Source organism: Nocardia uniformis NBRC 13702 (assembly GCF_001613345.1).
In the GTDB taxonomy this organism is placed as follows: Bacteria; Actinomycetota; Actinomycetes; order Mycobacteriales; family Mycobacteriaceae; genus Nocardia; species Nocardia uniformis.
In genome coordinates this window covers 113,781-171,451 of record NZ_BDCE01000057.1, presented here as the reverse complement: position 1 = coordinate 171,451, position 57,671 = coordinate 113,781, and the positions used below count along the sequence as shown (strand labels likewise).

Here is a 57,671-nt window from a genome sequence, read left to right as displayed (position 1 = left end):
CATCGAACGAGTCGCCACCTTCGCCACCGGCACCCCGCTGTCGAACTCCCTGTCGGAGCTGTGGGTGATGAACCGCTACCTACGCCCAGACCTATTGCGCGACGCCGGAGTCGAGCACCTCGACTCGTGGGGCGGCGCATTCACCGCCACCCGCGAAACCATCGAGCTCAACTCCTCCGGAACCCGCTTCCAACCCAAAACTCGCGTCGCCGAGTTCGTCAATGTCGGCGACCTTATCGCCATGACCAGCGCCTTCACCGACTCGGTGAGCCGCGACCAGATCCCGGCGACCCTGCCCGAACTCCGCAGCGGCGAACGCACCGTCGTGTCGTTCGAGCCGCCGCAAGAGGTCGCCGACTTCATCACCGATCTCGGATTCCGTGCCGACAGGTTCGACCCCAAGCGACCCGATATCGACAACCCGCTCAAAGTCGCCACCGACGGCCGCAACGCAACCCTGGACCCTCGCACCGCCCATCTACGTGCCCCCGACACGAGCGAGCTCGGCCGACTGCGCTCCACCGTCGTCGCCGAACGCATCCTCGCCACCTACGCCGCTACCAAGGACAACGTCTACCTCGATCCGGAAACCGACGAACCGTCCCCGATCCGCGGTGGCTTGCAGATCGTGTTCTGCGACCGCGCCACCCCCAAGACCGACCACTCGACCTGGAGCATCTACGACGCCCTCCGACATGAACTCATCGCCGGTGGTATCCCCGCCGAACGGATCGCGTTCATCCACGACTACCCCGGCCCCGCCGCCAAGACTCAGCTCTTCACCGAATGCCGCAGCGGCAAGATCGCTGTCCTGCTCGGCTCGACGGAGAAGATGGGCACCGGCGCGAATATCCAAACCCGCGCTGTCGCACTGCATCACGTCGACGTGCCATGGCGCCCCGCCGATCTCGAACAGCGCGAAGGCCGAATCGTGCGGCAGGGCAACCAGAACCCGATCGTGGACATCTTCTGCTACGTCGCGGAGAAGACCTTCGACATCTACATGTGGCAGACCGTCGAACGCAAAGCCCACTTCATCGATCAATACCGCCGCGCCGACCGGTCCGCCCGCCGCGTGCCCGACCTCGGTGCCGACGACCTCGCCGAGAACGCCGCCATGATCAAAGCCGTCGCCACCGGCGACCAACGCTACGTGCGCCGCATCGAACTCGAACAACTCATCGGCGAACTGCAAATCGAACAAGACTCCTACTTCGCCGCAACCCGCAGCCGCGAACGCGAACTCATCGCCCTGCGTGCCGCGATCCCCGCGCACGAGAAGGCCGTGTTCGAACTCGAAAACATCACTGTCCTGCTCGACTGCCAACAGGAGACCGACACCAAACCACCGGTCGTGATCGGTGACACCAGCTACGACGAGCGGCCGGAGGCATCCGCCGCGCTGATAGACGCGCTCCGTGACGCCGCCTTGCGGCTACGGTCGCGTCCGACCGATGAGGCCATCACCATCGGCGCAGTCTCCGGTGTCGAGGTCGAAGTCCGCTACAACGCCAGCGATTCGCTGCTCCACGTCAAACCCTTCGGGCTGCCGGTCCTCAAAACGATCGAGCACGAATCCTTATACCTGGACACCCTGAAGACCGCCGCGATGAGCCCCGCCGAGCACGACGCGGCTCAGGCGCGGCTGGCATCCGGCATCATGACCCGCGTCGAGAACCTCATCGCCGACCTCCCGAAGGCCCTCGACAACCGACGCTGGGACCTCAACCGCGACCGAAACCGCCTGCACCAGCTGGAAACCGAACCCGCACCCGAGTTCACCCGCCGGCCTGAACTCAAGCAGCTCCACGTCGAACTCGATGCCCTCGAACGCGATCTGCGCAACGAAGCCACCAGCCCGGAAGCCCTCGCCCGCCGCCGTGCTCTCGACGACCGCCTCGCTGCCAGAAGCCGGCGCCGCGGCTGGAGCCTCATGCTCAACGCCACCCCGGCCTTCTGCCGTCACCTCGGCTACGACAACCCCGACCAGGTTCGCGCCCTCATGCGCAAACGCGAACAGGACGCACACCTGGAACGCCTTCAACAGCAGGAGGAGGAGCATTCGTGCGCCAGCGACGCTGGGGTAGTCGCTGCGACCGTCGGGGCCGAAATCCGCGGTCTGATCACCACGGCGACACCGCAAGGAAATACGAATGCAGGTGTCGAAAAAGCCACTCCAGCAATCCATCCGATCACATCGAGCCAGGAAAAGGAGCTGGAGATCGAGTAGCTGAGAGCAATCCACCGGCTGATAGCCATTCCAGAAGGAGGCGTAGAGATGTCGAAAACAGGTCGAATCAATTACCGCAGGGGGACGCGCGGCACATCCAAGAGCGAGCGGCTGTTCATCGCTGCATGTGTTCGGCGTGAGGTGGCCGAACAGGACACCGGGTCCATCCAGAGCACTGCAAAGCCCAGCGCGCGGACAGGCCGACAACATCATGGCAAATCAGCAGCAAACGAAGAGATCTTGAAAGTCGGCCCCACGCCCCGGAAGGTTGGCCATGGACACCGGCAATGACACCTGGCTCAGCACTGAGGAAGTTGCCCGGCGCTTGAAGATCCCCGAAAAGACGCTCGCCGTATGGGCTTCGGGCCATCGCGGGCCAAGATTCGCCAGGATCGGCCGGTTCCGCCGCTACAAGCTCGACGACCTCCTTGCCTGGGAGGCAGAGCGGCTCGCGCACGGGGGCGGATCCCAGATCTGCTTCCACAATCCTCAATCCGATGAGAGAACAGGAACCTGATGGCCAGACAATCACTCCCGATCGGAACCTACGGTCGGATCACCACCAAGAAGCAGTCGAACGGCAGTTGGCGCGCCTACACCCGATATCGCGACCACGACGGGATCACGCGTGGTGTGAACAAGTACGGTCCGACCAAGGGCAAGGCCGAGGACATCCTGCGCGAAGCACTGAAGGAGCGGGATGGCGGCCGCGGCGGGCTGATCACCCGCGATACCAAGTTGTCCGAACTGGCTGACCTCTGGCTGGCCGAGAAGGCAATGCAGGAAGGCGTGACCGAGCAATCGCTGGATCTGTACCGCTCGGAGATCGAGGTGTCGGACGACAAGCGGGCAAGCAAAGACACCATCAAGATCAAGTCCGCGTTGGGAGGACTGCGAGTGTGGGAGGCGACCACCTCACGCATCGACGCCCACCTCAAGCGGATCATGCTCAACGGCCACCGAGAAAAAGCACGTCGGCAGCGAGTCATCCTGTCGGAGATGATGAGCATGGCGGCCCGCCATGACGCCATCGATCAGAATCCGGTGCGGGAAGTGGCCGACCTTCCCCGCAAGCGCCAGAAGCCACGGGCGGCCGACCTGGAGACGCTGACCGAGCTCCGGGAGCAACTCGCAACCTGGTTGGCGGGCAAGGAGATCGACGGCACACCCGCGCACACGAGCGGCCCCAAACGCAACCCTCTGGTCCTGGATGTCGCCGACGTCGAGCTGGGCACCGGGCCCCGTCCCGGCGAAGCACTGGCGTTGCGCTGGTGCGACGTTGAGCTCGATGCCACGCCGCCACGACTCACGTTCTCCGGCACGATCATTCGGATCAAGGGCAAGAAGGAGGAAGGCAAGGGGCTGATCCGCCAGGAATGGACCAAGACCGATTCCGGGTACCGGACGGTGATTCTCCCGCCGTTCGTCGTGGACACACTCCGGCAGGTCAAGGCCAAAGCGGTGAAGAACGATCTGGATTTGGTGTTCCCGAACCGGGACGGCGGAATCTGGGACCCGCACAACTTCAATCGATCGTGGCGTCAAGCACGTGGCGAGAAGTTCGCGTGGGTCACTCCGAAGACATTCCGTAAAACGGTGGCGTCGATGCTGGCGCAGGAGCACGGCGCTCGCGCAGCGGCCCAGCAGCTCGGGCACGCGAACACCGCCACCACCAAGCGGCACTACATCGATCAGCCGACCGAGGCCCCGGACTTCACCAGTACGCTGGGCCGACTCGCGAGCTGATAGCGCGACGTTTCCGCGACGCTCACGGGCACAAAAAGGAAAAACCAGGAACGAACAATTACGTTCGCCCTGGTCAATGCTCCCCCATCTGGACTCGAACCAGAAACCTGCCGATTAACAGTCGGCTGCTCTGCCAATTGAGCTATAGGGGATTGTGCTGTTCGGATTTGGCTGGCCGAACGGATTGAAACTTTAGCGTACGTGTTGTCCAGATCCCAAATCGCGCCCCTACCTGCGGACATGTGCGGGGAGCGGGTGGGGGTGCCGGATCGACAGGTGGGGGCGGTGTCGGGCAGGATGTAGGCGCGGACAGGCAAACGGGAGGAGCTCTTCGTAATGCTTCGGTTGATCATCGGTGTCGCGGCTGGATATGTGCTGGGCGCGAAGGCCGGACGGGTTCGGTATGAACAGATCAGCAAGACTGCCCGGGCGATCAATGAGAGTCCTGTCACACGGAAGCTGGTCCTGGTCGGGCGGCAGAAGCTGTCGGACAAGTTGAGCACGCAGCAGAAGCTGGAGCCGATGGTGCCGCTGGATGAGCGGACCACCGTGCTGGTGCCGCACGATCAGTTGCGCCGGTAGCTCGGCTTCGCTGTCGCGCCTTTGCAGGGCAGGAGCACTTTGAGGTTGAGCCCTCACGCTAGGGGGCTTCACCCATGCTCTCGGGCAGTGCTTTTGCGCCCATGACCCTCACCTCGCGAAGGCAGCCGAGGGTTACACGTTGACCGCACAATCTGTTTCGGTCCTACAGCGGGCACTCCGCAGAGCCGTCTGACGAAGTGGCCCGCGCACACAGGTAGCCGAGTGGGCCGGACGGCTCAGCTACCAGTCTTGAAATCGTCCGAGTTCCCCATTGCCTGGGTCAGCAGGCTCTTCCGATACTGCTCCAGTGCGACCAGATCGCCGAATAGGGCGGTGTACGTTTCGGGGTCGTCGGAGTAGGAGATGCGCTGGAGTTTGGACTTCAGGGTGGCGATCTGGCGGCCGACCCAGGCTTCCTGGGTGCGGGCGAGCACGCCGGTGACGAAGCGCGGGACATCATTCGCGGATTTCACCGGGAGGGCCTCGGCGGCCAGCTCGGAGACCAGGGCGCGGAGGGTGAGGTCGGGGGTGTTGTCGGCGACCGCGTTCACCCATTCGGCGCCACCGACGCCGCTGGAAACGCCACCCGCTTCGGCAATGGCGGCGCGGACGGCCACGTAGGCGGGGTGCGTGAAGGCTTCCACTTCCAACGAGTCGAACAGCGGCCCCGCCAGTGCCGGGTACTGCACCGCCGCGGCCAGGGACTGGCGCTGCGGCAGCAGGGCCGGGTCGTGCGGGTTGGGGCGGGCCGCGGGGTGTTCGGTAACCGCTTGGGCCGCTTCGCGTTCCGGGATGCCCGGGCGGGTGCCGCCACTGCGGCCCATTCTGCGGGCTTCCTCACCGACGCGGCGAACCACCTGCTGGATATCGTCCCAGCCGACCCAGCCCGACAGTTTGGTGGCGTAGGCCTTGCGCAGGGCGTTGTCCTTGATCTGAGCGACCACGGGGACGGCGCGGCGCAGCGCTTCCACCTGCCCCTCGGCGGAATCCAGATCGTGTTCGGCGAGCAGGCCGCGAATAACGAACTCGTACAACGGGACTCGACGGGCCACCAGGTCGCGGACCGAGCCGTCACCGGACTTCTGGCGCAACTCGCACGGGTCCATACCGTCGGGGGCGACGGCGATGTAGGTCTGTCCGGCCAGCCGCTGGTCGCCGCTGAAGGCCTTCAATGCGGCTGCTTGACCGGCCGCGTCGCCGTCGAAGGTGTAGATGATCTCGCCGCGCCAGAAGTTATCGTCCATGAGCAGCCGTCTCAGAATGGCGAGGTGTTCTTCGCCGAAGGCCGTACCGCAGGACGCCACAGCGGTTTTCACGCCCGCCAGGTGCATGGCCATGACATCGGTGTAGCCCTCGACCACGACCGCCTGATGCCCCTTGGCGATCTCCCGCTTGGCGTAGTCGAGGCCGAAGAGCACCTGAGACTTCTTGTACAGCACCGTTTCCGGCGTATTGATGTATTTGGCCGTCATCTGGTCGTCGTCGAAGAGACGGCGCGCGCCGAAGCCGATCACATCGCCGCTGAGATTGCGGATGGGCCACAGCAGCCGACGGTGGAAGCGGTCGATCGGTCCCTGCCGCCCCTGCCTGGACAGGCCCGCGGCCTCCAGCTCTTTGAACTCGAAACCCTTGCGTAGCAGGTGCTTTGTCAGGGAGTCCCAGCCAGCGGGCGCGTAGCCACAGCCGAATTGGCGGGCGGCGGGCGCGTCGAAATTGCGTTCGGTGAGGTATTGGCGCGCCGTCTCGGCCTCGGCCGTCTCTAGCTGCGCGGCATAGAACTCCTGCGCGGCGGCATTGGCGGCGACCAGGCGGGAGCGGGTGCCGCGATCGCGCTGCACCGAGGTGCCGCCACCCTCATAGTTGATCTTGTAGTTGAGCCGGTCGGCCATCTGCTCGACGGCTTCGACGAATCCGATGTGCTCGATCTTCTGCAGGAAGGCGAAAACATCGCCGCCCTCACCGCAACCGAAGCAGTGGAAATGCCCGTGTTGGGGGCGCACGTGGAAGGACGGCGACTTCTCGTCGTGGAACGGGCACAGCCCCTTCATCGACAGCGCACCGGCAGACTTCAGCGCGACGTATTCGCCGACCACATCCTCGATCCGGACGCGTTCACGAATCGCCGCGATATCACGATCAGGGAGTCGTCCGGCCACGCCGCGAGTCTAGCCGCGCCCGGCCGACACGCGGGACCCGGACAGGCCCAACTCTCGGGGGGCACTCCTGGGCTTCGCCCCCGCCGAGCCGAGGCCGCCGATCGAGGACAGCCACCGCGTGCCAGGATCTACCGGTGCTCAGCCTCTATCACGATGCGAAGACCCCGGTGCATATCGTGCCCGCCGGGGCCAAGCTGCTCGTGCTGGCGGTGACGGGCACCGCCCTGTTCTTCGTCTCGTCGATGGTCTGGCTCGCCGTGGCTCTCGCGGTGGTACTCGGCGGGTATGCGCTGGCACGGATTCCGTGGCGCGTAACCGCCCGGCAGGTGTGGATTATCGCGCCGTTCCTCGTGCTGATCGCCCTCGCGCAGTTGCTGTTCACCGGTTGGGTGAGTGCCGTGCTGGTGACCGAGCGGGTGCTCACCCTGGTGCTGCTGGCGAATCTGGTGACGCTCACCACTCGCACCACCGCCATGATCGATACCGTCGAAACCGCCCTGCGCCCGCTGAAACCACTCGGGGTCCGACCCGAGCGGGTGGGCCTGCTGGTCGCCATGACCATTCGCTTCATACCGGTTATTCGTGAGCAAGCCGAGTTGGTGCGCGCCGCTCAGCGCGCTCGCGGTATCGAACGCAGCACCGCTTTCCTGGTGCCACTGCTCATTCGCACGCTGCGCATGGCCGATAACCTCGGCGAGGCACTCGATGCCCGCGGCCTGCAGTGACGCACCGCATCTACTGAGACCGCCGTACCAGAGCTCGAGTGCCCCTCCCCTACGATGCTCCGGTGCGTAGTAGGGATTTGGCGCAGGTAGCGCTGTTCGCGGCAATCATGGTGGTACTCGGGTTCTTCCCGCTCATCCAATTGCCTGGGGCATTCGCGCCGTTCACCTCGCAAACCCTGGGCGTCATTCTGGCCGGGTCGATTCTCGGCGCGAAGCGGGGCGCACTGGCCGTCCTGCTGTTCGTCGTGCTGGTGCTGGTCGGCCTGCCGGTACTGCCGGGCGGACGCGGTGGGCTATCGGTGATTCTGGGCCCGACCGGCGGATTCATCATCGCCTACCCGATCGGCGCGCTGGTGATCGGATTGCTCACCGAACGCCTGTGGAAGCACTACAACCTGCCCATCGCGCTGGCAATCAACTTTCTCGGCGGCGCGGTGGTGCTCTACGCCATCGGCATTCCGTGGATGGCGGCGGCCGCGAATATCCCCCTCAGCAAGGCGATCACCACCTCGGTGGCATTCCTGCCGGGCGATGCGGTGAAGACGGTGATCGGATCGCTGGCGGCGGTCGCGGTGCGCCGGGCCTATCCACTGATTCCGAGTCGAGCATGATCGAAGTCGAGGCGGTCGACCATCGCTTCGGCGAGCGCGAGGTATTGCGTTCGCTGGACCTCACCCTGAGCGAGCATCGGATCGGCGTCATCGGATCCAATGGTTCGGGCAAATCCACCTTCGCCCGGCTGCTCAATGGCCTGCAGATCCCGACTTCGGGGCGGGTCCGGGTGGACGGCTTGGATACCCGAAAGAAGGGCCGGGAGGTTCGCCGACTCGTCGGCTTCGTCTTCCAGGATCCGGACGTGCAGATCGTCATGCCGACGGTGGCCGAGGATCTGGCCTTCGGCCTCAAGCACCACGGCGTAGGTAAGCCGGAGTTGGCCGAGCGAGTCTCCGCGGCGCTCGCCGACTACGGCCTCAGCGATTTCCGCGACCACCCGGCGCATCTGCTCAGCGGTGGACAGAAGCAGATGCTCGCCATTGCCGCGGTGCTGGCCGTGCGCCCGCGCTACGTCATCTTCGACGAACCCACCACCCTGCTCGACCTGCGCAATAAGCGCCGCATTGCCGAACTGCTGCACACGATTGCGCAGCAGGTGGTCGTTATCTCCCACGACCTGGACCTACTCACCGACTTCGATCGCGTCCTGGTCTTCGACGAGGGCCGCATAGTCGCCGACGGCCCACCGGCCGACAGCATCGCGCACTATGTGGCCATGCACGCGTAGCGACCGCTCAGTTGACGAGTGAGTGGGTGGCCAGCTCCGGTGGAGCCGAGGGCGATTCGATACCCGAATCGACCGTCACGGTGACGGCCACCCGCCCCTTGCTGGCGTGCGGCGACCACAGTCGATGCGGTGCGGCCCGCAGGAAGCCCGCCGTAGCGGCCTCGGCTCCGTCACCCAGGGTGAGCAGTACCGAGTTCTCGCGCGGGAACACGTCCGCCCAGCCGCCCGCCCCGTCACCGACCCGCATACCGCACAGCAGGTCCGGCAGCAGGAAGTTCAGGAAGCCGAAATCGTCGCGCGGAGCAGTATCCGACTCACCGTCACCGGGCATGACGTGCACCAGTCCCGCTCGGAGCCGGGCCCGCCCGATCCACTGATCGAAGTAGTTCTCCGGCTGTCCGAGCGCCTGCGCCAGCGCACCGAGCAGTTCGGGCGCCAGCGCCGCGAGCCCCTGCGCCCAGAGCGAAACCATCGGGCGCAGTTCGACTGTCGTGAGTGCGGTGTCGTCACACAGGCGTGCGTAGTCCACGATGCCCGACTCGGTCGAGTGGGCGAAGAAACCCCGGGTCGCGGTCAACACGTCGACAACGGGAAGTTTCCGGATATCGGGCCCGGTCAGATAGCAGATCCCCTTCTCGTGCAACGCATCTCGTAACCGGATACCGAATCCGGCTCGATCCACGCGCAATCCGGCAAGGTCGAGCGTCGGCACGCGGAACGGATCGCTCATGAGCGATTACTCCCCCTCTTGAAAATTCCCATATGAAAATATTTCCGGGAAACACCCGCCCCCGCGAGAGGGTTTCCGAGTGCAGAATGACACAGCCGTATGACCTGCTACAAGTAGCCATCCCAGGGGTCGAGACATAGCGGTCAACCGTCCAAGTCAAAGAGATCCGAGCGGTCGGAATCTCAGCCCAGCGGTAGCGCTCAATAATGCGAACGGGCCACACTGCTACTTGGTTCGCGGACCGAAACTCCTTCGCGGACCGAACCGCCGCACTGCGCTACAACCTTTTTCATCGTTTCGGGAAATAGTTCGTTAACGCTTTGGGTGACAATAGTTTCTGACTCCAGGGTGACACAGGCTCCAGGCCCGCGACCGAACTTTCGTCAGTGCTGGCCGATGCCCGCCGCCACCCGCTCCAAGCGGCTCTCGGTGTAGGACGCGATCTGGTCGACGATTACCCGAACCCGGGCAATGTCATCGACGGCCGTCTCCCACCACGGCAGCAGGACCGGATCCAAGCCGTCCGGTGCGGTCGCGAGTAGCCGATCGGCGACCACCCGGATGCGTTCGCGCTGCGAACCCTGGCGCACCCGGTGGATGGGATCGGACATGACGTAGCGCAGAGCAACGGTTTTCAACACCGCCACCTCGGCCGCGACAATGCGCGGCACCTCCAGGTCGGCGGCGTAGCGCGAGAGTTGGCGGCCGCCCCAGGCTTGCCGCGTGGCCTCCACGGCAGCGGTGGCGAATCGGCCCACCAGTTCGCTGGTCAGACGTTTCAGGGCCACCGACGCGGTGAGGGAGCCGTCGTAATCGCAGGCGTCGACGACCACCGGCAGTTCGGATAGGCGCTGCGCGGCGGAAATGAGCTCGTCCGTCGAGAGTGAACGGTGCTGTGCGGAGCCGAGTTCGGCGAGAGCGGACTGTTCGAGGGGATCGGCGAGCGCGCGGAGATCGATGCGCCCGGCGATCACCCCGTCCTCGACATCGTGCACCGAATACGCCACATCGTCGGACCAGTCCATGACCTGCGATTCCAGGCATTGGCGCCGCTCCGGCGCACCCTGACGAACCCAGTCGAGCCGCTCGATATCCACGTCGTAGGCCCCGAATTTGGTACCGGAGCCACTTCTCCCCCACGGGTACTTGATCACCGCGTCGAGGGCGGCACGGGTCAGGTTGAGTCCGGCGCTACGACCGTCGGCGGTGACCACCTTCGGTTCCAGCCGGGTGAGGATGCGCAGGTTCTGGGCATTGCCCTCGAATCCACCGTAGGCGTCGGCGAATTCGTCCAGGGCCTGCTCGCCATTGTGTCCGTAGGGCGGATGCCCGATATCATGCGCCATCCCGGCCAGATCGACCAGATCCGGATCGCAACCCAACCCGTCGGCGATACTGCGCCCGATCTGTGCGACCTCGAGCGAGTGAGTGAGTCTGGTACGCGGGGTGTCACCGTCGCGCGGACCCATGACCTGGGTTTTATCGGCCAGCCGCCGCAGCGCCGCCGAATGCAGGACCCGGGCGCGGTCGCGGGAGAAGTCGGTGCGCCGCGCCGGCGCCGACGACCAGCTCAGTCCGGCCGTCTTGGCGGATTCGGCGACCAGGCGTTCCCGGTCCTCCTCGGTGTACGGGTCGGCGCTCATGGCTCTATTGCTCCGCCGTGTACTCGAAATCGGCGGAATAGTGCGTGATCCGGTACCAGATCAGCGCGAAGGTCTCGCGGAAAATACCGTGTGCCTGCGATTCCCGGGTGTAGACGGCCGGGCCGGTGCGGGTGGGCGCGGTCCAGGCTTCGAGACCCTCATCGCGGGCCATGGTGCGGGTGCGCAGGGAATGCCACGGATCGCTGACCAGCACCGCGGAGGTCTTGCCGCGAGCGTGTAGCGCCCTGGCGACGGCCTCCACGCTTTGCAGTGTGTCCGAGCCGGTTTCGACGGCCAGGATCCGATCGGCCGGTACGCCGCGCGATTGCAGGTAGGTCTTGCCCGAGGCGGCCTCGGTGTAGTTGTCGCCCAGCTGTTTCCCGCCGACGGTGACAACGAGTGGGGCCACACCCTTCTTGAACAGGTTGTACGCCTGATCCAGTCGCGCCTCGAAGACCGAGGACGGGGTGCCGTCGTACTGGGCCGCGCCGAGTACCACGATGGCGTCGGCCTTCGAGTGGTCACTGATGCGAGCCACCTGCCACACCCGTACCGCAGTACCGCCCACCACGACCAGACCGGCCAGCAGCGCGCCGATAATCAGTCGAGTGGTCCAGCGCGTCGCACCGCGCACACAGCCCTTGGGCTCATTGTCGGCCGCCATCCGAGTGGAGCTGGGATAGCCGCGCTGCGGGGCCCTCACCAACCGCGCCGCCGCCAGTCGGGCAGGTGCGGGCGTTCGGCGCCGAGGGTGGTGTCATCGCCGTGCCCCGGATAGACGACGGTGTCGTCGGGGAAGCAGGCGAACAGTTTCGACTCCACATCACCGAGCAGGGTTTCGAAATCCGCCGGGCTGTGCGTTTTCCCGACCCCACCCGGAAAGAGGGAGTCGCCGGTGAACAGGTGGGTGCGGCCCGCACCGTCGGTCAGGGCCAGCGCCACCGAACCCGGGGTGTGCCCGCGCAGGTGGATGGCCTCGAGTTCGAGGTCGCCGATTCGCACCACATCGCCGTCGGCGAGCAGCCGGTCGGGCTGCACGGGCAGCGGCGGGGCGTCGAGTTCGTGGGCGGCGGTGGGGATCTCGGTGGCGGAGACCACATCCTTCAGGGCCCACCAATGATCGGGATGCTGATGGGTGGTGACAATGAGCTCCACGCCGGCGGGGGCCTCCTGCGCGATGAGCTCGAGCAGCCGATCCGCCTCATTGGCGGCGTCGATCAGCAGGGTCGCGCCGGTTTTCGCACATTGCACCAGGTAGACGTTGTTGTTCAGCTGGCCCACCGCCACCTTCACGATGCGTGCGCCCTCGACCTGCCGCCGCTGCGGATTGGCGCCGGGCGTGACGTGGCCCGTATAGGGCGAATCGATCGTGATCACCTAGCCGATGGTAGTCATCGGGGACGACACGGGTGGACGGAAGAAGGCTCGCGCACTCCTTCCGTGCGGATAGATTCGACCCATGGCGTTACCGAAGCGACAGACCCTGCTCGTGACCGGCCTGTTGTTGGCCCTGACGCTGCTCGCGGGAATACCGGGTCCGGCAATGGCGGAGCAACCCATGCGACTGCCCGGGTATGTCACCGATACGGCGAATGTGCTCGAGGGCGGGCAGGAAGCCAAGCTGAATGCCGCGGTCGACTCGCTCTACGACAAGCACCGCGAGCGGCTGTGGGTGGTCTATGTCCGGGATTTCGCCGGACTGGATCCGAACGAGTGGGGTGACCGCACCGCGTCGGCGTCGAGTTTCGGCGATCGGGATGTACTGCTGTCGATCGCGGTGGACGACCGGGCCTACGCCTTCACGGGAACCCTGCCGCAGTCGGTCAGCGACAGTGAACTGGACACGGTACTCATCGACAAGGTGGAACCGCGGCTGCGCAATAGTGATTGGGCCGGGGCCGGACTGGCGGCCGCGAACGGGCTGTCGGATGCCATGTCCGGCTCCAAGGGAATCGGTATCTGGCCACTGCTGCTGCTCGCGGTGGTCGTGGCGCTGATTGTGGTCGCGCTGTGGTTCTGGTCACGGCGTCGGCGCGACCAACGCGATCGCGCCGAGCTGGAGCGGATTCGTGGCATCGATCCCACCGATACAGCGACGCTGTCCGGTCTGCCGCTGCCGACGCTCGATGCGCGCTCCAAGGAGCTGCTCGTCGACACCGATAACGCGATTCGCACCAGCACCGAGGAATTGCGGTTGGCCACCGACGAATTCGGCGGTACCACGACCGCGCCGTTCGCCGCCGCCCTGTCGGCCGCGACCAACGCACTCGCCAAGGCGTTCTCGATCCGGCAGCAGCTCGACGACGACATTCCGGAGACACCCGAGCAGCAGCGGACCATGCTGGTGGACCTGATCAGTACCTGCGGGCGCGCCGATCGCGAACTCGACGCCAAGGTCGACGAATTCGATGCCATGCGCAATCTGCTCATCAACGCCGGTGAGCGCCTTGATGGTTTGACCCGTGGCCTGGTGGAGCTGACCGCGCGGGTGCCGCGTTCGGACGCGACCCTCGCCGCCCTGGTGCGCGAGCAGCCGGCGGCGGCGGTAGCCCCGGTTCGCGACAATGTGACCATGGCCCAGGAGCGAATCTCCTTCGCGGAACGCAGTATCGAGGATGGCCGGGCCGCCGTGGCGCGGCCGGTCGGACAGCAGGGTTCGGCGGTGGCGGCCATTCGCGCCGCCGAATCCGCCGTCGACGCCGCGCGGACACTCCTGGACGCCGTGGATACCGCGGCCACCGATATCGCTGATGCCCGGGCCGGGCTGCCGGGCATTGTCGAGGAGCTGCGGCGCGATATCGCCGCCGCCGAAACCCTCAGCGCCCATGGCGGAACCGAACTCGCCACCGCGACCGCCGGTGCCCGCGCCGCACTCGATCAGGCCGCCGCCACCGGTGCGAACAATCCGCTCGGCGCCTTCCAGCAGGCCGTGGCCGCCGATACCGAACTGGACCGGGCCATTGCGGCGGCCACCGACCGCAAACTGGTCGCCGAGGATCTGGCCCGCCGCCTCGACCAGGCGATCACCGCCGCCAGCGGTCGTATCCATGCCGCTGCCGACTTCATCAGCACCCGTCGTGGCGGCGTCGACGCCGAACCCCGCACCCGACTCGCGGAGGCCCAGCGCAATCTGGAACAGGCCCAGCAGCTGGCCACCAGCGACCCGCACCAGGCGCTCCAATCGGCCCAGCGCGCAGCAGAACTCGGTACTCGCGCCCTCCACACGGCTCAGGCCGCGGTCAATGACTGGCAGGCCAGCAGCCAACCCGTCAGGTCGGGCGGTTCGCAAACCGGCGCGGTACTGGGCGGCATTCTCATCGAGAGCATGATGCGTGGGATGGGCAGCGGATACCGCAGCGGCGGACGCGGTTTCGGTGGTGGTGGTTCCCGCGGCGGTGGAGGCGGCCTCGGCCCCGGTTCCTTCGGTGGCTCCCAGGGTTCGCGCCGAATCAGCCGTGGCGGCCGTTTCTGACCCTGCCCAGCGGCTCGACCGACCCCACCCAGCGGCTGGACGTCGCGCACTCCAGCTCGCGGTCGCCGGGCTCCGGCCCCCAACCGATGGTGTGTCCTCGCGTGCACCGCGATCCGTTGGCAGCTTCGGCACCGAGGTAACCGCGACTGTGGTTCGAATCGCGGCGACCGCGGCAGTTCCGACGAGCGCTGGCCTTCGCGGCGCGCGAGCGCGAATCCAGCGGCGCACGGGCGTTCCGCCCGATCCGATACATACCGATTCGCAGCACGCACGGGCGGTCGGGTTTAGCGTGGATTCATGACAGCCGAGCATGGTTACGCCAAGTTCGAGCACGGCTTCCCGCTACCCGCCCACGCCAGCCCTGCCGCGATCCGCACCTGCCTGGCGGAATCCGAGGTCGAGCAGTTCGATCGCGACTATGCCGCCGCCCTCGAGGGAGCCCACGAAAGTCTGGATCTGACAGGGCTGTACGAGACGCTGACGCGGTGGCGGCACACCGCCGACCGCGCCCTGCTCCCCGACGGCCGCGTCCCGGTCCGCTGTGTCCTGCTCTTCGGCGACGAGGCCCGCTTGGTCACGCCCTGGCATCTGGGCCGCGACCTGCTCCGCCTCCCCGCATCGGTCATTGCCCGCGCCTGCGATATGCCCGCCAACGAACTGCCGGGGCGCTATTTCACGGCGGCGGGCACCAAGGATGATCTGCACGACTTCCGCCTGGTCAACGATCCCCGGCTGTAGCCCGACCGCACGCGGTGTGCTGCCGTTGACGGGGACTCAGGCGTGGACGGTCACGGTGTGCAGTCCGCCGGGGCCGAGTGGGAACGGTGGGCGAGTCGCCGCATCCTGCACTTCCCCGGAGCGGCTGGTGACCCGGGCGGACACGGTGTGCTCGCCCGGTGGCAGGTCGACGATGGTGCGCCAGCGTCGCCACGCGGCGGGCGCCAGTTCCGCGCCGAGTTCGACCGGAATCCAATCGGTTTCGTCGATCCGGATCTCGACGCCCGAGACACCGTGCGGCGGAGCCCAGGCGACGCCCGCGACGGTGCACTTGCCCGAACCCGGACTGCCGGTGGCCGTGACGTCGATCCGCGCCTGCGGGCGCACCCAGATCGGCTCACGCGGCCAACCGCGCTTCACCCAGTAGTCGACATGACTGTCGTCGGCGAGTTCGAGTTCGGCGAGGAATTTCACGCCCGTGTACTGGCCGTAGAGGCCGGGTACGAAGACCCGCGCGGGGAAGCCGTGCTCCGGAGGCAGGGGTTCACCGTTCATGCCGATGACCAGGTAGGCGGGCCATTCGCCGGAGCGCAACGGTTCCAGCGGCAGCGAGATCGTGTAGCCGTCGACGGCGCGGGTCACCAGTTTGGTCGCACCGGATTCGGGCAGCGCGTGGTCGAGCAGTTTGGTCAGCGGCACACCCAGCCACCGGGCATTACCGGCCCGGCCCGCGCCCGCGGTGTTGTGCACGCACACCATGACGGCGTCGAATTCCTCTGCCTGGTCGGCCAATTCCGCGAGCGACAGGCGCAGCGAGTGCGCGACCTTACCGGTGATAGCGAGCCGCCACTGCTTCGGATCGATGCGCGGCGGCCGCGAATTCACATCCGCGACATAGAACTTCCCGACCGAGGTGATGAGCGGGGACAGCCCGTGTTCGAGCCCGAGACCATCGTCGGGAATCGGCTGGTGCGCACCCATCGGGCCGACCCGGCCGACCCGCTCACGGTGCTCCCGATCGGCCCGACGCAGCAGCGTCTCCGCTCCCGCGAACATTCCGGCACCCATTGCAGCCCAGAGCAATCCGCGCCCGGCCCCGGGCGGCCGCCGCAACCCGCGGCTGAGCAGTCCCGCGGCGACCGCGCTGCCCGCGACCGCTGCCGGTGAGCGATTCGGCAGTCGCGTCGAGAGCGCGCCCGCCCCGGCTCCGAAGGCCAGGGCGGCGGGTGTGCGCACACGTTGCGGCAGCGCCGCCAAACCCGCCGCCGCCGCGACACCGGCCGCCAGCACGCCGTACCGGGTGGCCTCCTTATCGTGCGCACCCGCCCTGGCCACCACGGCCTCGACCACCGCCACCGGTACGGTATCGGCCGCCGCGCGACCGATACCGTCGACAAGCGATCCGCCCCGGCTCGCCGCGATCAGTTCTCCGGCGCCGAGCGACCCCAGCCCTACCGCGGCGGCGCTGAGCAGCCGCTTCCCGTTTTTCGACACTGCCGAACCTGCTTCCACGCGATATGTCGTCTCGGCCCATTGTTCCCCAACCGGAGGGTGTCCCCGAAAGATTCGCCGTCATCGGATCGCGATGACCGCTGCTGGCCCGTCGCTGGGCCCCGCCGGGCGGTCATCGAGCGGGTACGCATTCGCCCGCAGAAGTAGCGGTGATGCAGACCACGCCCGGGAGATATCGGTTGCGGAGGCGGTCGGGCCGCGCGCGCTGTAAGTTTGCGGCGCATAAGAGGGAGACCCCATGGCCGACAGCACCACCGACGAATGGTTCCGCACCGCGCTGCAGAAGCTGACCGAGACCGATTTCGACGTACTGCGACGCGCGGATCCGAATGTCCTTCGGGTAGAGGTACCGCTCGGTGACGGGCCGGTATCGCCGGAGGAGTTTCGGCACCATCTGGCTCTCGCCACAGAACTATGGGGTCCGGTATCGCTCTTCGGGGGCGAGCACGGTGTATTCGCACTGTGGCGGGGCGACAGGGTGTTTCGACTCCTGAAGGTGCATGTGCACGGTGCCATGAGTGCTCGAATCGTGGATGCGCGGGCCTGGGGCGCGTCGGTGTCGAACACCTTCGACAAGGGTGCACTCGGTGTGGCGAACGCGCCCTACACCTGGCTCGGTGGCGGCTATGAGCAGCGCAGGGACTTCCCCGGCGAATGGTTCACCGCGACAACGGAATCCTGGGATCAGGTAGCGGAGGGGTTCGGGGCGACGCTGCACGATATCTATCTCGGCATGCGGTATTTCGGCGTCGGCGACAATGCCGTCTACGACGAGCCGGACACGCTGCGGATCAGTCTCGCTCCGCACGGCTGCACGCACTGGGACGATCCGCGCATCGTGCAGATCGAGCAGCGCATCGACGGGATCAGTGTGTATCTGGACGGTGCGACCATTGACCGGAGCTGGCTCGCGGGCCACGGATTCGTCCCGATGGTGGGCGGACAGTGGCGCTGGGTGCGTCCGCTGCCACCCGAGCGCGGGGCGCATGCCGCACGGCTGGCCGTCGAGTTGGCGCGGGAGTTCGGTTTCCGATCGCCCGGTGACGCATGTTTCCGGGCGGGGCGCCCCGGCTCACCGTTCGGCGAGTTCAGCGTCCATGGCGTCGGCGTGACCGAGGGAAGTATCGCATCGTTCCATCACCACGACGACGATGACGAGTTCGACGAGGGCGAGTAGGCCGGTTACCGGGTCAGGTACGCATTCACCCGTGGGCCCACGACTTCCAAGGCCTGCGGCGTAATGAGTTGATTGTGGCCGAAATCCACTCGGCGTTCCTCGATTTCACCGCCGATATACGGAATCCAGGTAGCGACATTGGGTTCCGCCGGACCTCCGGCTGCCGTGAAGAAGAGGAGATCGCCGTCGAAGACCTCGGGGCGATGGTCGGCGATCTGGCGCACCAGGTGTCCGAGGTCGCTGTAGAGGTGTTCGAGGTCTACGGCGGTCAAGGTGCTCGCGGCGCCGGTGACCGAGCACAGTAGCTCGACGGCTCGCGCGGCGGTCAATTCACTTTCCCCCACCGGTATTTCGACACCGCCGAATTCGGCGAGCAGCAGTTCGGGAGTGGGAATCTGATCGTCGGTGAAGTCGATGTCGGCGCGCGCGTCCAGCATGACCAGTGCGGGGACCGGTTCGCGGCGACGGCGCAATTCGACGGCCACGGCGTGTGCGAGTGGGCCGCCTGCCGAGTAGCCGAGCAGGTGGTAGGGGCCGTGCGGTTGGACCTGTTGGATTTCGTCGGCGTAGCGGGTCGCGAGTTCGCGCACGGTGCGGTCGGGGTCGCCGCCATCGGTGACGCCCGGCGATTGGAGTCCATACACGGGGTGCGTCGCATCGATATGCCGCACCAATCCCGTATAGCCCCAGGCCAACCCGACCGCGGGGTGAATGCAGAACAGGGGCGGCTCGGCTCCGGTCGGGCGGATGGGCAGCAGGACGCGCAAGGCCGGGTCGACGCCGAATTCCTGTTCACCGTCGGTGATTCGGCGGGCGAGCGCGGCGGGGGTGGGTTCGATGAACATCCATTGCAGCGGGACGGGGCTGCCGGTGCGTTCTCGGATCCGTTCGGCCAATTGGACCGCGGCCATGGAGTTACCGCCGAGGTCGAAGAAGTTGTCGTCCACGCCGATTCGGGGGTGGTCGAGCACGGTTTCGAAGGCGGAGGCGACCGCGCGTTCGAGGTCGGTGCGTGGGGCGCGGTAGGCACGGCGTGGAGCGGGCTCGACATGGCCACGCACCTTCGGTCTATCGGCGGGCGTGGTGGGCGCCGTCCAGTCCGTGAGCGCCGCGATGGTGGAATCCGGTGCGGCGGTGGCGGCGTCGAGGTAGCGAATGAAGCTGTCCGCCATGGCCTGTGCGGTGGCGCGGTCGAAGAGGTCGCTGGCGAAGATGAGGGAACCGGTAATTCCCGCTGGTTCCCCACCGGAATCGAACTGTTCGGCCAGCATCCATTCCAGGTCGAACTTGGCGCCGGGAGCGGCGGTCTTCAGGGGGCGGATCGCCATACCGGGCAACCTGGTTGGCTCCAGCGGCAGATTCTGGAAGGCCAGCAGCACCTGGAACAGCGGGTGGTGCGAGGTGTCGCGGGTGGGGGCGAGGGCGTCCACCAGCTTTTCGAACGGCAGGTCGAGATTGCCGTAGGCGGCGAGATCGGCTTGGCGGGTGGCGGCGAGGGTGGCGGCGACTGTCGCGGCCGGGTCGAGGTGTGAGCGCAGCACCACGGTGTTGACGAACATGCCGACGAGATCGTCGAGTTCGTCGTCACCGCGGCCCGCCACCACCGACCCGATGGCGATATCGGTGCTGCCGGAGCGCCGGGCCAGCAGGATCGCGAGGGCGGTGTGCGCCACCATGAATGGGCTGGCCCCGTGCGCTCGCGCCAGCACCTGCACGCGGTCGTGCACCGCGGCGGGGATGGTGAAGGAAACGCTGTCGCCAATGCCCGAGGGAAGCGGTGGGCGCGGGCGATCGGTGGGCAGTGCGTGCAGCTCCGGCAGGCCGTCGAGGGTAGTGCGCCAGAATTGCAGCTGCTGGTGCGCGAGACTGTCCGGATTATCGCAGGAGCCGAGGAGTTCACGTTGCCACAGGGCGTAGTCGGCGTATTGCAGCGGGAGCGGCGTCCACTGCGGTGGACTACCGGCCGCGCGGGAAGCGAACGCAACCATCACATCTCGTGCGAGCGGTGTCATGGACCAGCCGTCGGCGGCAATGTGATGTACCGCCATGGCCAGCACGGTGCGCTGCGGAGCTATGTGCAATAGCCCGATGCGCAGGGGTGTTTCGCGGGTCAGGTCGAAGCCGCGCGACAGTTCCGCAGTGAGAACCGTGCCGATCTCCTCGGGCCGGACATCGCGCTCGATGATCGGTGTCGCTCCCGCGACCGCGGGCAGGATGTGCTGATAGGGCAATCCGTCGGGGCCGGTCGGGTAGACCGTCCGCAACGTTTCGTGTCTGGCGACAACATCGTCGACGGCGGCACGGAGGGCCGGAATATCGAGTGCCCCTTCGATCTCGAAGGCTCCCGGAATGTTGTAGGCGGGTGAGCCCGGGTCGTAGCGGTTGAGGAACCACATGCGCTGCTGTGCCGCCGACAGTGGAATGCGGTCCGGGCGCGGGCGCGGGCCGGGACGCGGACGGTCGGTAGCCGCACCGGAGGTAATGAGTTCGGCCAGATCCGCCACTGTCGGTGCGTCGAACAGCGCTCGCACCGGGACGGTGGTGCCCAGGGCCGCTCCGAGGCGGGCGACTACGCGGGTGCCGATGAGGGAATTGCCGCCGAGGGCGAAGAAGTCGTCGTCCAGCCAGACCCGGTCGATCTCGAGGACTTCGGCGAAGGCGGCGGCCACCGCCTGTTCGGCAGGTGTTTCCGGAGTGCGATGCACGGTGACGGCGGATTCCGGAGCGGGCAGTGCGGCGAGATCCAACTTGCCGTTGGCGGTGTGCGGCAGGGTGTTCAGCACCACGATGGCCGACGGCACCATGTAGGACGGGAGTCGTCGCGCGATGGACTTCCGCAGGCGCAGCGGATCCAGCGGCCGGCCCTCCGACGCGCGCCCGTCCGATACATGCCCATCCGACGCCCGGCCCTCCGGTGCCCCGCCGTCGGATGCCCCGCCGTCGGACACCGCGCCCGCGGGCTCCGAGGTTGCGGCCGGGACGACGTAGGCGACGAGCATGTCCCCGCCGCGACTGTCGTCACGAATGACGGCGACCGCGCGCGCGACCGCAGGATCGGCCGTGAGGGCGGATTCCACCTCACCGAGTTCTATGCGCAGCCCACGCAGCTTTACCTGATTGTCGGTGCGTCCCAGATACTCCAGGTCCACGCCACGGCAGCGCACCAGATCGCCGGTGCGGTACATGCGCTGCCCGGGCGGGCCGTACGGATCGGCCACAAAACGGGCGGCAGTGAGATCCCCGCGTCCGAAATAGCCTCGGGCTAGGGCGATTCCGGCCAGATACAGTTCACCGACCACCCCGTCGGGGACGGGGAGAAGTCGTTCGTCGAGGACCAGGGCACGCACACCGGGTGCGGGCGAGCCGATGGTTATGGGGTCGCCGGGCCGCAGCGCCGCGCTACCGGTGGCCCACACTGTGCTCTCGGTCGGCCCATAGTCGTTGAAGTGCAGCCGATTCGGCGCGGCCCAGGCGGCAACCAGGTCGGGTGGGCAGGGTTCGCCGCCGGTAATGACCATGCGCACATCATCGAGCCCGGCAGGATCCACCGTGCTCAGCGCCGACGGCGTGAGCGCGATGTGCGACACCCGCTCTCGGGCGAGGAGATCCGCGAGTTCTCGACCGGCGAATACCGTCGGCGGAGCCACCACCAGACAGCTTGCCGCGCTCACCGCCATCACCAGTTCCAGCACAGAGGCATCGAAACTCGGCGAGGCGACGTGCAGCACTCGGGACTCAGCGGTAAGACCGTCCCGATCACGCTGCGCCACCGCAAGATTCGCCAACCCAGTGTGGGTGACTACGACGCCCTTGGGTGCACCTGTGGAGCCGGAGGTGAACATGACGTAGGCCGGATTCTCCGGGCGCGCCTGCCGCCCGGCCGAGGTGGACCGAACGGATCGACCCTGCACGCTCGACTCATGCGGCGGAGCCGAAGGCGGGCGTTGCGGTACCGCGTCGTCCAGGGTCCACCAGTGCACGCTGTCGGGCAGGCGATCTCGCTGCGCGTGCACGGTGAGGCCGAGCTCTACGCCGGATACCTCGGCAATGTGAGCTATGCGATTCGGCGGATATGCCGGGTCCACGGGGACGAAGGCGGCACCGGTGCGGGTGATCGCCCATACTGCCAGCACCGATTCGATGGAGCGTGGGATACCCACGGCTACCAGGGTTTCCGGCCCGGCTCCGGCGTGGATCAATTGCCGCGCCAGCAGTTCCGCGCGAGTGTCGAGGTCACGGTATGTGAGTCGGCGATCACCGCACACCACCGCGACCCGCTCCGGCGCGGCGGCGACCGCATCGGCCATGAGGTCGGCCAGTAGGCGCGGTGCGGCGACGGGGCGGGCGGGTTCACCCGGGCGGGTGCGCTCGGCCTCGGTGCGCAGGTCGATATCGCCCACCGGTCGGGTCTGGTCGGTGGTCACGGCGGTGAGCAGGCCCACCAGGCGGCGCAGCAGGAGCCGCATGGTGTCGGCGTCGAACAGATCGGTGGCGAAGGCGCAGCGTAGTTCTATACCGTCGGCGTCGCCTGAGACGGTGAGGCTCAGGTCGAATCGACTGGTGGTCTGAGGCAGTTCCAGGGGTGCGACGGTGAGGGCGGGGAGGGTGAATTCCGGGTGCGTCAGGTTCTGGAATACCAGCATGGCCTGCACGATGGGATGCCGGGCCGCCGAGCGTGCGGGCGCGAGTTCCTCGACGAGACGCTCGAATGGTAGGTCGGCGTGTGCGAAGGCATCCAGGTCGGTGCGACGCACTCGGTCGAGTAGATCGCCGAACCCCTCGGCGGCCCGAATATCGGTGCGCAACACCAGCGTATTGACGAACATGCCGACGAGGTCATCGAGTTCGGCCGCACCGCGTCCGGCGATCGGCGTACCGACCACCACATCCCCGCTGCCGCTCAGACGAGCCAACAGCACTGCCAGCGCGGCGTGCAGCACCATGAACGGCGTCGCCCGATGCGTACGCGCACACCGGTCGATGGCGGCCACCAACTCACCCTCGATCCGGTCGGACACCTCCGCCGCCCGATGCGAGGCATGGGCCGGTCGCGGCCGATCGGTCGGCAGATCCAATTGGTCCGGCGTATCGGCGAGGGTCCGCACCCAGTACCGAAGCTGCTGCGCCGAAACCGAATCGGAGTCATCGGCATTCCCGAGCCGAGCCTGCTGCCACAGCGCATAGTCCGCGTACTGCACCGGCAACGGCTCCCACTCCGGAGCACCACCAACCACCCGCGCCGCATAGGCGGTGGCCACATCCCGCACCAGCGGAGCCATGGAGAAGCCGTCGAGGGCGATATGGTGCGCGACGACCACGAGCACGTATTCATCAGCGGCACAGCTATTTCCGCCCTGACCGGCGGTAGAGGCATCGGTCGCAGCTCCGCCCGAGTACGTCGTCTCGACCCCGTCATTCACCGCGCCCTCGTGGAAGCCGCCACCACCCACCGCGTCCGGGTGCGAAGCCTCCGCCGCGGCGTCCGTGTGGAGACCCTCCACCACCGCGTGAGCGTGGGCGCCGCCGCGATCCACCACATCCGCATGAGAACCCCCCGCCACCGCGCCCGCGTAGGAACCCTCCACCCCGTCCGTGTGGAAACCCTCCACCGCCCCGTAAGCGTGGGCGCCGCCGCGATCCACCACGTCCCCGCGCGGACCCCCACCATCCGCTACGCCCGTGCCGAAACCGCTACCATCCACCGCCTCAGCCCGCGACGCGCGCTCGCCCGCGGCGATTCGGAACAGTCGCAGTCGCAGCGGAACCGCCGTCGTGACATCGAATGCGGTGCCGACCACTCGGCCCACAGCCTCCGCTACCCGGTCCGGGGTCACCGGGATGGGATCCAGGTCGAGGGGTACCGAATCGGCCGGGAGGACGCGTTGGACGCCCGTGCCGTCGATCTCGGGGTAGACGGTGCGCAGCGATTCGTGCCGCTCGAGTACGTCGTAGCAGGCGGCGCGGAGGGCGTGCGGGTCGAGGTGGCCGGAGAGGTGTAGGGCCGTCGGAATGTTGTAGGCCGGGGAGGTCGGGTCGTAGCGGTTGACGAACCACATGCGCTGCTGGGCGGGCGAGAGCGGTATCCGGTCGGGGCGCGCGGCGCGGACCAGCGGTGGACGGGATGCGGTGATCGCGGCGGCGTCCAGGCGTTGCGCCAGGTCGGCCACCATGGGGGCGTCGAACAGGGTGCGCACGGGGACCGTGGTGTGCAGGGCGGCACTCAGGCGGGCCGCCGCCCGGGCCGCGCTGAGGGAATCGCCACCGAGGGTGAAGAAGTCGTGGCGGGCACCGACCCGGTCGGCGTGCAGGACCTCGGCGAATACGTCGGCGATCACGATCTCGAGACCGGTGGGCACCACATAGTCGGCCTGGAGGGTCTCCGGTTCGGGCAGGGCACGCAGGTCGATCTTCCCGGTTCGAGTGCGCGGCAGATCGACCAGCAGGCTGATACTCGACGGGATCAAATAGCGCGGTAGCCGAGCCGACAACCATCCGGTCAACTCCGTAATAGCGAGTCGCGCACCGGCTTTCGCGGTCACATACGAGGAGAGCGCGATTGTGCCCGCGCGATTGCGGCGCGCCACCGTCACCGCCAGCTCGACCCCCGGATGCCGCACCAGCACGGCGTCGACTTCGCCCGGCTCCACCCGGATTCCACGCACCTTCACCTGGGAATCGCTGCGGCCCAGGTACTCCAGTATTTCGGGGGCCGTGCGCCGCACCAGGTCGCCGGTGCGGTACATCCGCCGTCCCACCGCGAAGGGGTCGGCGACGAAGCAACTCGCGGAAAGCGCTGTGCGCCCGGCGTATCCGCGCGCCAGGCCGGGTCCCCGAATGTAGAGCTCACCCATGGCTCCCACCGGCACCGGACGCAGCCAGCGATCCAATACCAGCAGGGCCGCACCCGCCACGGGTGCACCGAGCACCGTGGCCGTATCCGGTGTCATCGGATCGCCGAAGGTCGCCGCCACGGTGGTCTCCGCCGGGCCGTAGGAGTTCACCAGTATCCGGTCGGCACCCAGTCGCGTAATCACGGTCGGCGGGCAGGTTTCCCCACCGATCACCGCCGCTTCCACCCCACGCAGCTGTTCGGCCCGCAATGTCGCCAAAACGCTCGGGGTACAGACGATGTGGGTCGGCGCACCCACCTCGATCGCGGTAGCCAACTCAGTACCGGCATTGGCTTCCGGCGGCGCTATGACGAGCGTCGCGCCGGAGGCGAAGGCCCCCAACCACACCAGAATCGACGCATCGAAGCTCGGGTTCACACAGTGCAGCACGCGCGCATCCCGACCGAGCCGTCCCCGGAAGACCACGGCCGCCGCAAGATTCGCCAACCCGGCGTGGGTTACCACCACGCCCTTCGGAGTTCCGGTGGAACCGGAAGTGAACACCACATACGCCGCGTGCTCGGAACGCAGCGGTGCGAGCCGGTCGGCATCGGCCACCGGAGCACCGGACATCGCAGCCACCTCGGACACCCTCTGCGGAGAATCGAGCCGCAGCCACGACACCGATTCCGGAAGCTCCGAACTCACATACTCGGCGCTGACCCCCAGAGTCGCACCACATTCGGCGGCAATAGCGGCGAGCCGCGCGGCCGGTTGCGCGGTATCGACCGGAACAAACGCGGCCCCCGCCTTGGCGATCGCCCAGAGCGCCACCATGTAGTCCACCGACCGTGGCAGCGCCAGCAGCACTGCCCGCTCCGGCCCGGCCCCGTCCCGAATCAACCTCCGCGCCAAACGGTTTGACACCTCGTCGAGCTCGGCATAACTCAGGATGGCCGGGAGGGCGCTGGTCGACTCGGCAGCACGATGTCGCACCGACGGCGCGCCGGTGACAGCCTCGACAGCCCATTCATCCGTCCTACCGGCGATGAACTCCGCGGTGTCACGCCGCGACGCTTGCCCACCGTCCTTGATCTCGGCGATGCCACCCTGCGCGCCCCCCGCACCGGTCACGGACTCCGCAACCCCACCCCGAGTCTCTGTCTCATCAGCCGGAGACTCGGTTATGGCACGCCGCGGCTCAGCCCCACCGGCATCGACCTCGGCCGTGCCGCGCTGTGCCCCCGCCGCACTGGACACGAACCCGGAAACCCCATGCTCGGCCTCCGCCACATCGGCCGGTCCTCGCCGTGGCACCGACGCCCCACCCTCAGGCTTGACAGCCCCGGCCACGAACTGAGAAGCGCCATACCGCTTCCCAGCCCCACCGGCCATGGTCACCGCAACCGCATGACGTCGCCCCGCAGCGGTGAGCAGGTCCGGCAGGAGGCGGGGCCGGCGGCCGGCGGGGCCGAACCAGCCTGCGCTGGTGGTATCGGGTTCGACGCCGCGCACTTCGGCAATGCGCGGATTCGTATCGCCCGCGAGCGTGGTCAGGATGCGCGCCAGGCGGTCGGTCATCGATTCTGCCTGTGCCGCATCGAAATACCGTGGCGAGCGGCTGAGTACGAGACGTAGGCCGTCGCCCGCGTAGGCGGCGAGCGCCAGCGGATAGTGGGTGCCGTCGTAGCCGCGCACGCCGGTGACCCGCAGGCGCGCCCGCTGGGTCGCGGCGCTGAGGGCTTCCGCGTCGACCGGGTAGGACTCGTAGACGGTCGCGGTATCGAACAGCGGTCCGAGGCCCGCGAGCGCCTGGATCTCGTCCAGGCCGAGAATATGGTGTTCGGCGAGGGCGCTCTGCTCGGCCTGTACGCGGGTGATCAGGTCGGTGGCGGATTCGGCCGGGTCCAGGGTGATTCGAATCGGGACGGTATTGACCAGCATGCCGATCATGCGGTCCGCATCCGGTAGTTCGGGCGGACGGCCGGATACGGTGGCGCCGAAGACGATATCGGTGTCGCCGGTCAATTCGGCCAGCAGCAGCGCCCACGCCACCTGCACCATGGTGTTGACGGTGACCTCGCGGGTGGCGGCCACGTGTCGCAGCCGTTCGGCGAGCCCGTCAGGTAGTGCCACCTCGTGTGCGACGGCGGCAGCGGCCGCATCGGCGCGCGGTGCGCCCGGCGCGGCCAGGGTCGGGCCGTCCAGTCCGGCGAGTGCCGCCGACCAGGCCGCGCGGGCGGGGTCGAGATCGCGGCGCGACAGCCATTCCAGATAGTGGCGCGGCGGGACCGGATCGGCGAATCCGGCTTCCTGCCCACCGGTTTCGTACAGGGCGACCAGTTCACCGAACAGCAATGGCATGGACCAGCCATCGAGAATCAAATGGTGGTTGGTGATGACGAGCCGGAAGCGATTCGGCGCCACCGCGATACAGGCGAACCGAATCAGCGGCGGATTGTCCACCGCGAACGGGGTACGCAGTTGTCCCGCAGCCATATCGTCGAGTTCGGCTTCGTTGGCCCCGTATGCCTCGAGGTAGTCGCACGACACGTCCGCCTCCGAAACAATCAGCTGTGCAGCGGTATCCGCGTTCTGTACGAATGCCGCCCGCAATGCCGAATGGCGGCGCACCAGGGCGGTGGCTGCCGCGGTCAGCCGGTCGACGTCCATCTCGGCTTCGACATCGATCACCGCCTGCACGGAGTAGCCGTCCAACCCACCGGGCGACAGCTGCGCCTGGAACAACAGGCCGCGCTGCAGCGGAGTGAGCGGCCACACCTCGGCGAGGCGACCGAAACGAGCCTCCCAGGCATCGATCTCGTCCTGCGTAACGGCCACCAAAGGCAGATCGCTGGGCGTGAATCCACCCGCATCCGGTGCGCTGAGCAGGTCCGCGATCTCGGAAACGGCCGAAACCCATTCCCGGGCAATCTCATCCACCGCGCCACCGTCGATGGCCGCGCTCGCGTACTGCCAGACCGCATGGAGCCGGGTTCCCCGCTCGGCCACCATGGCCGCGGCATCCACCGAAATCACGGCGGCGAGCGGCATACTCGGGTGGGCGTGACCACCCAGTCGATCCGCCATTCCCACCGGCATCCAGTCGGCCGCCACCGCCTCCCCCGGTATCTGCCCGAGATAGTTGAACCCGACCTGCGGCTCCGGCATATCCGCCAGCTCCGCCGCCCCACCCGGATACCGCAGCAGCCCGTACCCCACCCCGCCCGAGGGCACCGCCCGCAGCTGCTCCTTCACCGTCTTGACGACCGCCGCAGCGGATTCCACGGCCGGACCGATCCGCACCGGTACCTGCTGCGTGAACCATCCGACGGTCCGCGACAAATCGGCCCCGGGCACCACGCCCTCATCGCGACCATGCCGCTCCACGGTCACCACGGTGTCCGTATCGGGTAACCCATGACGAGAACGCCACCGGCCCAGGGCCAATACCAACCCGGCCAGCAGCACTTCCTCCACACCGCACCGGTAGACCTCGGCAGTGCGCTCCAACAGCACCGCAGTCACCGCCTCCGGTATTTCCACCTCGACCCGCCCAGCGGTCCCGTACGCATCCACCTCGGGATCGATCCGCCGCCACCCCAACACCGGATCGGCCGCCAAGGTCTCCCGCCAGTACGCCACATCCCCGAATCGCTCGCCGAAGTCCTCCGCCACATCGGCTGCCGACTGTGGTCGGCCCGAGAGCTCGCGCGGGTCGGGACCATCCGTACCCGAATCGCCTGCCGCAGAGTGCACAGCCGCGACGTCCCCGTCGGTCTGCCATGGCTGCGGGCTCACCGCGGCATCCGCGTCGACCGCCGGTGCCCGATCCGCGACGAGGCCGTGCAGTGCGTGCGACCACGTCCGCATCGACGTACTCACCTTGGGCAGCGTCGCGGTGTGGCCGGTGCAGGTCTGGGTCCAGGCGGCCATGAGATCCGGGAGCAGGATGCGCCAGGAAATCGCGTCGCAGGCGAGGTGGTGGACGGCCACGATCATACGTCCAGGTGTCGCGGGACCGGGGTCCAACCAGGTCAGGGCGAGCATGCGGCCGTCGAGCGGGGCGAGGCGGGCGACGGCGGCGGCCAGTTCGTGGTCGACGGATTCGTCGGGGCTCTCGCAGGCGATGCGGGTCAGTAGGGCTTCGGTGTCGACGACATGTGGTGGCGGAACCTCGAGTTGCGCGCCGTAGGGCGTGCGGATCACGCGGGCGCGCAGCATGTCGTGGCGGTCGAGGAGACCCCGCACGGTGCGAACCAGCGCCGCCTGTTCGATTCCGATGGGCAAACGCACCACCATCGATTGGGCGAACTGCTCCCAGCCGGGGCGGCCGAGCAGCCAGGCGGCAATGGGGGTGAGTGGCATCCGGCCGATGCCGCCGCCGGGCAGTTCCGGAAGTCTTCGCGGGCCAACGGACTCGCGCCGAGCAGCCAGGGCCAGGGCGGCGGGAGTGCGGTGTTCGAAGACGTCCCGCGCCGAGAACACCAGTCCGGCGGCACGGGCCCGCGACACCAGGCCGATGGCCATGATGGAGTCGCCGCCGAGTGCGAAGAAGGAGGAGTCCGGGCCCACCTGCGAGCTGCCGAGCACCTCGGTGAACAGGTCGCACAGCAACCGTTCCGCTTCGGTGCTGCCCTGGCGAACCGGTTGCGCGATAACAGGTTCCGGAAGGGCGGCCCGATCCACCTTGCCATTGCCGGTGAGCGGCAGTGCGCCCAGCACGGTCACGGTGGCGGGCACCATGTACGGCGGAAGCCGCCGAGCGGCGTGTTCGAGCAGTTCGGGCTCATCGATATGAGCCCCCGCCACCGGCACCACGTAGGCGGCCAGCGCCGTGGCCGCACCGACGGACCGCGCGACCGTCACCGCGATCTCCACCGTCGGATGAGTGCTCAGTACGGCGTCGATCTCACCGAGCTCGATACGCATCCCGCGGAGCTTCACCTGAAAGTCGCTGCGACCCACATACTCCAGCACCTTCGAGCCGGTCCACCGGACGAGATCTCCGGTGCGGTACATCCGACCACCGGACGCGGTGGCCACGAACCGCTGGGCGGTGAGCCCGGGCCGCCCGATATATCCGCGCGCCACACCCGGACCGGCTACATACAGCTCGCCGACCGCACCCACGGGCACCGGTCGCAGGAAGCGGTCGAGCACCAGCATCCCCGCCCCCGGGACCGGATCCCCGATTCCGGCCCGCACTCCGGGTAGCAACCCGCCGGTGTAGGTCACCGCCACCGTCGTCTCACTGGGTCCATACGAATTCAGCAGTCGCCGCCCGGGACCGAAGCGCGCCACCAGTTCCGGCGGACAAGGCTCCCCACCGGTGGACACCGCCCGCACGCCATCGAGCGCATCCGGTTCCAGCGTCGCCAGGACGGCGGGCGTCGAACATAGCTGGGTCACACCGTATTCGCGCACAATGCGCGCCATATCCGCACCGATGACCGGATCGGTATCGGTAACCACCAGCGTCGCCCCCGACGCGAACGCCTGTAGCCATTCGAGAGTGGCGGCATCGAAACTCGGGTTGAGGGACTGCAATACCCGCGATCCGGGTGCGACGTCATACGCGTCCACGATCGCCGCGGCCAATCCCGACAGCCCTCGATGGGTAACCACCACACCTTTCGGCACACCGGTGGATCCGGAGGTGAACACGATGTATGCCGGATTCTCCAGCCGCGCACCAGATCTGGAGGCCGACCCGGGCGCTGCGGTCAGCCGGGAATCCTCCGGCTCCGATAGAATCCGCTCCGGATAGTCCGGCGACACCGGATCTGCCGGCACCACCTGTTCGGTCCGATCCGGCCCCAACCGCTCCGGCTCGTCCGGCACGCGTCGCCTGCCCGGCTCCGAAACGATCCGATCCCGCACCGCCGCGGAATGCGCGTCGAGTTCCAGCCAGCGCACCGAATCCGGTAGTTCGGCAGCATTGCCCGCCACGGTGATCCCGATCCGCGCACCGCACTCCCCCGCGATCCGCGCGACCCGCTCGGCGGGCAGTGCCGTTCCGAGCGGCACGAATGCCGCGCCGGTCTCGGCCACCGCCCAGATCGCCGCGACCATCGCGACCGAGCGCGGCAATGCCAGCAGCACAGCCGATTCCGGACCCACGGCCACTCCGGCCTCGCGACCGGCATCGATCAGCGTGCATGCCAGTCGATCCGATACTGCGTCGAGTTCCCCGTAGGTGAGCTCTCCTTCCTCGGACACCACGGCCAGCCCATTACGTCCCGCGCGGTCGAGCCCAGCTCGCAAGATTTCCGGCAGCAGTCGAGGTGTCGGCGCTTCAGCCCCGAAGTCTCCGCCGACCACCGCAGCATCCTCGGCGGTCCGGTACGCCAACTCCGCCACCGGCGTCTCCGGTTCGGCCGCCAGCAATGAATCCAGCAGGGTCATGAATCGGCGGTGGTGTCGCCCGAGCGAATCCTCGTCGTAGAGGCGAGGATTCGCCGCGAAATCCACATGGATCGGCGCTGCGGCCCCGTGCTGATAGAAGTTGACGAACAGGTCCTCGATCGGCCCCGAGGTGACCACATTCAGACCCGCCTCGAGACCATCGAAATCGATCCCGCTCGGAAACAGCATGATATTGATGACCGGACCGACGAATCCGCGGCCGAATTCGGGCTGATCCTCGGCCCCGTCGCGCATATCCTCGTACCGGAATCGCTGATGCCGCAGGGCCCCCGACGCCGCCACCCGCAGCGCGTCCATCACATCGCCCACACAGCCGTCACGCGGCACCCGTACCCGCAGCGGCACCACATTGGCGATCATGCCGCCGGAGCGGCGCAGTAGCGCGGTGGTGCGGCCGGAGACCGGCAGATTCAGTACCACCTCGTCCATGGCGGTGAGCCGCGCGTAGTAGAGCGCGACGGCGGCCATCACCACGGTGGCGGAACTGGTTTCGAACCGGCGCGCGGCGCGGTCGAGACGCGCGGCGTTCTCCGGCTCCAGTTCAGTGCGCTGCTCGCGCGCCAGCGCGCAGGCCGGTGCGGTGGCCGCGACCAGCGAGCACCGCTCCGGCATCCCGGTGACTATCTCCCGCCAATACCGTTCATCGCTGCGATACCGGCTCGAATTCCGGTACGCCACTTCGGCCTCGTGCACCTCCAATAGCGAGGCGGCGGTCCCCGGCGGTGGCGATTCGCCGCGCACCCTCGCGTTGTAGAGTTCCGCGACCCGGTACAGCATGGTGACCGAACCGAACCCGTCGAGCAGAATGTGGTGCATCCGCGAGTACCACAGGTGATGGTCCACACCGACCCGAATCACCACCGACACCCCGGCCCGATCGCCGAGCAGATCGACGGGTTCGGCGATATCGGCGCGCATCCAATCCAGCGCCGCCGCAATCGGATCCGGTCGTCCGGAGAAGTCGAGGAACCCCACGACCGCTTCGAGATTCGGATCGACGACCTGGTACGGCCGACCCTCGATTTCCACGAGTCGTAGGATGCCGGAACCGAATTCACGCGCCGCGATCACCGCGGCGCGGCGCAGCGCCGCGGTATCCAGCGGCCCGCGCATCTCGATGTACTGGGCCTCCGATAGCGGCACACTCGGATCCAGTTGCTGCGCATACCACATGCCTGCCTGCGCGGGTGAGAGCGGAAAGACGGTGGCGGTGGCCTCCGCCGCGAGTTCGCGGGTCATGACCGATCACCGGCCGGGTGACGAGCAGTCGGAATCCTCCGGCTGCACCTGGTAGGCGGGCACGGTCTCGGCGCGAGTGGTCAAGCGCCGCACCACCACTGCTCGCACATGCGCCGGAATCATCGGCGCGAACTTGCGGACATAGGCGTCCATCCATTCCGGTTTATCGACCAGGAAGGGAAAGTCTGTCGTCATCATCGTCCGGACCACCAGCATGGGTAGCGGAGCGTCCAATGGCCGGAAGTTCTTGTTCCACAATCCCGGTTGATCACAACCCGGATAGAATTGCCCCAGCATGAAACCGCGTTCCACGAAACTGCTCTTGAATTCCGCATGCATATCGTCGATCAATGAATAGTCATCGAGTTTCGGGAAGATCGTTATCAACGCGCGCAGTACCGAACTGGAACTACCGTTCCCCGTAGGTAGTTCGGGGTACTTCTCGAGTGCGTCCTCGATAACGGCGCGTACCCACCGGCGGTGCGGATGGGCATCCGGGACCTGGCCCAGCCAGAGGAGATCCCGTCGCATGGAGGGTCGGACGTACGGACAGACCGGCCCGTCTCGACCCAAATCAGCACAGGGCTGGGTCAAATACCGATCCGCCCAGGATCTGAATACCGCCGCCGTCGACCGCGCAACGGGGCAGCCGGATGGTCCGTTGTCCCCCAATGAGACCCATTGCAGGCCCGAACGTGGCCCGACTACTCGCTCGCTCATGACTCACCTCAGGCAGATAGAGCTACAGCACCTGACGCCGATCCCCATACACATAAATAGTGCGAGGGTCATGGGTTGTTAACACGAGTAGCCGGATACTCGAAATTCTGCTATGCCCCGAATTCCTGGGGCATTAAGCAAAAAGAAAGACCGGTCAATATTGACCGGTCTTTCCCGATGATCTTTTTCAGGCACCCAGCAGGCGCGTGGCCAGGTAGTTCTCTACCTGATCCAAGCTGATTCGCTCCTGCGCCATGGAGTCCCGCTCGCGGACGGTCACCGCCTGATCCTCCAGGGTGTCGAAATCGACGGTGATACAGAACGGCGTACCGATCTCGTCCTGGCGACGGTAGCGCCGGCCGATCGCGCCCGCGTCGTCGAACTCCACGTTCCAGTTCTTCCGCAGTTGCGTCGCGAGATCTTTCGCTTTGGGCGAGAGATCGGCATTGCGCGACAGCGGCAGCACCGCCGCCTTGGTCGGCGCGAGGCGACGATCCAGGCGCAGTACGGTGCGATCCTCCAGGGTGCCCTTGGCGGTGGGGACCTGCTCCACGTGGTACGCGTCGACCAGGAACGCCATGAGCGAGCGGGTCAGACCGGCCGCGGGTTCGATGACATACGGGATGTACTTCTCACCGGAGGTCTGATCGCGGTAACTGAGATCGGTGCCCGAATGCTCGGAGTGGGTCTTCAGGTCGAAATCGGTGCGGTTCGCGACACCCTCCAACTCACCCCACTCGCTGCCCTGGAAACAGAAGCGGTACTCGATATCGACCGTGCGGGTCGAGTAGTGCGAGAGCTTCTCCTTCGGGTGCTCGTAGAGCCGCAGGTTCTCCGGATCGATACCCAGATCCGTGTACCAGGCCATGCGGGTGTCGATCCAGTACTGGTGCCACTGTTCGTCCTCGCCCGGCTTGACGAAGAACTCCATCTCCATCTGCTCGAACTCACGGGTGCGGAAGATGAAGTTGCCCGGCGTGATCTCGTTGCGGAAGCTCTTGCCCATCTGGGCGATACCGAACGGCGGCTTCTTGCGCGCGGTGGTCTCGACGTTCTTGTAATTGACGAAGATGCCCTGGGCGGTTTCCGGCCGCAGGTAGTGCATGCCCTCTTCGGACTCGATCGGGCCCAGGTAGGTCTTCAGCATCATGTTGAAGTCACGCGGCTCGGTCCACTTGCCGACAGTGCCGCAGTCGGGGCAGCCGATGAGCTCCATGGCGACGGTGTCCGGGTCGTCGATCTTGTTCTTCGCGGCGTAGGCCTCCTGCAGGTGATCCTGCCGGTGCCGCTTATGGCAGTTCAGGCATTCCACCAGCGGGTCATTGAACACGGCGACGTGCCCCGAGGCCACCCACACCTGACGCGGCAGGATGATCGACGAATCGAGGCCGACCACATCCTCGCGGCTGGTGACCATGGACCGCCACCACTGTCGCTTGATGTTCTCCTTGAGTTCGACTCCGAGCGGGCCGTAATCCCACGCCGACTTGGTGCCGCCGTAGATCTCGCCCGCCGGGTACACGAGACCCCGACGCTTCGCGAGGTTGGCGACGGTGTCCACCTTCGACTTGGGTGCCACTCGAGAATTCTCCATCCGGTCCGGAAGATTGCAAGGGATTCACTCCAGCCTATCGGTACCGGACAACCATGTTTTCACCCACTCGGCCGTTGCCGAATCCAAGGTTTGTGGGGCCTCCTCAGCGCGCCTATTTGACATGCATACCTATGCATACCGCATAATGGCAGCGGTTTCCAATAAGGAGTTGGTTCGATGACCGCCGACAGCGGTGCCCCGACGCGGCGCTCCCGCATCGATACAGAGGCCCCGACCGCGATACCGCACGACCCGTACCCGTATCGGTCGCCCGCGCCGATACCCGTACCGCCACGCGGCATTCTCGACAACGCCGGGGAACTGCTGCGCGCACTGGCCGCGCCCGTGCGCATCGCCATCGTGCTGCAATTACGCGAGTCGCCGCGCTGCGTGCACGAACTGGTCGACACGCTGGGTGTGACCCAACCCCTGATCAGCCAGCACCTGCGGATCCTCAAATCCGCGGGTGTGGTGCGCGGCGAGCGAACCGGGCGAGAAGTGATCTATGAACTGGTGGACGAACATTTGGCACATATCGTGGTCGATGCCGTCGCACACGCCGAGGAGGGGTGACCGTGACGGAGAAGACGAGCGATACCAAGACCGTCGGGGTGCGCAGCACCCGTCAGCGCAGCGCCATCTCGGCCCTGCTCGCCGATATCGACGAATTCCGCTCCGCCCAGGAACTCCATGACGAATTGCGTCGCCGCGGCGAGGGAATCGGACTGACCACCGTCTACCGGACATTGCAGTCACTCGCGGATGCCGGACTGGTGGATGTGCTGCGCACCGATACCGGTGAGTCGGTGTACCGGCAGTGCTCCAAGGGACACCATCATCACCTGGTCTGCCGCCACTGCGGCCGGACCGTCGAGGTGGAGGGGCCGACCGTGGAGGCGTGGGCCGAATCCATTGCCGCAGAGCACGGATTCAGCGATATCAGCCACACCGTGGAGGTGTTCGGCACCTGTAAGCCGTGCTCCAACGGGAAGCGCTGACCTACGCGCGCTCGTGCCCCGCACAGTTCCGCGCGGGGCACGAATGGGAACGGTCGACTCAGGCCGTGACCGGGATCGGGGCGCCGGCGGGGGCCGAGGCAGCGCCGCGGGTGCGCACCGCACCGACTCCGAGGAGAGCGAGAGCCGCAGCGGCCCAGACCAATAGGACCGTCAGCGGGGCGGCGGCCCCGGCTCCGCCGAAGTAGGCGACCGAGCGGATCAGGGTGGCGGCGGCCCCCGGCGGGAGCAGTTGGCCGATGGCGCCCCACGGCTGCGGGAGCAGCTCGGGGGCCGAAGTCGCCGCGGAGAACGGATTTCCGATCAGCAGCATGGTGAGGGCGGCGAGTCCGATACCCGCACGACCGACCACCGTCGCCAGCCCGACCACGGTTCCGGCCACCGCGAAGGAGACGAGCCCGGCGATGGCGGCCAGCGTGAGGTAGTTACCGGGGATGATGGACAGCCAGCCCTGGACGATGCCCATGCTGAGCAGTCCGCCGACGACGGCGAAGGCGAGCAGGCCGGCGACGCGGGCGCCGACCGTGGGGACCAGCAGCGACAGCAGTACACCGGCGGCGATTCCGGACATCACCAGCGGCAGCACCATGGCGCCGAACCCCGCACCGCGCGGATCATCCGGGTCGGCGGCGACCACATCCTCGACGGGTGCGGCGGCCACACCGGACAGTTGCTGAGCGACGGCCGTGAGCTGCTGTGCCACAGCGGGACTCGCGGCGGAGGCGATGAGTACGCGGGGCTGCCCGCCGGTCACGATGGCCCCGTAGGCATCTCGATTGTCGATGGCCTTGCGAGCGGCGGATTCGTCTGCGACGGTGGTGATTTCGAAGGCGTCGGGGTCATGCTCGGCCAGCCTGTCGGCCACCATGGCGGCCTGCGGTCCGGTGACGACGACGGGTAGATCCCGGGGGCCGATATTGACGGCGGGCCACGCGAAGGCGATCAGCATGACGGCCTGGATGAGAGCAGCGGCGGCACCGAGGGCGAGGGCGCGCTGGAGGGTGTTCATCAGGAGGCTCCCACTAAATCGGAGGTTCGTTCTCTTTGATGGGACAAGGCTGACACCGGGTTGTCAGCTTGTCAAGAACGGATATTCGTTTTAGTTTGGATCTATGCCCAGAGTCAGCGAAGAACACCTGGAACGCCGCAGGCAGCAGATCCTCGACGCCGCCCAACAGTGCTTCGCCCGCAAGGGACTGCACGCCGCCACCATGCAGGACGTATTCGCCGAGGCCGGACTGTCGGCAGGAGCGGTCTATCGCTACTTCAAGAGCAAAGGCGACATCATCGCCGCGCTGACCACCGAGGCCACCAGCGGACTCCGCAGCGCCCTCACCGAAGCCGTGCGTAAAGAGCCCTTGCCGACTCCCCCGGAACTGATGCGCACCGTCGGCGGCATAGTGACCGAACTCGCCGTACCCGGCGGGCCGGTCCGCCTCATCCCGCAGGCGTGGGCCCTCGCCCTCACCGACCCCAATATCGCCGACTACGTACGCACCAATATCGGCGGTATCCGCCGCCTCTGGATCGAATACGCCATCCGTATGCGCGATGTCGGCTGGCTACCCCCGGACGCCGATGTCGAGGTCGTGGCCAAAACCCTGATGGGACTCCTACCCGGCTTCATCCTCCAGCACCTGATCCTGGGTGACACCAGCCCGGACGATCTCGCCGAGGGGATAGCGCTATTGCTGCCGAACTATCAGCATGTGGACGAAATCGCCCACAGCTGAAGCTAGCCAGGCAGTCACCACCCCGCCATCCAGCGAAGGACAACCCACGTCATCCCGGCGGAGAACAACCCACGTCATCCCGGCGTGCTTTTGGCCGGGATCCACGCCATGTCGTTGCCGTACACCGTGTGGATTCCGGCCAAAAGCATGCCGGAATGACGAGGGGCGAATGCTCACACAGCGCGTGACCAAGCGGCGGATGCCCTGCGCAGCGAGCGCCCTGCGCGGCGAATCCCCTACGGCAGCAAACCCTGTCGAGCCCGGCCCGCGCCCGACAGCACCAGCAGCAGCATGGTCGCGAGCGCTTCGTCCTCCAGACCCGCGGCCGGGAAGGTGTAGCGCATGATCACATCGGCCTGTTTGTCGTGGCCGATCACGGTGATGGAGCCGAACTGGAGTTCGGCATTGCGTTCGGCGACACGCTTGTGCAGTTGCGGTTTCTGCGGGCGGTCCCAGGCCAGGACGCAGGTCAGGGTGAGGACGTCGAGGCCGGGGGCGAGGTTCACGGCGCGCAGGGAGCACAGTGCGCCGTCGTATTCGAAGCCCAGGCCAGAGTCTTCGACCCGGACGGGCACCTCGTAGCGGGTCAGACAGGCGCCCGCGCGGGCCTGGAGTTCCTCGGTGGAGGTCTGATCGCTCATTTCACGGCCCCGAATCGGCGGTCGCGCTTGGCGTATTCCAGGCAGGCATCCCAGAGGTTGCGGCGGTCGAAGTCCGGAAAAAGTGTTTCCTGGAACACGAATTCGGCGTACGCGGACTGCCACATGAGGAAGTTCGAGGTGCGGAACTCACCCGAGGGCCGCAGGAACAGGTCCACATCCGGCATATCCGGCTCGTCCAGGTACCGGGCGACGGTCTCCTCGGACACCTTTTCCGGATCGATCTCCCCCGCCTTCACCCGCCGCGCGATTTCCCGTGCGGCGTCGGCGATCTCGGCACGGCCGCCATAGTTCACGCACATGGTCAGGTTCATCACCGTATTGTCCTGCGTAAGCTCTTCCGCGATCTCCAATTCCTTGATCACGCTGCGCCACAACCGCGGTCGCCGCCCCGCCCAGCGCACCCGCACCCCCATCTCGTGCATCTCATCGCGCCTGCGCCGAATCACATCGCGGTTGAATCCCATGAGGAACCGCACCTCATCCGGGCTGCGCCGCCAGTTCTCCGTGGAGAACGCGTACGCCGACAACCACTTCACACCGATCTCGATGCAGCCCTCGACGGTGTCCATGAGCACGGCCTCCCCGCGCTCATGCCCCGCGGTCCGCGGCAACCCTTGCTCCTGCGCCCACCGACCATTGCCATCCATCACCAGTGCCACATGCTGGGGCACAAATTCCAGGGGGATATTCGGCGGTGTCGCGCCCGAGGGGTGCGGCGACGGCGGACGCACCGTACGGGTGCCGGTGGCTGCGGACTGCTTGCGGTTCCCGATCACGGACACCATCCTGCCCGACGGCATCGGGTGGCCGAGAATCACCACGGGGTTCGCGCACAGTCCACACAAACCCAACACATCCGACAACGTGGACCCGGCTACCGCATCGTCGTCGGTTCGCGCGGCAACTCGGAAGCGATGAGCGGCTCCAGGTAAATCAGGATGGGCTTCCCGTACAGGCCGACCATCTCTAGTGCGGTGTCCGCCGACTGCGGGGGTTACATCGGCGTGCTGCCAATTCGTCATCCCGGCGTGCTTTGGCCGGGATCCACGCCACAAAGTGTGGATTCCGGCCAGAAGCACGCCGGAATGACGGGGTGGGGGCGCACCTGGACATTGCACTGAGCGGCGCTCCGGCAGGTTCACCGGGTCGCGGCCGATACCTGGATCGAAGTCGAACCAGGCGGTGTGATCGCCGGTAACTCGCCGATCAGGCGGTCCGATCAGCAGCATCCGCTCTTCCAGCCGATCCTGTATAGCTGAACAGCTTTCAGGCCGGCGCCGCCAGGTTGACATACGCGCACAACCCCGCCACCAACTCCGGTGCGGCGCTGGTCCACCATCGCCGCTTCCCCCCTGGAGTGACACCACCGGATACGACCTGCCGGTCGGGACGGTGTGTATGAAACCCAGGACGTGCTGTTGGCGGAGCGCCTCGCCGGTTTCGTGAGCAGTTCCCGGAGGTGACCGTCTAGCGCGCGATGGCCTGCGATACACCGGTGGAATGCACCGTCCCCCTGCCGGTAATGGCGAGTGGCAGTGCGGTCAGCCGACCCGGCTCTCCGCCGGTTCGGCGACCGCCTCGTGTGGGCGGGAGCGTTCGATCAGCGGCAGGGTGCGGAGTTGGCGTTCCAGGTGCCACTGGAGGTGGGCGGCGATCAGGCCGCTGGCTTGGCGGCGCATGTGGTCGGGAATGGCGTCGACCATGGACCAGTCGCCGCGTTCGAGCGCGCTCATATGGTCGAGAACACCGACGACCGGGGTGGCCGCGCCGGGTGGGCGGCAGTGGACGCAGACCGCGCCGCCCGCCGCCACGTGGAAGGCGCGGTGCGGGCCGGGGGTGGCGCAGCGGGCGCATTCGACGAGGGCGGGGGCCCAGCCCGCGAAACCCATGGCGCGCAGCAGGAATGCGTCGAGGACGAGCTCGTGGGGGCGTTGGGCCGCGGCGATGGCGCGCAGGGCTCCGGCGGTGAGGGTGTGCAGGCGGGGGGCCGGGGCGCGTTCCTCACCGGCTAGGCGCTCAGCTGTTTCCAGGACCGCGCAGGCGGTGGTGTAGCGGCCGTAGTCGGCGACGATATCGGAAGCGAAGGCCTCCACCGTGTGTACCTGAGTGATGGTGTCGAGATTGCGCCCGGGATACAGCTGCACATCCACGTAGGCGAACGGTTCCAGCCGCGCCCCGAATTTGGATCGAGTCCGCCGCGCGCCCTTGGCAACCGCCCGCACCAGGCCGTGCTGCCGGGTCAACAGCGTGACAATGCGATCGGCCTCGCCCAGCTTGTGCTGGCGCACGACCACCGCATGGTCCCGATACAAACGCACGAGGCTCAGTCTCCCACGCCACCCCGACGAACGCCGCCCCACCCGGCCGCGTCTTCCCGGCTACCCGCGAGGAACACCCGCTCGCCCCTCCGGTCACCGCCCAACCAACCAGGGCTTCCGAATTACCTGTGCTATCGGGCATCCAACTTTCCGGTCCCCTCGCCAACCGCCCGGCCGCCTCGGTCCTGACGTACCCGTCCTGCCCCGGTGCCCGATACCGTTCGGTGCCGGTACCGACCTCCTGTACTCCAACCAGGAACAGTGTTTGCCATAACCGCGGAACCCGCGGCGATAGCGCATCCGTCCCGCCTCGGTGCCCGATACCGACCTCCTGCACTCCGAACAGCAGCCGTGCTGCCATAACCGCCATCCCCGGCGATGGCGCACCCAGGCGCGGTGCGAGATGAACATCGACCAGGAACTGGTGGCGGAGCCCACTCGCACAATGCCGCCGCCACTTCCCGGTGATCAACGGACCGGGTGGTGCGGACGCGATCCGGCCTGACCGGGGGCCCGAATGGCGTGTCCGAATTCCGCCAGTCAAGGCGCGGGCGGCGGGGCAGAGTCGATGTGGAAGGACAACTCAGAGGAGACGCAAGCATGACCGTGTACACGAGGATGGACAGCTCACTGGGTGAGCTGCTGCTGGTCGGAGAACTGACCGGAGATGCAATCGCACTGGCTTCGGTGTCCGTGCCGCGACAGAAGGGTGGCGCCACGGTGCGACCCGAGTGGGTGGAGGACGCCGGTGCGTTCGACGGGATTGTCGCCCAGTTGCGGGAGTACTTCGCTGGGACGCGAACCCGATTCGAGGTGGAATTCGCGCACAGTGGCAGCGACTTCCAGCAGCGGGTGTGGCAGGCCCTCGACGAGATTCCCTACGGGGTGACTGCCACGTATGGCGAGATCGCCGCGCGGGCCGGGGAGCCTCGGGAGCTGGTTCGGCTGGTGGCCGCGGCGATCGGAGCCAATCCACTGCTGGTGGTGCGGCCCTGTCACCGGGTGATCGGTGCGAGCGGGGCATTGACCGGATACTCCGGCGGGCTGGAGCGTAAGCAGCGCCTGCTGGAACTCGAGCACGTGCTGCTGCCCGCATGAGCGTCGAAACCGCCGGCGCCACAGCGGGTGTGGTGGCTCCGGCAGTGAGTGCCGCCAGCACGCTGGGCGATCCGGCCCGCACGGCAGGCAACCCGGCCCACACACCACGCAACTCCACCAACGCGCCAAGCGACCCAGCCCACGCGCCACGCAACTCGGCCAACGTGCCGAGTTGCCCAGCGGACGCGGCCGCCGGGCCAGCGGGCGCGACGAGGCCGACGGAAGCCACTGCCATCGGGCATCGAGCCGTCGGCGACGCGGTGGCGCAGCAGGATTGGGCGGCGTTGGCACATGAGCTGGATGAGCACGGCAGCGCGCTTACGGGGCAGCTCCTGAGTCCGGACGAATGCCGTTCGCTTACCGAGCTCTACGGGCATGACGAACTGTTCCGGACCACCGTGAACATGGCCAGACTCCGGTTCGGTTCGGGTGAGTACCGCTACTTCACCCATGACCTACCCGACGTGGTGCGAGATCTGCGGGAAGCGTTGTACCCGAGGCTGCTTCCCATTGCTCGCGACTGGGCGGCGCGGCTCGGCCGACCCGCGCCGTGGCCGGAGACCCTCGACGAGTGGATCACCATGTGCCATGCGGCGGGGCAGTCCCGGTCCGCACAAATCCTGCTCCGCTACGGTCCGGGAGACTGGAATGCGCTCCATCGAGACCTCTTCGGCGATATGTACTTTCCCCTCCAGGTCGTCATCGGTCTCGATGTCCCCGGCGTGGACTACACCGGCGGCGAATTCCTGATGATCGAGCAGCGCCCCCGCGCCCAATCCCGCGGTTCGACCATGACACTGCCGCAGGGGCACGGCCTGATCTTCACCACCCGCGATCGCCCCGTCGCCAGCAGCCGCGGCTGGTCGGCAGGCCCCATGCGCCACGGCGTCAGCACCGTTCGATCCGGCCGCCGCCACACTCTCGGCCTCGTCTTCCACGACGCGACCTGAGCTTCCGTACACGCGATATGACCTCCCGGGTGCGGCACGGGCCCGCGGAATGCGGCGGGACGGGACGCCGCGCGACCGGTCTCGGCACATGCTCCGACGACCCTGCACGATTTCCACACGGCGGCACGAACTTCCGAGGCGCGGTATGACCTACACCCTGCTCGGCGCGGACGGGCAGCCATATGCGAGCGAGACCCCCGGGGCCCTGGGTGGCCATCGGCGGCAACGGATCTACGGCCGCCTCGACTGCCCGTCCGCACTACGCGCCATCGCCCGCGGGCACTACCGCCGCCACCGCGTCTTCTTCGCCGACGAGCCCACCGCCATCGCCGCTGGTTACCGCCCCTGCGCGAGCTGCCTGCGCCCCGAATACCTGCGCTGGAAAGTCGCCCACCGTTAACACCGCCCCCGATCGTCGCGCTTCATTTCCCGAGGGGGAACCGGTGGCGGCGTTCTCTTGCGCGACGCCGCCACCGGTTCCCCCTCACTACACAAAAAGAGCGTTCGCGGCGCGGGACACGGTATTGGACGTGCGACCAGAGTCGCGCTACGTTACCCATGGGTACAACAGGAGACGGGAATCACATGGCGATGGCGTCTGTAGGCGAATTGGGGCTGGTCGAGCTCGTGGCGGCGCTCGATCAGGGCACCGTCGATTCGGTGGCGGCGACCACCGCTGCCCTCGATCGAATCGATGCCAGCCAGACTGCGCTCAATGCCTTCCGGATCGTGGTGCGCGAGCAGGCCCTGGCCGAAGCCGCCGCCGCGGATCGTCGCCTCGCCGCCGGGGAGCGCGCCCCGCTACTCGGCGTACCCATCGCCATCAAGGACGACACCGACCTCGTCGGCACCCCAACGGCTTTCGGCTGTGGCGGCGACTTCCCCGCGAAAACCGAAGACTCCGAATCGGTTCGACGGCTGCGCGCGGCCGGTGCCGTGATTGTCGGCAAAACCAATACCTGTGAGCTCGGGCAGTTGCCGTTCACCAGTGGAGATGCCTTCGGGCACACCAGGAATCCGTGGAGTGCCGAACATACCCCGGGCGGTTCCTCCGGCGGTTCCGCGGCGGCGGTCGCGGCCGGATTGGTGCCCGCCGCACTGGGTTCCGACGGCGCGGGCTCGGTGCGCATCCCCGCCGCATGGAACAACCTGGTCGGCATCAAGCCGCAACGCGGACGCATCTCCACCTGGCCGCTGGCCGAGGCATTCGAGGGCCTCACCGTGAACGGCCCGCTCGCCCGCACCGTCGCCGACGCCGCACTACTGCTCGACGCCGCCGCCGGACCGCATCCCGGCGACAAACACACGCCGCGTCCCCTGCGCGTCTCCGAGGCCGTCGGCCGCGATCCCGGCCGCCTGCGCATCGCGATCTCGCTGCGTATCCCGTTCACCGCCACCAAAACCGCGCTCGACCGCGAGGTGGCGGCGCGCGTACACGCCACCGCCGCCACCCTGCGCCGCCTCGGCCACGAGGTGACCGTCGCCGACCTGCACTACGGCGTCCTCATCGGCGCGACATTCCTCCCCCGCTCCATGGTCGGCATCCGCCACGCCCTCGACCGCCTCCCCGGCGCGAGGGTCGACCCCCGCACCAAACACAACGCCCTACTCGGCCGCGTCCTCGCCCCCGCACTCTTCGCCGCCCGCCAGGCAGAACCGTTGCTCCGCAAACGAATCGGCAACTTCTTCAACGACTACGACCTGGTCCTCGCCCCCACCACCGCCACCTCTCCCCCGGGCGTGCACGAAATCGACCGCATCGGCACCATGGCCACCGACGCCCTCATCACCGCCGCCTGCCCCTACACCTGGCCCTGGAATGTCCTCGGCTGGCCCAGCGTGAACGTCCCCGCCGGTTTCACCGCCACCGGCCTCCCGGTCGGCGCACAGCTCATGGGCCCCGCCGACTCCGAAGCGTTATTGGTTTCCGTTGCGGCCCAATTGGAGTCGGAGCTGAAGTGGTACGAGCAACGCCCGGCGCCGTGGTGGACGAACCACACCGTCTAGTGTGACGCCGTGACGACCGACCAGCCGGGCGATATCCGCCCCGGAGATATCTACGAGGACTGCTCATTCCACCCCGTCCTCTGCACCTATGTCGACGGGGACGAACTCGGCGGCATCTCCCTCATCGACGCCACCGAACCCCGTGCCTGCTCCCTCGGACACTGCGGCGTCATCAAGCTCTCCATCGACGATGTGATCGCCGCACGCGCGGACTGGCCCGCCTACTCCGTCCGCCGCAAAGCCGAATTCGACGCGGAAGCCTCGCCGTCGTCGTGACAAAGCCCAAGCCGAACCGCACCGCGCTCGTGCCGGGTCGACGCTACGGCGGCGCGGCTTCCGGGTATCCGGGTCGGCACCGGGTAGCGTCCGCTCAGCTGTAGCCCACCCACAGGAGGCCTAGTGCTGACGGTTGTGCAGATTCTGGCTGGTCTTGCCGGTGTGGTCCACGTCGGCATCTTCTACATGGAGGTGGTGCGGTTCACCGATCGGAAGGTCTACCGCGGAACCTTCGGCGTAGCGGACGAGGACGTCCAAGCCTGTGTGCCGTGGGCCTTCAATCAGGGTTTCTACAACCTGTTTCTGGCCATCGGCGCATTTGTCGGAGTGGCGCTGGTGCGCGGCAACGCCGATGCGGGCTGGGCGCTCATCCTGATGAGCTGCGGATCGATGCTCGCGGCGGCGATTGTGCTGGTGGCCAAGTACCGCGACAAGGCGAGTGCCGCGGCCAAACAGGGCCTGTTTCCGGCATTGACCCTGCTGGCCGCGCTCACGCAGCTCTAGGTCAGAACCCGAGCTTGCCGAGCTGCTTCGGGTCGCGCTGCCAGTCCTTGGCGACCTTCACGTGCAGGTGCAGGTAGATGCGGGTGCCGAGAATGACTTCGATCTGCTTGCGGGCGTTGGTACCCACCTCTTTGAGGCGGGAGCCGTTCTTCCCGATGACAATGGCTTTCTGGCTGGGGCGCTCGACGTAGACAATGGCGTGCACATCCAGCATGGCCCGCTTTTCGGGAGCCTTATCGTCCTCGAGGTCGTCTTCCTCGTACTCGCGCGGCAGCACCTCTTCGATGACCACGGCGAGGGAATGCGGGAGCTCATCGCGCACACCCTCGAGGGCGGCCTCGCGAATCAGCTCCGCCATGAGGGTTTCCTCGGGCTCGTCGGTGATCTCGCCATCGGGGTAGAAGGCCGGGCCGGGCGGCATTTTCGAGGCGATAACGTCGACCAGGATATCGACCTGCTCACCCTTCACCGCCGATACCGGCACCACATCGGCGTCGGGGCCGAGCAGCTTCGACAGCGCCATCAGCTGGTGGGCGATCTGGTCGCGATTCACCTTGTCGATCTTGGTGACCACGCCGAGCAGGGTGGTCTTGGGAGCCATCAGCTTGATCTGATCGACGATCCAGCGGTCACCGGGTCCGATCTTCTCATCGGCCGGAATGCAGATGGCGATCACGTCGACCTCGGAATACGTATCCTGCACCAGGTCGTTGAGCCGCTGCCCGAGCAGGGTGCGCGGCCGGTGCAGACCCGGGGTGTCCACCAGGATGAGCTGCGCGTAATCGCGATGCACAATGCCGCGAATGGTATGCCGGGTGGTCTGCGGCCGCGAGGAGGTGATGGCGATCTTCTGCCCCACCAGCGCATTGGTGAGAGTGGATTTGCCGGTATTCGGCCGCCCCACGAAACATACGAAGCCCGAACGGAATTCGTCCTTGGTGCTGCTCATTCGAGTACCTCCGACTCGGTAGCGAGATCGAACCCTTCCGGAACGCCCCGGTGCTGCGCCGCGTCACCGCTCAGGCCGTCGACAATGTCGAAAACCTTGCCCTGCCGATCGGTGAAGACGATCCTCGCCGCCGCCGAGACCTCGCGAACAGCTGTCACACCGGGATCGGAGAACGGCCTGCCGACTACCACCGCCGCCTCGAAACCCTCTGCGCCACTGGAGATCGCCGCCGCGACCGCTGCTTGCAACGCGGTCAGTCGCAGGGCGGAAAGCTCCACCTCGCCGGCGGCATAGGTGCGCCCGTCGGTATCGCGGATAGCGGCTCCGCCCGCACCTCCGGTGCGGCCCATGGCTCCGCGGGCGAGGGTCAGCAGTTTGTTGTCCTCGGCATCGAGTTCAGTCATCGGTCTCTCCATACTCGTGTGCGCCGAACTCGTCGGCACTGTCCGGTCCGCTCGACTTACCCTCGACCGGTTCTGATTTCGTCTCCCCCTCGGCATCCGCCGGAGCGGCCGGGCTGGCGCGTCGCACCACCACGGTGTGCACGCGCACCCGGCCGCGGGCGTCCGAGCCGCCCTCCCCCTTCAACACCAACCCGTGTGCGATCGCCTTGGAACCCGGCAGCGGCACCCGGCCCAGTTCGTGCGCGAGCAGGCCGCCGACGGTATCGACGTCCTCCTCCTCGATATCCATGTCGAACAGCTCACCCAGGTCCTCGACCGGAAGCCGCGCGGAGACACGGTATTTCCCGTGACCGAGCTCCTCTACGTCGGGGACCTCGTCGTGGTCGTATTCGTCGACGATCTCGCCGACGATCTCCTCCAGCACATCCTCGATGGTGACCAGCCCGGCGATACCGCCGTACTCGTCCACCAGAATCGCCATATGGTTTCGGCGGCGCTGCATTTCATCGAGCAGATCGTCGAGCGGTTTGGAATCGGGCATGAAGACGGGCGGGCGCATCACCTCTCGCACCCGGACCTTCTTGCTCTTATCCGCATACGGCACAAGGTCTTTCAGATAAACCACACCGATAATGTCATCGACGTTCTCGCCGACCACCGGCATCCGCGAATGCCCCGACCGCACCGCCAACGACATCGCCTGCGCCACGGTCTTATCCGATTCGATCCAGACCATCTCGGTGCGCGGCACCATCACCGCCCGGGCCGTCGTATCGCCGAGTTCGAAGACCGACTGGATCATGCGGCGTTCGTCATCGGCCACCACACCGCGCTCACTGGCGAGATCGACCACCTCGCGCAGCTCGATCTCGGAGGAGAAGGGGCCGTTGCGAAATCCCTTACCCGGGGTGATCGCATTACCGATCAGGATCAGCAGGCGGCTCACCGGCCCCAACAGGGTGCCGATGGCCTGCAATGGCAGCGACAGCGCCAAAGCGATCGAATACGCGTGCTGGCGGCCCAGTGTGCGCGGGCCGACACCGATGACCAGATAGTCCACCAGCACCATGACGGCGGCGGTGATGACCAGCGCCCACACCTCGTCGAGCCAGTCCAGCAGTACGGCCGCCAGCAGCACCGTCGAGGTGATCTCGCACAGCACCCGCAGCAGCACCATGAGATTCACGTAGCGCGGCCGGTCGGCGATGATGTGCGTCAGCCGCACCGCGCCGGTGCGGTCGGCCCGGACCAGATCGTCCACCCGGGCCGGAGAGATGGTGTTCAACGCGGAGTCCAGCGCCGCGAACGTACCGCCCAGCGGCACCAGCACAATCGCCAGTGTCAGCAGGAACAAAGAATTCACGCCGGGTCCAGTGGATCACCGGGTGCGGTGAATCCGGTCTTGCCCAGCAATCGCGCATCCCGCTCGGCCATTTCGGCGCGGCGCTGTGCCTCGCGCTGGCTTTCGTACCAGCCCTCGAGCAGCGAGGCCTGCAGCGCGAACATCTCCTTCTCCTCCTCGGGCTCGGCATGGTCGTAGCCGAGGAGGTGGAGCACGCCGTGCACGGTCAGCAGGGCCAGCTCGTGGTCGAGGGCATGGCCCGCCTTGGTGGCCTGCTGCGCCGCGAATTCCGGGCAGAGCACGATATCGCCCAGCATGGACGGACCGGGCTCACCGGCGTCGGGACGCCCACCCGGCTCCAGCTCGTCCATGGGGAAGGACATGACGTCGGTCGGTCCGGGCAGGTCCATCCAGCGCATATGCAGATCGGCCATGGTGTCGAGATCGACGAGCACCATCGACAGCTCCGCCGCCGAATGCACGTCCATCTGGGCGATCACAAAGCGCGCGACACTGACCAGCTCTTCTTCGGATACGTCCATACCCGACTCATTGGCGACCTCGATGCTCACCCGCTCAGCCTATCGGCCGAGTTCAGCGACGCTCTCCCCGGCTCGCGGCACGTCGTTGCGCGCGGTTGCCCGGATAGTGCGCCGCCACCTGTGGGCGGATGTCGTTCTCGTACCTGTCGTAGGCGTCGACGATCTCCGAGACGAGGCGGTGCCGCACCACATCGCTGCTGGTGAGCTCGGCGATATGAATATCGTCGATCTCGGTGAGGATCTCGGTCGCCGCCTGCAGACCCGATCGCGCGCCGTTCGGCAGGTCGACCTGGGTGGTGTCACCGGTCACCACGATCTTCGAGCCGAAACCCAACCGGGTGAGGAACATCTTCATCTGCTGGGCGGTGGTGTTCTGCGCCTCGTCGAGGATGATGAACGAGTCATTCAGCGACCTACCGCGCATATATGCCAGCGGCGCGACCTCGATGACTCCCGCCGCCATGAGCTTGGGAATGGCCTCCGGATCCATCATGTCGTGCAGGGCGTCGTAGAGCGGGCGCAGGTACGGGTCGATCTTCTCGTTGAGGGTGCCCGGCAGGAAGCCGAGCCGCTCCCCCGCCTCGACCGCGGGCCGGGTCAGGATAATGCGGTTGACCTGCTTGGACTGCAACGCCTGCACGGCCTTGGCCATGGCGAGATAGGTCTTACCGGTACCCGCCGGACCCACGCCGAACACGATGGTGTGCTCGTCGATGGCGTCGACATAGCGCTTCTGGTTGAGCGTCTTGGGCCGGATGGTCTTGCCGCGCCGGGACAGGATGTCGAGGCTCAGCACCTCCGCCGGGGAGTCCGAAGAACCCTCGGTGAGCATGGAGTACGTGTGCCGCACGGCCTCCGGGGTCACCACCCGATTGCGCTCGGTGAGCGCGACCAGCTGCGCGATGACACGTTCCGCGAGGGCGATGTCGGCGGGCTTGCCGGTGAGGGTGATGGAATTGCCTCGGACATGGATATCGGCATCGAGCAGACGCTCGAGTTCCCGCAGGTTCTCATCGGCCGAACCCAGGAATCCGAACACCGATTCCGGTGCGAGCTCAATGCTCGAACGAACGGTCCTACCTGCCGGTCCCGTACCGATGCCGACGGCCCCGATGCCAGCGGAGGGGGCGGTCTGATCGCCGTTTTCGCCTGGTGTTCTCAAAAGTGGCTAATGCCTGCTTTCCGGTCTCGAGCGGTACTTTCGTTGATGAAAGTCTAGCGCCGTAGACCGACAGCGCCCAGTGAATATGCTGCTACCTGGGCGATCCGGGATACAGCCGTGATGGGTTCGTAGGCTGCGAGCAGGTTTGACGATCATTGTTCCGCGGCCCAGGCGAAAGCGAAGTCCCGGAATCGGCGGACCGCTTCCGAGGTGGCCGCCCCCGTTGACCAGATCATGCCCACCTCGCGCATGGCGTTCGAATCGGCGATCGGAACCAGTGCCAGCCCCGGATGTGGGCCGATCACCGGCAGATCCTCGAGTGGCAGCACCGAAACACCCAATCCGACCGCGACCAGGCCCGCGATGGTGCTCAGATTGCTGCATTCGAAGGCGATGCGGGGGCGGAAATCGGCTGCGGCACAGAGGTCGTCGAGGACATGGCGCATACCGAAGCCGGGGCGCATGGCTATGAAATCCGCGTCGGCGGCCTCGGCCAGGTGAAGTTGGCGGCGAGTGGCGAGGCGGTGGTCGGCGGGCAGTGCCAGGGCCAGGCGTTGGACCAGGAGCGGACGCCAGCCCACGCCACCGGCGGTGGGTTTCGGCGAGACCAGGCCGAGGTCGGCGGTGCCCGCGAGGATGGCGGCGGTCACGGTGTCGGAGGCGTCCTGGGTCAGGGTGAAGGTGACGCGGCCGGACGTGCGGCGGAAGCCCGCGATGAGCTCGGGAACCACCCGTGCGCCCATGGAATGCTGGAATGCCAGCCGTACCGTGCCTTGGGCGGGGTTGGCGAGATCGGCGAGTTCGCGGGCGGCGGCGTCGAGTTCGAACCGGGCACGGCGAGCGTGCTCGTAGTAGACGCGGCCGAAGTCATTGAGGGTCAGGCGTTTTCCGTGACGGTCGAACAAGCGCACGCCGAGGCGGCGTTCCAGGCGGGCCAGCATGCGCGAGAGCGTGGGCTGGGTCAGATGCAGGCGTTCGGCGGCCGCGCCGACGCGTTCCAGTTCGGCGAGCGTGGTGAACCAGTGCAGCTCGTCACTGGTCATCGCTGGCCTCCCCTTGGTAGCTCGGCTAATGCAGCTGCTGCAACAACTCCGCATTCATTATGCATTTCCTTTCATATGCCCAGCGTGCGCATGCTCTATAGGTGATTACCGCAGCCGTCGAGCCACCCGATACCGCAGCACACGAGCGTCGAATCACCCTCGCGCTGTTCGCGGCGGGGCTGACGACCTTCGCCTCGATGTACAGCGCGCAGGCACTGCTGCCGAGCCTGTCGGCGACCTTCGGGGCGGCCCCGGCGCATGCGGCCTTGGCGGTATCGCTGACGACGGGGCTGTTGGCGGTGGCGATCGTGCCGGTGAGTGTGCTGTCGAACCGGTTCGGCCGCACGCGGGTGATGCGGGTGTCGGCGGTGACGACCTGCGCTATCGGCTTGCTGCTGCCGTTCAGCCCGACCCTCGACGTGCTCTTGGCCGGGCGGGCCCTGCAGGGTCTGGCGCTGGCAGGCGTGCCCGCGGTGGCGATGGCGTATCTGGCCGAGGAGATCGGCTCCACCGGACTGGGGACCGCCATGGGCGTGTACGTGTCCGGTACGACGGTGGGAGGTCTTGCGGGACGGCTGATTCCGGCGGTCACCCTGGAGACCGCGTCATGGCGGTGGGCGGCGGCCGCGGTGGCCGTGGCGACGGCGGTGTGCACGATCTGGTTCACCCGCGCCCTGCCGCCGTCGCGGCGGTTCAGCACCGGACCGATCGATATCCGCACTGTCGCAGCCGATCTGGCCGACCAGCTGCGACATCGCACACTGCTGCCGCTCTTCGGGCTGGCCTTCGTGCTGGCGGGCGGCTTCACCGCCATGTACAACTTCCTCGGCTTCCGGCTGACCAGCGCTCCGTTCGAATTATCCGCCGCCACAGCCGGTTCGGTATTCATCATGTATCTGGCGGGTACCGCGTCGGCGACGCTTTCGGGGCGGCTGGCGGACCGGGTGGGGCGCGCCCGCGTGCTCGGTGCGGCGATCGTCGTCATGGGCTGCGGAGTGGCTATCACCCTCCCGGACCGCCTGCCCACCATCCTGATCGGCGTATTCCTGTGTACCGCGGGCTTCTTCGGCGCGCACGCGGTGGCCGGAGGATGGGTCGGCGCGGCAGCGAACGGTAGTCGCGCCGCCGCGTCCTCGCTCTACCTGTTCGCCTATTACCTGGGTAATTCGATAGTCGGCGGCTTGGCGGGCATTGCCTTCGGCCGTCTGGGCTGGGCGGGGTTGGTCGGCTACGTGGCCGTACTGATTGCCGTGGCAGCGGGCCTGATGATCGCATTGCGCGCTGTTTCGGTGCGCGTGGGGACCGCTGCGGCCGGAGCTGTCACCGCGTGAAGGTCACCTGTGGCGCTGCGATCGAAGAGCCCGGGGGCCGAGACCGCGAGCACCGAACATGTGGCTTCCAACCACGTTAGGGCCGCGATGTCACTTGGCCCCCTTCGTCATTCCGGCGCGCTTTTGGCCGGAATCCACGTCTGACGGGTAGTGGATCCCGGCCAAAAACATGCCGGGATGACGGGGGATGAACATGCCGGGATGACGGGGGATTACCGACCGGCAGTATGACGGGGGATGCCGACCGGCGGGGGCAACGCGTACTGGCCGAACGGTGCTGATATCGCGTCTACCAGCGAGGTGTGAGCGCACCCAGGGCGCCGAGCGCCACGGCCGCCGCAGTGGAGGTGCGCAGCACGGTCGGCCCGAGCAGCACGATATCGGCGCCCGCCTCGGCGAGGGCGCGCAGTTCCGAATCGTCCAGGCCGCCTTCGGGTCCCACAATCAGGACCACCTCGGATACGCCGTCGAACGGCAGATCGGTGAAGCGGCCCGCACCCGATTCGTGCAGGGCTGCGACCACCGCGCCATTGGCCTTCGCGGTGCGGATCAGGTCCACCACGTCCACGGTGCGGTGCAGGTCGGTGACATCCGGGATATACGGACGCCGAGACTGGCGTGCCGCCTGTTTGGCGGCTACCCGCCATTTCTCTACCGCCTTGTGCGCCTTGGCTTCCCAATTCGCCACACAGCGGGCGGCCTGCCACGGGATGATGGCGTCCGCGCCCGCCTCGGTCATGAGCTCGACCGCGAGTTCGGAGCGGTCGTGCTTCGGGAGGGCCTGGACCACGGTCACCTGCGGGGTGACCGGGTCGGCCACGCGTCGGTCGAGAATCTTCAGTTCGAGTCGATCCTTTTGGGCCGCAACCACTTCCGAATCGGCGAGGACCCCGTGGCCGTCCGACAGCATGATCGGCTCACCGACCCGGATACGGCGCACCGTGGCGGCGTGCCGTCCTTCCGGGCCGTCGAGTACCGCGGTGCTGCCCGGCGCGGGCACCTCGTCGAGGTAGAAAACGGTGGCGGCCAAGGGATCAGCGTCCGCTGAAGGAGGCTCGCAGCCTGGCGAACAGGCCGCTGTTGTGCTCGGACTGAGTCGAGAGCACCTCGGTGCGCTCATTGGGGCGCAGGCCCTTGTACTTGCGCATCAACTCGGTCTGCTTACCGTCCAGCTTGGTCGGAATCACAATGTCGAGGTGTGCGATCAGATCGCCGCGCGAGTTCGCACGCAGCTTGGGCATGCCGTGGCCGCGCAGCACCGAAACCTCGCCGGGCTGGGTGCCCGCGGGGATGGTCAGTTCGACCGGGCCGTCGAGAATGGTGTCGATAACCACCGTCGAGCCGAGCGCGGCATCGACCATCGGCACCCGGATGGTGCAGTGCAGATCGTCGCTGTCGCGCACGAAGGTGTCGTGCGGCTGTTCGACGATCTCGATGTAGAGATCACCGGCCGGACCGCCACCGGGACCCACCTCACCCTGGGCCGCCAGGCGCACGCGCATACCGCTGGCCACTCCCGCCGGGATCGGCGCGGCCACCTCACGACGCGACCGCACCCGGCCGTCGCCGCCGCATTTGCGGCAGGGGTCGGGAATGGTCTCGCCCGCGCCACGGCAGGTCGGGCACGGCCGCGAGGTCATGACCTGGCCCAGGAACGAGCGCTGCACGGTCTGGACCTCGCCCGCGCCACCACAGGTTTCGCAGCGGACCGGCTGGGAGTTGTTATTGGTACCCGCGCCCTGACACAGATCGCAGAGGACCGCGGTGTCGACGGTCAAATGCTTGGTGACGCCGACCGCGCACTCCTGCAACGACAGTCGGGTCCGCAGTAGCGAGTCCGCGCCCGGCTGCACCCGGCCCCGCGGCTTACGCTGGCCGCCGGAGCCGCTCATGCCGCCGAAGAATGCCTCGAAGACATCGCCGAGGCCGCCGAAGCCCGCGCCATTGAAGCCGCCGCCCATACCACCGCCGGATTCCAGCGGATCGCCGCCGAGGTCGACAATGCGCCGCTTCTCCGGGTCGGTGAGCACCTCGTAGGCGCTCGACACCTCCCGGAACTTCTCCTGCGCCGCCGGATCCGGATTGATATCAGGATGCAGTTCGCGCGCCAGTTTGCGGTAGGCGCGCTTGATCTCCTGGTCGGTCGCGTTCTGCGCGACACCGAGCAGTGCGTAATAGTCCCGTGCCACTTGCGCTCTCTAGTCCTGTCCTGATCTGTTCACACTCGAGGCGGGCTCACCGTTCGGCGAGCACCTCACCGATATACCGGGCGACCGCTGCCACCGAGGCGATGGTCCCCGGATAGTCCATTCGCGTCGGACCGAGCACACCCATACCCCCAAGAACGGTACCCGTCAGCCCGTAGCCGGTGGACACCACCGCCGTGCCACGCATTTGCTCCAGCTTGGTTTCCTCCCCGATCTGCACGGTCACCGTACCCGGCTGCTGTGCCGCTGCCAGCAATTTCAGGACGATAACCTGCTCCTCGAGCGCCTCCAACACCACACGCAGCGAACCCGGGAATCCATTACCCGCGAAGTCGGAGGCATTGCGAGTCAGGTTGGCGGTGCCACCCAGGACGAGGCGTTCCTCGGGATGTTCGACAAGGGTTTCCACCAGCACGGTCGATACCCGGATCAACACATCACGTAGCTTGGCCGGCGCGTTATTGGGCAGTTCGGCGACCGCGACCGAGGCCGCGCCGAGCCGTTTGCCGTCCATGGCCTTTCCGAGCATGCCGCGCAGGGCGGCCAGATCTTCCTCGGAGACGACATTGCCGAGCTCCACCAGACGCTGATCGACTCGACCGGAATCGGTGATCACCACGAGCAGCAGCCGCGCGGGATTCAAGGCCACCACCTCGAGGTGCCGCACCGTGGACGCGGTAACCGTCGGGTACTGCACCATGGCCACCTGACGGGTCAGCTGTGCGAGTAGTCGCACTCCGCGCCGCAGCACATCGTCGAGGTCGACGCCACTCTCCAGGAATTCCATAATCGCGCGACGTTCGGCCGTGGACAGCGGCTTCACTTCGGAGATGTGGTCGACGAACTGCCGGTAGCCCTTATCGGTCGGGATGCGGCCGGAACTGGTGTGCGGCTGGGTGATGTACCCCTCGGCCTCCAGCACTGCCATATCGTTGCGCACGGTCGCGCTGGACACTCCCAGATTGTGCCGATCCACCAGGCTTTTCGACCCGATCGGCTCCTTGGTCGAGATGTAGTCCGCCACGATCGCTCGCAGGACCTCGAGCCGTCGTTGTTCGGTACTCGACATGGGCCCCACCTCCTCGTTCGCCTTCGGGTTTCACCGACCGCACGGCCGGGTCACGGCACAGCGGTCTACGGGGAATTCCCGGTTCATCCGAAATCCAGTCTAATTCCCCGCGGACGAATCACCCGGGCACGCGTCCCGAGCTGGTCGGACGGCCGCGTCTCCGGGTCAGAGAACGGTCATCCGCGGCTCATTCCCCGGCTTCCACTTGATACCGCAGCCGATACTCGGCCGATGTGGTTCGGGCACCAGCCCACCCGCGAATACCAGCGATATGGCCGATCGCAGCGACGCACCATCGGAGGGCAGGTCGTTGCCGGGGCGGGCGGCGTCGAATTCGCCGCGGTAGGCCAGCCGCCGGTCGACGCCGTAGAGGAACAGGTCCGGCGTGCAGGCGGCACGGAACGCCTTGGCCACTTCCTGGGATTCGTCGATCAGGTACGGGAATTGGAAACCCGCCCGCCGTACCTGTTCGCGCAGGTGCTCGGCATCGTCGTCGGGATAGTCGTGCACATCGTTGCTGCAGATGCCGACGGTGGCCAGCCCCTCCGCCCGCAGTTCGGCCGTGATCGCCCCGAATGCCCGCTCGATGCGCTGTACGTACGGACAGTGATTCGACAGGAACGCCACCAGCAAGGCGGGCTGATCAGCGAAGCTGCCGAGCGATACCGCTGCACCGTCGATCGAGGGCAGGGTGAAATCCGGTGCGGGCGTACCGAGCTGGACCATCAGCGATTTCAGGGCCATATCCCTATTCTGCGCCGAATGGGCGGTCGTGCGCAGAGTGGCGGGCGATGGGACCCGGATCGATCAGCGGAGATCACCGAAGAAGGCGCGGATATCGTCGACCAGGATGTCGGGGGTTTGCATGGCGGCGAAGTGGCCGCCGGAGTCGTAGTCGGTCCAGCGGGTGATGGTGTTGACCTGTTCGGCGTAGCGGCGGATGGCCACGTCCTCGGCGAAATTGGCTACGGCCGTCGGTGTTTTGGAGGGGGTGGGGAGGTTTCGGGTGTGCAGGGATTCGTAGTACATCTGGGCCGAGCAGCTGCCGGTGTTGGTGAACCAGTAGACCGAGATATTGGCGAGCATGTGGTCGCGATCGACGCGGTCTTCGAGGGAGCCGTCGGTGCCGGTCCAGGATTCGAACTTCTCCACGATCCACGCCAACTGGCCCGCCGGAGAGTCCGCCAGGGCGAAGCCGAGGGTGTGCGGTCGAGTGCCCTGGATCTGGAAGTAGCCGCTGCCGTCGGAGAGGAATTTGCCGAGCCGCATCAGACGGATACGTTCGAGTTCGGTGAGGGTTTCGATCTCCCGGTCCGAGACCGGCCCGTAGGGGATGAAGCCCATGGTGGCGGCGTTGACGTGGACGCCGATAACGCGGTCGGCATCGATCCGGCCCAGGTCGGGGCCGATGAACGCGCCGAAATCACCGCCCTGCACGCCGTAGCGGGGGTAGCCGAGGCGGCGCATGAGTTCGGCATAGGCACGGGCGATGCGGGTGCCGTCCCAGCCGGTATCCGGGGTGGGTCCGGAGAATCCGAAATTGGGGTGGGACGGGATGATCAGGTCGAAGACCGGGCCGGTGGCGCCCCGATCGGTGAGCGGTTCGACCAAATCCAGGAATTCCAGTACCGAGCCGGGCCAGCCGTGCAGGAGTAGCAGCGGGATGGCATCGGGTTTTCGGGAACGTATGTGCAGGAAGTGGATTCGGGTGCCGTCGATCAGGGTGGTGTACTGCGGGTGCGAGTTGAGCCGCTTCTCCCAGGCGGGCCAGTCGAATCGCTCGGCCCAGTGTCCGGCCAGTTCCCGCAGGTAGTCCAGGGGTACGCCGCGCGTCCAGCCGACATTGGAAATCTGTGCCGGCCAACGGGTTTCACCGAGCCTGCGCCGCAGGTCCGATAACTCGGCACGACCGACCTCGACCTGGAAAGGGACAATGTCGTCGTCGAACATGACGAATTCCTCGCAGCCGGAACACTGACCCGAAAGCCCTGGTAGACATCAGCGTAGTCCGCTGCGCTGTCAGCGCGACACGGTTTCCATCCCTGCCGACTCGGCCCGGCTCCCACCTGTCATCCCGGCCCGGCACCCACCCGTCATCCCGGCGTGCTTTTGGCCGGATCCACCATTGATCAGGTAGTGGATTCCGGCCAAAAGCACGCCGGAATGACGAGGGGCGGCGAACGAGGAGGTGAGCCATGGGTTGGCCCCAGGTCGGATGGACCTCAGGTGAGGAGCGTGCGGACCACGGCGTCGGCCAGCAGGCGGCCACGATCG

At 67.0% G+C, this 57,671-nt stretch carries 45 protein-coding genes and 1 tRNA gene (2 of these 46 cut by a window edge); 20 read left to right on the top strand and 26 right to left on the bottom strand.

Annotated features, from left to right (window positions below; translation table 11 throughout):
• The 3 genes from NU1_RS20930 to NU1_RS20920 all read left to right on the top strand — a co-directional run.
• Window positions 1-2,230, top strand: the end of a protein-coding gene (locus NU1_RS20930; protein ID WP_067523482.1) for a helicase-like domain-containing protein. It extends 3,887 nt beyond the left edge of the window; only the last 2,230 of its 6,117 coding nucleotides appear in the window; its start codon lies off the left edge, out of view; the stop codon is at window positions 2,228-2,230.
• 274 nt (window positions 2,231-2,504) lie between these two features.
• Window positions 2,505-2,747 carry a helix-turn-helix domain-containing protein gene (locus NU1_RS20925; protein ID WP_067523481.1) on the top strand — a complete coding sequence of 81 codons (243 nt, stop codon included), beginning with the start codon at window positions 2,505-2,507 and terminating at the stop codon, window positions 2,745-2,747.
• Complete coding sequence (locus tag NU1_RS20920) at window positions 2,747-3,976, top strand: tyrosine-type recombinase/integrase (RefSeq protein ID WP_067523480.1); 1,230 nt, start codon at window positions 2,747-2,749, stop codon at window positions 3,974-3,976. The genes NU1_RS20925 and NU1_RS20920 overlap by 1 nt, the downstream gene beginning before the upstream one ends.
• Before the next feature lie 79 nt (window positions 3,977-4,055).
• Here the strand turns inward: NU1_RS20920 and NU1_RS20915 are convergent.
• Window positions 4,056-4,128: transfer RNA gene (locus NU1_RS20915), tRNA-Asn, on the bottom strand.
• A gap of 184 nt (window positions 4,129-4,312) precedes the next feature.
• Between NU1_RS20915 and NU1_RS20910 the strand changes: the two genes are divergently transcribed.
• A complete protein-coding gene (locus NU1_RS20910) occupies window positions 4,313-4,558 on the top strand; it encodes a hypothetical protein (protein WP_067523479.1) in 246 nt (81 codons plus the stop codon).
• 236 nt (window positions 4,559-4,794) lie between these two features.
• Here NU1_RS20910 and dnaG read toward each other — a convergent pair whose 3' ends face one another.
• Window positions 4,795-6,714 (bottom strand): DNA primase, encoded by a 1,920-nt coding sequence (dnaG, locus tag NU1_RS20905; protein WP_067523478.1) that lies wholly within the window; start codon window positions 6,712-6,714, stop codon window positions 4,795-4,797.
• Window positions 6,715-6,848: 134 nt separating this feature from the next.
• Here dnaG and NU1_RS20900 point away from each other — a divergent pair, with 134 nt between their 5' ends.
• From NU1_RS20900 to NU1_RS20890, 3 genes are all read left to right on the top strand, one after another.
• Window positions 6,849-7,439: an energy-coupling factor transporter transmembrane component T family protein gene (locus NU1_RS20900; protein ID WP_067523477.1), complete on the top strand. Its 591-nt coding sequence runs from the start codon at window positions 6,849-6,851 to the stop codon at window positions 7,437-7,439.
• 62 nt (window positions 7,440-7,501) lie between these two features.
• On the top strand, window positions 7,502-8,050 hold the full coding sequence (locus tag NU1_RS20895; RefSeq protein WP_067523566.1) for a biotin transporter BioY: 549 nt from the start codon (window positions 7,502-7,504) through the stop codon (window positions 8,048-8,050).
• Window positions 8,047-8,721 (top strand): energy-coupling factor ABC transporter ATP-binding protein, encoded by a 675-nt coding sequence (locus NU1_RS20890; protein ID WP_067523476.1) that lies wholly within the window; start codon window positions 8,047-8,049, stop codon window positions 8,719-8,721. The genes NU1_RS20895 and NU1_RS20890 overlap by 4 nt, the downstream gene beginning before the upstream one ends.
• 7 nt (window positions 8,722-8,728) lie before the next feature.
• Here the strand turns inward: NU1_RS20890 and NU1_RS20885 are convergent, their stop codons facing one another.
• The 4 genes from NU1_RS20885 to NU1_RS20870 form a co-directional block, all read right to left on the bottom strand.
• Complete coding sequence (locus NU1_RS20885; protein WP_067523475.1) at window positions 8,729-9,451, bottom strand: 2OG-Fe(II) oxygenase family protein; 723 nt, start codon at window positions 9,449-9,451, stop codon at window positions 8,729-8,731.
• A 383-nt stretch (window positions 9,452-9,834) separates the two neighbouring features.
• Window positions 9,835-11,094, bottom strand: coding sequence for a deoxyguanosinetriphosphate triphosphohydrolase (locus NU1_RS20880; RefSeq protein WP_067523474.1), 1,260 nt, complete (start codon window positions 11,092-11,094; stop codon window positions 9,835-9,837).
• A gap of 4 nt (window positions 11,095-11,098) precedes the next feature.
• Window positions 11,099-11,758 carry a YdcF family protein gene (locus NU1_RS20875; RefSeq protein ID WP_067523473.1) on the bottom strand — a complete coding sequence of 220 codons (660 nt, stop codon included), beginning with the start codon at window positions 11,756-11,758 and terminating at the stop codon, window positions 11,099-11,101.
• A 35-nt stretch (window positions 11,759-11,793) separates the two neighbouring features.
• Window positions 11,794-12,471: an MBL fold metallo-hydrolase gene (locus tag NU1_RS20870; protein ID WP_067523472.1), complete on the bottom strand. Its 678-nt coding sequence runs from the start codon at window positions 12,469-12,471 to the stop codon at window positions 11,794-11,796.
• 82 nt (window positions 12,472-12,553) lie between these two features.
• Between NU1_RS20870 and NU1_RS20865 the strand changes: the two genes are divergently transcribed.
• Window positions 12,554-14,566, top strand: a complete 2,013-nt coding sequence (locus NU1_RS20865; RefSeq protein ID WP_067523471.1) for a TPM domain-containing protein — start codon at window positions 12,554-12,556, stop codon at window positions 14,564-14,566.
• A 297-nt stretch (window positions 14,567-14,863) separates the two neighbouring features.
• Window positions 14,864-15,304, top strand: a complete 441-nt coding sequence (locus NU1_RS20855; protein ID WP_067523469.1) for a DUF6247 family protein — start codon at window positions 14,864-14,866, stop codon at window positions 15,302-15,304.
• A 36-nt stretch (window positions 15,305-15,340) separates the two neighbouring features.
• On the opposite strand, the gene NU1_RS20850 is transcribed toward NU1_RS20855, so the two are convergent.
• Window positions 15,341-16,777 (bottom strand): molybdopterin-dependent oxidoreductase, encoded by a 1,437-nt coding sequence (locus NU1_RS20850; RefSeq protein ID WP_067523468.1) that lies wholly within the window; start codon window positions 16,775-16,777, stop codon window positions 15,341-15,343.
• 256 nt (window positions 16,778-17,033) lie between these two features.
• On the opposite strand from NU1_RS20850, the gene NU1_RS20845 reads away from it, so the two are divergent.
• Window positions 17,034-17,972 carry a hypothetical protein gene (locus NU1_RS20845; protein ID WP_067523467.1) on the top strand — a complete coding sequence of 313 codons (939 nt, stop codon included), beginning with the start codon at window positions 17,034-17,036 and terminating at the stop codon, window positions 17,970-17,972.
• A 5-nt stretch (window positions 17,973-17,977) separates the two neighbouring features.
• Here NU1_RS20845 and NU1_RS20840 read toward each other — a convergent pair whose 3' ends face one another.
• The 3 genes from NU1_RS20840 to NU1_RS20830 form a co-directional block, all read right to left on the bottom strand.
• Window positions 17,978-32,470, bottom strand: coding sequence for a non-ribosomal peptide synthetase (locus NU1_RS20840; RefSeq protein ID WP_067523466.1), 14,493 nt, complete (start codon window positions 32,468-32,470; stop codon window positions 17,978-17,980).
• Between the two features lie 6 nt (window positions 32,471-32,476).
• Window positions 32,477-33,190: a DUF6875 domain-containing protein gene (locus NU1_RS20835; RefSeq protein WP_371859821.1), complete on the bottom strand. Its 714-nt coding sequence runs from the start codon at window positions 33,188-33,190 to the stop codon at window positions 32,477-32,479.
• Between the two features lie 187 nt (window positions 33,191-33,377).
• Window positions 33,378-34,769 (bottom strand): glycine--tRNA ligase, encoded by a 1,392-nt coding sequence (locus tag NU1_RS20830; RefSeq protein WP_067523464.1) that lies wholly within the window; start codon window positions 34,767-34,769, stop codon window positions 33,378-33,380.
• Between the two features lie 192 nt (window positions 34,770-34,961).
• Between NU1_RS20830 and NU1_RS20825 the strand changes: the two genes are divergently transcribed.
• Both NU1_RS20825 and NU1_RS20820 read left to right on the top strand, forming a co-directional pair.
• Window positions 34,962-35,357 carry an ArsR/SmtB family transcription factor gene (locus NU1_RS20825; RefSeq protein WP_084521651.1) on the top strand — a complete coding sequence of 132 codons (396 nt, stop codon included), beginning with the start codon at window positions 34,962-34,964 and terminating at the stop codon, window positions 35,355-35,357.
• 2 nt (window positions 35,358-35,359) lie between these two features.
• Entirely contained in the window at window positions 35,360-35,782 is a 423-nt protein-coding gene (locus tag NU1_RS20820) for a Fur family transcriptional regulator (protein ID WP_067523565.1), read from the top strand.
• A gap of 58 nt (window positions 35,783-35,840) precedes the next feature.
• Here the strand turns inward: NU1_RS20820 and NU1_RS20815 are convergent, their stop codons facing one another.
• Window positions 35,841-36,809, bottom strand: a complete 969-nt coding sequence (locus NU1_RS20815; RefSeq protein ID WP_067523463.1) for an ABC transporter permease — start codon at window positions 36,807-36,809, stop codon at window positions 35,841-35,843.
• Window positions 36,810-36,912: 103 nt separating this feature from the next.
• On the opposite strand from NU1_RS20815, the gene NU1_RS20810 reads away from it, so the two are divergent.
• Window positions 36,913-37,533 carry a TetR/AcrR family transcriptional regulator gene (locus NU1_RS20810; RefSeq protein WP_067523462.1) on the top strand — a complete coding sequence of 207 codons (621 nt, stop codon included), beginning with the start codon at window positions 36,913-36,915 and terminating at the stop codon, window positions 37,531-37,533.
• Window positions 37,534-37,769: 236 nt separating this feature from the next.
• Here the strand turns inward: NU1_RS20810 and NU1_RS20805 are convergent, their stop codons facing one another.
• The 3 genes from NU1_RS20805 to recO all read right to left on the bottom strand — a co-directional run bounded on the left by NU1_RS20805 (window position 37,770) and on the right by recO (window position 40,513).
• Window positions 37,770-38,174, bottom strand: coding sequence for a YbjN domain-containing protein (locus NU1_RS20805; RefSeq protein WP_067523461.1), 405 nt, complete (start codon window positions 38,172-38,174; stop codon window positions 37,770-37,772).
• Entirely contained in the window at window positions 38,171-38,980 is an 810-nt protein-coding gene (locus NU1_RS20800) for an isoprenyl transferase (RefSeq protein WP_067523563.1), read from the bottom strand. The genes NU1_RS20805 and NU1_RS20800 overlap by 4 nt, the downstream gene beginning before the upstream one ends.
• Before the next feature lie 756 nt (window positions 38,981-39,736).
• A complete protein-coding gene (recO, locus tag NU1_RS20795; protein WP_067523460.1) occupies window positions 39,737-40,513 on the bottom strand; it encodes a DNA repair protein RecO in 777 nt (258 codons plus the stop codon).
• 600 nt (window positions 40,514-41,113) lie between these two features.
• Here recO and NU1_RS20790 point away from each other — a divergent pair.
• From NU1_RS20790 to NU1_RS20765, 6 genes are all read left to right on the top strand, one after another.
• Window positions 41,114-41,611, top strand: coding sequence for a methylated-DNA--[protein]-cysteine S-methyltransferase (locus NU1_RS20790; protein ID WP_067523459.1), 498 nt, complete (start codon window positions 41,114-41,116; stop codon window positions 41,609-41,611).
• 233 nt (window positions 41,612-41,844) lie between these two features.
• Window positions 41,845-42,561: a 2OG-Fe(II) oxygenase gene (locus tag NU1_RS20785; RefSeq protein ID WP_371859822.1), complete on the top strand. Its 717-nt coding sequence runs from the start codon at window positions 41,845-41,847 to the stop codon at window positions 42,559-42,561.
• A 145-nt stretch (window positions 42,562-42,706) separates the two neighbouring features.
• A complete protein-coding gene (locus tag NU1_RS20780) occupies window positions 42,707-42,961 on the top strand; it encodes an Ada metal-binding domain-containing protein (protein WP_067523458.1) in 255 nt (84 codons plus the stop codon).
• A gap of 185 nt (window positions 42,962-43,146) precedes the next feature.
• Window positions 43,147-44,568 (top strand): amidase, encoded by a 1,422-nt coding sequence (locus tag NU1_RS20775; protein WP_067523457.1) that lies wholly within the window; start codon window positions 43,147-43,149, stop codon window positions 44,566-44,568.
• A gap of 9 nt (window positions 44,569-44,577) precedes the next feature.
• The gene (locus tag NU1_RS20770) at window positions 44,578-44,844 is read left to right on the top strand and encodes a hypothetical protein (protein WP_067523456.1); all 267 of its coding nucleotides are present in this window, start codon (window positions 44,578-44,580) and stop codon (window positions 44,842-44,844) included.
• A gap of 123 nt (window positions 44,845-44,967) precedes the next feature.
• Complete coding sequence (locus tag NU1_RS20765; RefSeq protein ID WP_067523455.1) at window positions 44,968-45,348, top strand: DUF1304 domain-containing protein; 381 nt, start codon at window positions 44,968-44,970, stop codon at window positions 45,346-45,348.
• Between the two features lies 1 nt (window position 45,349).
• Here NU1_RS20765 and era read toward each other — a convergent pair whose 3' ends face one another.
• The 6 genes from era to NU1_RS20735 form a co-directional block, all read right to left on the bottom strand.
• Complete coding sequence (era, locus tag NU1_RS20760; RefSeq protein WP_067523454.1) at window positions 45,350-46,297, bottom strand: GTPase Era; 948 nt, start codon at window positions 46,295-46,297, stop codon at window positions 45,350-45,352.
• The gene (locus tag NU1_RS20755) at window positions 46,294-46,701 is read right to left on the bottom strand and encodes a cytidine deaminase-like protein (RefSeq protein ID WP_067523453.1); all 408 of its coding nucleotides are present in this window, start codon (window positions 46,699-46,701) and stop codon (window positions 46,294-46,296) included. The genes era and NU1_RS20755 overlap by 4 nt, the downstream gene beginning before the upstream one ends.
• On the bottom strand, window positions 46,694-48,064 hold the full coding sequence (locus NU1_RS20750; protein ID WP_067523452.1) for a hemolysin family protein: 1,371 nt from the start codon (window positions 48,062-48,064) through the stop codon (window positions 46,694-46,696). Before NU1_RS20750 ends, NU1_RS20755 begins: the two co-directional genes overlap by 8 nt.
• Complete coding sequence (ybeY, locus tag NU1_RS20745) at window positions 48,061-48,615, bottom strand: rRNA maturation RNase YbeY (protein WP_067523451.1); 555 nt, start codon at window positions 48,613-48,615, stop codon at window positions 48,061-48,063. The genes NU1_RS20750 and ybeY overlap by 4 nt, the downstream gene beginning before the upstream one ends.
• Window positions 48,616-48,637: 22 nt before the next feature.
• A complete protein-coding gene (locus NU1_RS20740) occupies window positions 48,638-49,699 on the bottom strand; it encodes a PhoH family protein (protein ID WP_067523561.1) in 1,062 nt (353 codons plus the stop codon).
• 200 nt (window positions 49,700-49,899) lie between these two features.
• The gene (locus NU1_RS20735) at window positions 49,900-50,790 is read right to left on the bottom strand and encodes a LysR family transcriptional regulator (protein ID WP_067523450.1); all 891 of its coding nucleotides are present in this window, start codon (window positions 50,788-50,790) and stop codon (window positions 49,900-49,902) included.
• 101 nt (window positions 50,791-50,891) lie between these two features.
• On the opposite strand from NU1_RS20735, the gene NU1_RS20730 reads away from it, so the two are divergent.
• Entirely contained in the window at window positions 50,892-52,121 is a 1,230-nt protein-coding gene (locus NU1_RS20730; protein ID WP_067523449.1) for an MFS transporter, read from the top strand.
• Between the two features lie 289 nt (window positions 52,122-52,410).
• Here the strand turns inward: NU1_RS20730 and NU1_RS20725 are convergent, their stop codons facing one another.
• The 6 genes from NU1_RS20725 to hemW all read right to left on the bottom strand — a co-directional run.
• A complete protein-coding gene (locus tag NU1_RS20725; protein ID WP_067523448.1) occupies window positions 52,411-53,151 on the bottom strand; it encodes a 16S rRNA (uracil(1498)-N(3))-methyltransferase in 741 nt (246 codons plus the stop codon).
• Between the two features lie 4 nt (window positions 53,152-53,155).
• Window positions 53,156-54,310 (bottom strand): molecular chaperone DnaJ, encoded by a 1,155-nt coding sequence (dnaJ, locus tag NU1_RS20720; protein WP_067523447.1) that lies wholly within the window; start codon window positions 54,308-54,310, stop codon window positions 53,156-53,158.
• A gap of 46 nt (window positions 54,311-54,356) precedes the next feature.
• A complete protein-coding gene (hrcA, locus tag NU1_RS20715) occupies window positions 54,357-55,397 on the bottom strand; it encodes a heat-inducible transcriptional repressor HrcA (RefSeq protein ID WP_067523446.1) in 1,041 nt (346 codons plus the stop codon).
• Between the two features lie 165 nt (window positions 55,398-55,562).
• Window positions 55,563-56,141 (bottom strand): thioredoxin family protein, encoded by a 579-nt coding sequence (locus tag NU1_RS20710; protein WP_067523445.1) that lies wholly within the window; start codon window positions 56,139-56,141, stop codon window positions 55,563-55,565.
• A 63-nt stretch (window positions 56,142-56,204) separates the two neighbouring features.
• A complete protein-coding gene (locus tag NU1_RS20705) occupies window positions 56,205-57,347 on the bottom strand; it encodes an epoxide hydrolase family protein (protein WP_067523444.1) in 1,143 nt (380 codons plus the stop codon).
• A 272-nt stretch (window positions 57,348-57,619) separates the two neighbouring features.
• Window positions 57,620-57,671: the final stretch of a radical SAM family heme chaperone HemW gene (gene hemW / locus NU1_RS20700; RefSeq protein ID WP_084521672.1), read on the bottom strand. Its footprint extends 1,160 nt past the window's final position; 52 of the gene's 1,212 nt are visible here — the last part of the coding sequence; its start codon lies off the right edge, out of view; its stop codon occupies window positions 57,620-57,622.

What these genes read in the sequence shown, in the direction of transcription:
- NU1_RS20925 (WP_067523481.1), top strand. Translation starts at nt 2,505, where the DNA reads ATGGACACCGGCAATGACACCTGGCTCAGCACTGAGGAAGTTGCCCGG.
- NU1_RS20920 (WP_067523480.1), top strand. Translation starts at nt 2,747, where the DNA reads ATGGCCAGACAATCACTCCCGATCGGAACCTACGGTCGGATCACCACC.
- NU1_RS20910 (WP_067523479.1), top strand. Translation starts at nt 4,313, where the DNA reads ATGCTTCGGTTGATCATCGGTGTCGCGGCTGGATATGTGCTGGGCGCG.
- NU1_RS20890 (WP_067523476.1), top strand. Translation starts at nt 8,047, where the DNA reads ATGATCGAAGTCGAGGCGGTCGACCATCGCTTCGGCGAGCGCGAGGTA.
- NU1_RS20885 (WP_067523475.1), bottom strand. Translation starts at nt 9,451, where the DNA reads ATGAGCGATCCGTTCCGCGTGCCGACGCTCGACCTTGCCGGATTGCGC.
- NU1_RS20880 (WP_067523474.1), bottom strand. Translation starts at nt 11,094, where the DNA reads ATGAGCGCCGACCCGTACACCGAGGAGGACCGGGAACGCCTGGTCGCC.
- NU1_RS20875 (WP_067523473.1), bottom strand. Translation starts at nt 11,758, where the DNA reads ATGGCGGCCGACAATGAGCCCAAGGGCTGTGTGCGCGGTGCGACGCGC.
- NU1_RS20865 (WP_067523471.1), top strand. Translation starts at nt 12,554, where the DNA reads ATGGCGTTACCGAAGCGACAGACCCTGCTCGTGACCGGCCTGTTGTTG.
- NU1_RS20855 (WP_067523469.1), top strand. Translation starts at nt 14,864, where the DNA reads ATGACAGCCGAGCATGGTTACGCCAAGTTCGAGCACGGCTTCCCGCTA.
- NU1_RS20845 (WP_067523467.1), top strand. Translation starts at nt 17,034, where the DNA reads ATGGCCGACAGCACCACCGACGAATGGTTCCGCACCGCGCTGCAGAAG.
- NU1_RS20840 (WP_067523466.1), bottom strand. Translation starts at nt 32,470, where the DNA reads ATGACCCGCGAACTCGCGGCGGAGGCCACCGCCACCGTCTTTCCGCTC.
- NU1_RS20835 (WP_371859821.1), bottom strand. Translation starts at nt 33,190, where the DNA reads ATGAGCGAGCGAGTAGTCGGGCCACGTTCGGGCCTGCAATGGGTCTCA.
- NU1_RS20825 (WP_084521651.1), top strand. Translation starts at nt 34,962, where the DNA reads ATGACCGCCGACAGCGGTGCCCCGACGCGGCGCTCCCGCATCGATACA.
- NU1_RS20815 (WP_067523463.1), bottom strand. Translation starts at nt 36,809, where the DNA reads ATGAACACCCTCCAGCGCGCCCTCGCCCTCGGTGCCGCCGCTGCTCTC.
- NU1_RS20810 (WP_067523462.1), top strand. Translation starts at nt 36,913, where the DNA reads ATGCCCAGAGTCAGCGAAGAACACCTGGAACGCCGCAGGCAGCAGATC.
- NU1_RS20805 (WP_067523461.1), bottom strand. Translation starts at nt 38,174, where the DNA reads ATGAGCGATCAGACCTCCACCGAGGAACTCCAGGCCCGCGCGGGCGCC.
- NU1_RS20800 (WP_067523563.1), bottom strand. Translation starts at nt 38,980, where the DNA reads ATGGTGTCCGTGATCGGGAACCGCAAGCAGTCCGCAGCCACCGGCACC.
- NU1_RS20790 (WP_067523459.1), top strand. Translation starts at nt 41,114, where the DNA reads ATGACCGTGTACACGAGGATGGACAGCTCACTGGGTGAGCTGCTGCTG.
- NU1_RS20780 (WP_067523458.1), top strand. Translation starts at nt 42,707, where the DNA reads ATGACCTACACCCTGCTCGGCGCGGACGGGCAGCCATATGCGAGCGAG.
- NU1_RS20775 (WP_067523457.1), top strand. Translation starts at nt 43,147, where the DNA reads ATGGCGATGGCGTCTGTAGGCGAATTGGGGCTGGTCGAGCTCGTGGCG.
- era (WP_067523454.1), bottom strand. Translation starts at nt 46,297, where the DNA reads ATGAGCAGCACCAAGGACGAATTCCGTTCGGGCTTCGTATGTTTCGTG.
- NU1_RS20755 (WP_067523453.1), bottom strand. Translation starts at nt 46,701, where the DNA reads ATGACTGAACTCGATGCCGAGGACAACAAACTGCTGACCCTCGCCCGC.
- NU1_RS20735 (WP_067523450.1), bottom strand. Translation starts at nt 50,790, where the DNA reads ATGACCAGTGACGAGCTGCACTGGTTCACCACGCTCGCCGAACTGGAA.
- hrcA (WP_067523446.1), bottom strand. Translation starts at nt 55,397, where the DNA reads ATGTCGAGTACCGAACAACGACGGCTCGAGGTCCTGCGAGCGATCGTG.
- NU1_RS20710 (WP_067523445.1), bottom strand. Translation starts at nt 56,141, where the DNA reads ATGGCCCTGAAATCGCTGATGGTCCAGCTCGGTACGCCCGCACCGGAT.
- NU1_RS20705 (WP_067523444.1), bottom strand. Translation starts at nt 57,347, where the DNA reads ATGTTCGACGACGACATTGTCCCTTTCCAGGTCGAGGTCGGTCGTGCC.